The following is a 45,901-nucleotide window of genomic DNA, read 5'->3' as shown; positions in this document are numbered from 1 at the left end:
CGGCCGCGGACCCCGGCACGGCCGCGGACCCCGGCACGGCCGCGGACCCCGCGCCCTCCGCCGGGCCCGAGCCGTCGCCGCGGGCCGCCGACCCGCAGGAGCCGGCTCCCGAACAGGACTCCGGGCAGGAGCCCGCGCCCGCACACGACGAGCACCCCCTGACGTCGTACGTCCTGCGGGTGAACGGCGCCGACCGGCCCGTCACGGACGCGTGGATCGGCGAGTCGCTGCTGTACGTGCTGCGCGAGCGGCTCGGTCTCGCCGGTGCCAAGGACGGCTGCTCGCAGGGAGAGTGCGGCGCCTGCAACGTCCAGGTCGACGGACGGCTCGTCGCCTCCTGCCTGGTGCCCGCCGCCACCGCCGCGGGCAGCGAGGTGCGCACTGTCGAGGGCCTCGCCGTCGACGGACAGCCCTCGGACGTGCAGCGGGCGCTCGCCCGGTGCGGTGCCGTCCAGTGCGGCTTCTGCGTGCCCGGCATGGCGATGACCGTGCACGACCTCCTGGAGGGCAACCCGGCCCCCACGCAACTGGAGGCCCGGCAGGCGCTGTGCGGCAACCTGTGCCGCTGCTCCGGCTACCGCGGGGTCCTGGAGGCCGTCCAGGAGGTCGTCGCCGAGCGGGAGGCGCACGTCGAGGCCGAGGCGCCGGAGGGCGAAGAGGCCCGCATCCCGCACCAGGCGGGCCCGGGGGCGGGCGGTGTCCACGCCTCCGCGTTCGACAACACAGCCCCGAACGAGCACCCGTACGGCCAGGACGGAGGCCAGGCGTGAGCAACGAAGCCGCCACCGCGACCACCCCGGCGGCCGCACCGGGCCCCGAGCCGCTGCCGCACGGCCTCGGCGCCTCCCTGCCGTCCTCCGACACCCGGGCCAAGTCCGAGGGCACGTTCCCGTACGCGGCCGACCTGTGGGCCGAAGGCCTGCTGTGGGCGGCCGTGCTGCGGTCCCCGCACCCGCACGCGCGCATCCTCTCCATCGACACCGGCCACGCGCGCGAGATGCCCGGTGTCCGCGCCGTGGTCACCCACGAGGACCTGCCCCCCGGCGCGCTGCACGGCCGCGGCACGGCCGACCGCCCTGTGTTCGCCTCCGAGGTCGTGCGCCACCACGGGGAGCCCATCGCGGCCGTCGCCGCCGACCACCCCGACACCGCGCGTCTGGCCGCCGCCGCCGTCATCGTCGAGTACGAGGTGCTCGACCCGGTGACCGACCCCGAGCAGGCGTTCGAGGCGGAACCCCTGCACCCCGACGGGAACCTCATCCGGCACATCCCGCTGCGCCACGGCGATCCGGCCGCCGCCGGAGAGGTCGTCGTCGAGGGCCTGTACCGCATCGGCCGCCAGGACCCGGCTCCCATCGGCGCGGAGGCCGGGCTGGCCGTGCCCCGGCCCGACGGCGGGGTCGAGCTGTACGTCGCCTCCACCGATCCGCACACCGACCGCGACCGCACCGCCGCCGTCTACGGCCTGCCACCCGAGCAGGTGAAGGTCGTGGTCACCGGGGTGCCCGGCGCCACCGCCGACCGCGAGGACCAGGGCTTCCAGCTGCCGCTCGGGCTGCTCGCTCTGAAGACCGGCTGCCCGGTGAAACTGACCGCGACGCGCGAGGACTCCTTCCTGGGGCACGTGCACCGCCATCCCACCCTGCTGCGGTACCGCCACCACGCGGACGCCGACGGCAGGCTGGTGAAGGTCGAGGCGCAGATCCTGCTGGACGCGGGCCCCTACGCGGACACCTCCTCCGACGCCCTCGCCGCCGCCGTCTCCTTCGCCTGCGGCCCCTACGTCGTCCCCAACGCCTTCATCGAGGGCTGGGCCGTGCGCACCAACAACCCGCCGTCGGGCCATGTGCGCGGCGAGGGCGCGATGCAGGTGTGCGCGGCGTACGAGGCCCAGATGGACAAGCTCGCCAAGAAGCTGGGCCTGGACCCGGCCGAGCTGCGCCTGCGCAACGTCATGGCGACGGGCGACGTGCTGCCGACGGGCCAGACGGTGACCTGCCCGGCCCCGGTGGCCGAACTGCTCCAGGCGGTACGGGACCACCCGCTGCCCCCGCTGCCCAAGGACACCCCCGAGGAGGAGTGGCTGCTGCCCGGCGGCCCCGAGGGCGCGGGCGAACCCGGCGCGGTGCGGCGCGGCGTCGGCTACGGCCTCGGCATGGTGCACATGCTCGGCGCGGAGGGTGCGGACGAGGTCTCCACGGCGACGGTGAAGGTGCAGGACGGCGTGGCGACCGTGCTGTGCGCGGCCGTCGAGACCGGTCAGGGCTTCACCACGCTGGCCCGGCAGATCGTCCAGGAGACGCTGGGCATCGACGAGGTGCGCGTGGCACCGGTCGACACGGACCAGCCGCCCGCGGGCGCGGGCTGCCGGGGCCGCCACACCTGGGTGTCGGGCGGCGCGGTGGAACGGGCGGCGAAGATGGTCCGCACGCAGTTGCTGCAGCCCCTTGCGCACAAGTTCGGCATGTCCACGGAGCTGCTCCAGATCACCGACGGCAAGATCACCTCGTACGACGGCGTGCTGTCGACCACGGTGACCGAGGCCATGGACGGCAAGGAGCTGTGGGCCACGGCGCAGTGCCGCCCGCACCCCACGGAGCCGCTGGACGAGACGGGCCAGGGCGACGCCTTCGTGGGCCTCGCGTTCTGCGCGGTCCGCGCCGTGGTGGACGTGGACGTCGAGATCGGCGCGGTACGGGTCGTGGAGCTGGCGCTGGCCCAGGACGTGGGCCGGGTGCTGAACCCGGCGCAGCTCGCCGCTCGCCTGGAGGCCGGTCTCACCCAGGGCGTGGGCATCGCGCTCACCGAGAACCTGCGCACCGCGCGCGGTCTGATCCGCCACCCCGACCTGACGGGCTACTCCCTCCCGACCGCCCTGGACGCTCCCGGCATCCACATCGTCAAGCTGGTCGAGGAACGGGACGTGGTCGCGCCCTTCGGGGCGAAGGCGGTCAGCGCGGTGCCCGTGGTGACGTCCCCGGCGGCGATCGCGTCCGCGGTCCGCGCGGCGACGGGCCGCCCGGTCAACCGGCTGCCGATCCGGCCGCAGGCGGCGGTGGTGACCCGGTGAAGGGCGGAGACGGCACGACGGAGGACCGGAGCCCACAGTCCGATGCGGCGGAGGACGAGCCCCGCTACGAACCGGCTCCCAGCCTGGGCAGACTGATGCTGGGTCTGCTGGTCTTCGTGCTGGCCGCGTTGGTCGTCGTCCTGGGCGGCGTGTACTTCAGCTGACCCGGGGGGACTCCCGGGGCGTGGCCGCGCGAACCGCGTGCGCGTCCGGCGTTGTCAGTGGTGCCGCGTATCGTTCTCGGCGTTGGGAAGAGCCGTTCGACCGACGACGGGGTGTCTCCTGTCGGGAGACGCACGGAGGACGAGACACACGGGGGAGCAATGGGCACGATCGACGCCGCCGACGTGATCGCACTCACCGAGGCGGATCTGGACCTCCATGTGACACACGAGGAGACGCGACACCTGCTGGCGGGGCCCGGACTCCCGTCCGTCAGCTCCCTGGTGGGCTCCGGGGCGCTGGGCGGGCGGCCCCTGCTGCGCCGGGTGGCCGAGCTCGTCGACGATGCGGAGCAGCTCGCCGAGGAGCTGCGCGACCAGCTGGTCATAGGGGCCGTGCGCAGCCTCGACCAGGATCTGGCGTCCCTCCTGCTGGACGGCGCCACGGGCAGGATCTCCACGACCTGCGTCTTCCCGCGCGATCCCGGTCTGCTGGGCCGCTCACCGCTCGCCCCCTCCCTGGGCGCGCTGCTGCGGTTCGCGGCCGTGACGGAGGAACTGGCCGCGTCCCGCGGCCGGTTCGCGTCCGCCGGGTACGGAGCCGAGGCGGTGGCGGAGACGTCCGAGCGGCTCCCGTCGGCGTTCGCCGCGATCGCCGGGGAGGACGGCCTGGCGGCGTACTGGCGGATGGCCACGCTGATCCGCCCCCTGGCCCGGATAGCGCGCCCCGGCGCGGACCTCAGGCTCGACCTGCCGCCGGGGCTGCTGGACGACGACTTCGGCAGCGGTGCGGTCATGCACTTCGAGGACGTCGACTTCCCCTGCGCGCTCACGCACGAGCCGACCCGCCGCTTCCTGCGCGAGGTGGGCCTGCCGGAGGACGGCTTCTGGTACACGCTGGACACGGACGTCCCCCTGGCGCCCCTGGCCGAGTACCACGCGGACGACCCGGGCGCGAAGGCCGGCCTCCCCGAGAGCGCGGACCGGCTGATACGGCTCGGATGTCTGCTGGAGGACAGCAGCCTGGTCGTCGACGGCGCCACCGGGGCGGTCCTGCACTGGAGCGAGCCCGAGGAGGTCCTGCGCCCGCTCAACGCGGACATCTCCACCCTGGCGTTCACGGTCTGGCTGGTGCACCGGGAGCAGGCGCTGGCCGAGGACCACGGCCTCACGGAGGCGTACGAGGAACTGGCCGCCACGATGGTCGAGACCCTCGCCGCCGTCGATCCGATCGCCTGCGACCGGACCCCGACGGCCTCGTGGGACGACGGCTGGCGCTACTGGCGGGAGGTCTTCGAGGACGAGGCGAACGGCGGACCGCAGGCGTGAGGGGGCACGGCGAGGGCGCATGACCGGCCACGGCCGTCCGCTCGCCGGCGGCCGGCCGCGACACGGCGCGTCGAGACCGTGACGGGAATCGGGAATCGAACCGACGCACCGACCGCAGGACGGGCCGCGGGAGGCGGTCAGGGAGGCGCGGCACTGCAACGGGACTGCCGTACGGCGTTCGAAAAGGCGGGTCGTACGACAAAAGTCCCAGCCGGTTACCGTCCGCGGCCAGGAGTCAACACCGTCCTATCCCCTTACGCTGACCTGCATGGCAGCCCTGGAACCCCGCGACACCGGCGTCCCCCACGCCTCTCCCGCCGTCTCCGGTGACGTCACCGGAGACGGCACCGGCGTACTGAGCCGGCCGTACCGGGCGCTGAGCGTCGGTGTCGTCTCCGTCGTCCTGGTCATCGCCTTCGAGGCGACCGCGGTCGGCACGGCCATGCCGGTCGCGGCGCGGGAGCTGGACGGGGTGTCCCTGTACGCCTTCGCGTTCTCCGGGTACTTCACCACCAGCCTGCTCGGCATGGTGCTCGCGGGGCAGTGGTCGGATCGCAGTGGCCCGCTCGCCTCGCTCACCTGCGGCATCGCCGCCTTCGCAGCCGGGCTGCTGCTGTCCGGGACGGCCGGGGCGATGTGGCCGTTCATCCTGGGGCGGGCCGTGCAGGGCCTGGGCGGCGGGCTGGTGATCGTGGCGTTGTACGTGGTCGTGGGCCGGGCCTACCCGGAGCGGCTGCGGCCGGCCATCATGGCGGCGTTCGCCGCTGGCTGGGTGATCCCGTCCGTGGTCGGCCCGCTGGCATCGGGCGCGGTGACCGAACACCTGGGCTGGCGCTGGGTGTTCATCGGCGTCCCCGTGTTCGTGGTCTTCCCGCTGGCCCTCGCGGTGCCGCAGATCCGGCGCCGGGCGGGAGGCCCCGCCCCGCAGGCCGTCCCGGGCTCCTTCGACGTCCGCCGCATCCGGCTGGCGCTCGGCATCGCCGTGGGCGCGGGCCTGCTCCAGTACGCCGCCCAGGACCTGCGCTGGGTCTCGCTGGCTCCCGGCGTGGCGGGCGCCGTGCTCCTGGTCCCGGCGGTGCTCGGGCTGCTGCCCCGCGGCACCTACCGGGCGGCGCGCGGACTGCCGTCCGTGGTGCTGCTGCGCGGAGTGGCGGCCGGCGCCTTCCTCACCGCGGAGAGCTTCGTGCCGCTCATGCTCGTCACCGAGCGGGGACTGTCGCCGACGCTCGCCGGGTTCTCGCTCGCGGCGGGCGGCGGGACCTGGGCGCTGGGATCGTACGTGCAGTCGAGGCCGCGCCTGGCGCCGTACCGGGAACGGATGATGACGCTGGGCATGCTCACTGTCGCTGCCGCCGTCGCCACGGCGCCGAGCGTGCTGATTTACGCGGTGCCGGTGTGGACCGTCGCCGTCGCCTGGGGCTTCGGCTGCTTCGGCATGGGCCTGGTGATCTCCTCGACCGGCGTCCTGCTGCTGCGTCTGTCGGCCCCCGAGGAGGCGGGCGCCAACTCGGCCGCCCTGCAGATCTCCGACGCCCTCTCCAACGTCCTGCTGCTCGCGGCGGGCGGCGCCGCGTTCGCCGCGCTCGGCGGCGGCAGGGTCGCCCGTACGGCCACCGGGGCGGCCGCCGACGGCTCCCATCCGGCCGCCTTCGCCGCCGTGTTCCTGCCGATGGCGGCGGTGGCGCTGGTGGGCGCGTGGGTGACGACCCGGCTGCGGGAGCGGTGACACGCGGCCCGCTCCGGTGTCTGTGACGCCTGTCGCACCGTGGCCGGATGCGGCACCGTCGGCCCGAGCGGCGGGTGAGGACCCCGGTAGGGTGGCCCGGTTGTCATACCCAGCCGAGCGGCCCGACCACCACCCCACGGAGACCGTGACTACCACCCGCCCGTCATCCGCCGCCGCCCTCAACGGGGGGCCCTCCCGGCCCGCCCACGCTCCCAGCGGCTCCTCGCACTCGCACCACCTCTCTCCCGCCTTCCCCGGCCGCGCCCCCTGGGGCACCGCCGGCAAGCTGCGCGCCTGGCAGCACGGGGCCATGGAGAAGTACATCCAGGAGCAGCCCCGTGACTTCCTCGCCGTCGCCACGCCCGGCGCCGGCAAGACCACCTTCGCGCTGACGCTCGCGTCGTGGCTGCTGCACCACCATGTCGTGCAGCAGGTGACGGTCGTCGCGCCGACCGAGCATCTGAAGAAGCAGTGGGCGGAGGCCGCCGAGCGGATCGGGATCCGGCTCGACCCCGGGTACAGCGCGGGGCCGCTCGGCAGGGAGTACCACGGTGTGGCCGTCACCTACGCGGGCGTCGGCGTCCGGCCCATGCTGCACCGCAACCGCGTCGAGCAGCGCAAGACCCTCGTCATCCTCGACGAGATCCACCACGCGGGCGACTCCAAGTCCTGGGGCGAGGCGTGCCTGGAGGCGTTCGAGCCCGCCACCCGCCGACTCGCCCTCACCGGCACGCCGTTCAGGTCCGACACCAACCCCATCCCGTTCGTGGCGTACGAGGAGGGCACCGACGGGATCCGGCGGTCCGCCGCCGACTACACGTACGGATACGGGTCCGCCCTCGCCGACGGCGTCGTGCGGCCGGTCATCTTCCTCTCCTACAGCGGCAATATGCGCTGGCGCACCAAGGCGGGCGACGAGATCGCCGCCCGGCTCGGCGAGCCCATGACCAAGGACGCCGTCAGCCAGGCGTGGCGCACCGCCCTCGATCCGCGCGGCGACTGGATGCCCAGCGTGCTGCGCGCGGCCGACCAGCGGCTCACCGAGGTCCGCAAGGCCGTCCCCGACGCCGGCGCCCTCGTCATCGCCTCGGACCAGGAGTCGGCCCGCGCCTACGCGAAACTCATCCGTGACATCACCGGCCACCGGGCGACCCTCGTGCTGTCGGACGACGCCGGCGCCTCGGACCGCATCGACGAGTTCAGCGGCAACGAGGACCGCTGGATGGTGGCCGTGCGCATGGTGTCCGAGGGCGTCGACGTGCCCCGGCTGGCCGTCGGGGTGTACGCGACCACCATCTCCACCCCGCTTTTCTTCGCCCAGGCCGTCGGCCGCTTCGTACGCTCCCGGCGCCGCGGCGAGACCGCCTCCGTCTTCCTGCCCACCATCCCCGACCTGCTGACCTTCGCCAACGAGATGGAGGTCGAGCGCGACCACGTGCTCGACAAGCCGAAGAAGGACGGCGAGGAGGACCCGTACGCCGAGGAGGACAAGCTCCTCCAGGAGGCCGAGAGGCAGCAGGACGAGGACACCGGCGAGCAGGACATGCTGCCGTTCGAGGCGCTGGAGTCCGATGCCGTCTTCGACCGGGTCATGTACAACGGCGCCGAGTTCGGTATGCAGGCCCACCCCGGCAGCGAGGAGGAGCAGGACTACCTCGGCATCCCGGGCCTGCTCGAACCCGAGCAGGTGCAGCTGCTGCTGCAGAAGCGGCAGGCCCGGCAGATCGCGCACAGCCGCAGGAAGCCGGACACCGAGGCCGACCTGCTGGAACTGCCCGCCGACCGGCGGCCCGTGGTCACCCACAAGGAACTGCTGGAACTGCGCAAGCAGCTCAACACGATGGTCGGCGCGTACGTCCACCAGAGCGGTAAGCCGCACGGCGTGATCCACACCGAACTGCGCCGCGTCTGCGGCGGCCCACCGAGCGCCGAGTGCACCGCGGGCCAACTGCGCCAGCGGATCGCCAAGGTGCAGGAGTGGGCGACACGAATGCGGTGACACCGGATGTCCGCCCCGGCCGTCCGACCGCGGATGCCCGGGGCGGGCGTCCGGCGCGGGACTTCTGATCCCGCGCCCGGAGCCGGCCGGTCCCGTGGCCGGTCGACGGGCCCGCCGTGGAGGCGCGGGATGTCACGGTCCGGCCGCATTTCCGGGCCCCGTCACGCTTTCTCACGTACATATCACCGAAAAGGGGACGAGTGCGGTCCGTCCACTGACCGGATTCTGGACGGAGCCTTCCGCTGAGCGAACTGGCTCGCTACTGTCCCGCTACGCACACGCCCCGTGGCAGCGCCGCCGCGGAGCGCAGCCGTGAAGCGACCAAGTCCGGGGGCCGCCCGGGCCGCCAGCCGATCGGCGGCCTCTGAGACGCGTCGCCGACGGGACTCGGTGACGCATCCGCGCGAAGGGGCCGCCGACCTCACCACTAAGGAGTGGGCGTCGTGACCGCGGAGACATCTCAGACGCTCGACCGGGGCCTCAGAGTCCTCAAGCTGCTCGCCGACACGGACCACGGGCTGACCGTCACCGAACTGTCCGCCAAACTGGGCGTGAACCGGACCGTGGTGTACCGGTTGCTGGCCACCCTGGAGCAGCACTCGCTGGTACGCCGCGACCTGGGCGGCCGCGCCCGGGTCGGGCTCGGTGTGCTGCGTCTGGGCCGTCAGGTCCACCCGTTGGTGCGCGAGGCCGCGCTGCCGGCGTTGCGGGCGCTCGCCGAGGACATAGGGGCGACGGCGCACCTCACGCTCGTCGACGGGACGGAGGCGCTGGCCGTCGCGGTCGTGGAGCCGACGTGGACCGACTACCACGTGGCGTACCGCGCAGGGTTCCGGCATCCGCTCGACCGGGGAGCGGCCGGCCGCGCGATCCTGGCCGCCCGCGAGCAGCCGGTCTCCGAGCCCGGGTACACCCTCACCCACGGCGAGCTGGAGGCGGGCGCGAGCGGGGCGGCCGCGCCCCTGCTCGGGGTGACCGGGGTGGAGGGCAGCGTGGGGGTCGTCATGCTGTCGGATTCGGTGCCGGAGAGGGTGGGACCCCGGGTGGTGGACGCTGCCCGGGAGGTGGCGGAGGCGCTGCGCTAGGGGGTGTTTCGAAAGTCCTGTGCGGTGCCCGCGGTGCCCGCGGTGTCCGGTGCGTGCTCTCGGCGTGCCGGACGAAAGCCCTCGTACTGGACGTACTCGGGGTTTCGGCCGGTGCGGCGAGTGGGGGCGCCCCCTGCTCGAAGAGCCCGGGGGAGCGTGCCGGGCGCCGTGGGTGCCGTGCGGGACTTTCGAAACACCCCCTAGGCGGTGGCGGCGGACGGGACGGGCGCCGGGGGCGGCGACGGCACGCACCGTCCTCCACGGCACTCCCGGACCCGCAGGTACCCCGTCGTCCACCGGGCCCCTGCCGGACACCACCGTCACGTTAGATTGGCCCCGTGTTCTCTCGTCTCTCCCGCTCCCAGGCCGTCGCCGTCTGCGCCCTGCCCGTCGTGGCCCTGCTCGCCACGGCCGTGTTCGCGCCGCTGCCGTTCTCGGTGGCGCAGCCCGGCATGACGGCCGACGTCCTCGGCGAGAACAACGGCGCCCCGGTGATCACGATCAGCGGGACGCCGACCCGCACGACCACCGGCCAGCTGCGGATGACGACGATCGAGGCGACGGGCCCCGACGCGGACGTCTCCCTGGGCCAGGTGGTCGACGGCTGGTTCCGCACGGACCGGGCGGTGCTGCCGCGCGACTCGGTCTACCCGAGCGGCAACAGCGTCAAGGAGATCGAGCAGTACAACGCCGAGCAGATGAGGCAGTCCCAGGACGCGGCGACCCGGGCGGCACTGAAGTACCTGGACCTCAGCGACAAGCGCGTGAAGGTCACGCTGAAGCTCGCGGACGTCGGCGGCCCCAGCGCGGGTCTGCTGTTCACCCTCGGGATCATCGACAAACTGGACGGCGACGGCAGCGGCGGCGACCTCACGGGCGGCCGCACCATCGCCGGTACGGGCACCATCGACGCGGCCGGCCGGGTCGGCGCGGTCGGCGGGGTCGCCCTCAAGACCCAGGCCGCGCGCCGCGACGGTGCGACGGTCTTCCTGGTGCCGAAGGCGGAGTGCCCCGACGCGAAGGCGGAACTGCCGAAGGGGCTGCGGCTGGTTCCGGTGACCACGCTGAAGGGCGCGGTCGACGCGCTGGTGGCACTGGAGAAGGGGAAGGGCCCGGTGCCCGGCTGCTAGGGGGTGTTTCGAAAGTCCGGCACAGCACCCGCGGCGCCCGGCACGCTCCCCCAAGCTCTTCGAGCAGGGGGCACCCCCACTCGCCGCACCGGCCGGAACCTCAAGTACGTCCAGTACGAGGGCCTTCGTCCGGCACGCCGAGAGCACGCACCGGACACCGCGGGCACCGCACAGGACTTTCGAAACACCCCCTAGGCGGCGGCGAGCCGCAGGCCTGCCTCGACGGGGGTCCGCCCGAGGCGGGTGCGCGGCCTGCGGGTCCGCCCGGCCCGGCCCGGGCCGCGAACCGGTGGGCCGCGGCCCGCGCCCGCTGTTCGGGGGTGCGGGCGCGCTGCGGGGCGAGGCGGGTCCCGGGGTGCATCGGCAACCGGCGTGGCGCGTCCTAGACCTTCTCCGGGTCCTCCGCAGCCTGCTCCACCAGCGGGATGATCCGCAGCGGAACGGGGTTCTCCATGACGATCGCCGTGGAGGCCCGGACGATGCCGTCGAAGCCGACGACCCGGTCGATCACGCGCTGGAGGTCCGCGTTCGACCGGGCCACCAGACGGCACAGCATGTCCCCGCTGCCGGTGGTGGTGTGCAGTTCGAGCACCTCGGGCACGCCCGCCAGATGGGCCCGGACGTCGGGCCCCTGCCCCTGCCGGATCTCCAGCGTCGCGAACGCCGTGACGGGATAGCCGAGGGCCGCGGGGTCCACCTGCGGCCCGAACCCGCGGATCACCCCGTTCGACCGGAGCCGGTCCAGACGCGCCTGGGCGGTGCCGCGCGCGACCCCGAGCCGCCGGGACATCTCCAGGACTCCGATCCGGGGCTCCCGTGCCAGCAGCACGATGAGCCGGGCGTCCAGATGATCGATCGCCATGCCGCGCTCCTCGATGGTCATCATGTACAGAACGCCCGCCAATTCGGGCTATTCACTATGCAGATTGTCCAGCACATGCGCAAACTATTGCGCATCTTGCGGAGAGAGGTGAGGCTGCCGCTATGACGCAGACCACACACCACACCCCTGACACGGCGCGTGAGGCAGACCCCTTCCCGGTCAAGGGAATGGACGCGGTCGTCTTCGCGGTGGGCAACGCCAAACAGGCCGCGCACTACTACTCCACCGCCTTCGGCATGCGGCTCGTCGCCTACTCGGGACCGGAGAACGGCAACCGCGAGACCGCCTCGTACGTCCTGGAGAACGGTTCGGCGCGTTTCGTCGTCACCTCCGTCATCAAGCCCGCCACCACCTGGGGCCACTTCCTCGCCCAGCACGTGGCCGAGCACGGCGACGGCATCGTCGACCTCGCCCTGGAGGTCCCGGACGCGCGCGCCGCGTACGCCTACGCCATCGAGCACGGCGCCCGCTCGGTCGCCGAGCCGTACGAGCTGAAGGACGAGCACGGCACCGTCGTCCTGGCCGCCATCGCCACCTACGGCGAGACCCGCCACACCCTCGTCGAGCGCACCGGCTACGACGGCCCGTACCTGCCCGGCTTCGGCGCCGCCGACCCGATCGTCGAGCCCCCCGAGCACCGCACCTTCCAGGCGATCGACCACTGCGTCGGCAACGTCGAACTCGGCCGGATGAACGAGTGGGTCGGTTTCTACAACCGGGTCATGGGCTTCACGAACATGAAGGAGTTCGTGGGCGACGACATCGCGACCGAGTACAGCGCCCTGATGTCCAAGGTCGTCGCCGACGGGACGCTCAAGGTCAAGTTCCCGATCAACGAGCCCGCCATCGCCAAGAAGAAGTCCCAGATCGACGAGTACCTGGAGTTCTACGGCGGCCCGGGCGTCCAGCACGTCGCGCTCAACACGAACGACATCGTGCGGACGGTACGTACGATGCGCGCCGCCGGAGTCGAGTTCCTCGACACTCCGGACTCGTACTACGACACCCTCGGCGACTGGGTCGGCGACACCCGCGTCCCCGTCGAGACCCTTCGCGAGCTGAAGATCCTCGCCGACCGCGACGAGGACGGCTATCTGCTGCAGATCTTCACCAAGCCGGTCCAGGACCGCCCCACGGTCTTCTTCGAGATCATCGAGCGCCACGGCTCCATGGGCTTCGGCAAGGGCAACTTCAAGGCCCTCTTCGAGGCGATCGAGCGGGAGCAGGCCAAGCGGGGCAACCTGTAGCGCCGGCCGTCGCGCGCCGGCGCCCTCTCCCCGAGCGGCCCCACGGACCATGCCCCGTGGGGCCGTCTCGTGCGTGCTCCTCGCGCAGACGGGTTCACACCGCCGCCTCCGGGTGCGACTCTGTGATCATGAGCCGTATCGAAGCCCCGCGCGACGAGGCCACCGGCAGCCTCGTCGACCGCCTGCGGACCGGCCTGCCCGCCGGGGCCGTCCTGGCCGATCCCGACGTCATGGCCTCCTACGCCAACGACATGGCCAGCTTCTGCGCGGCCGGCACCCCGGCCGTGGTGGTGCTGCCGCGTACCGTCGAGCAGGTCCAGCACGTCATGCGGACCGCCACCGAGCTACGCGTCCCGGTCGTCCCGCAGGGCGCCCGCACCGGACTGTCGGGCGCGGCCAACGCCTCCGACGGCTGCATCGTGCTGTCGCTGACGAAGATGGACCGCATCCTGGAGATCAGTCCGGTCGACCGCATCGCGGTCGTCGAGCCGGGCGTCGTCAACGCCACGCTCTCCCGCGCGGTGGGCGAACACGGCCTCTACTACCCGCCGGACCCCTCCAGCTGGGAGATGTGCACGATCGGCGGCAACATCGGCACGGCCTCCGGCGGCCTGTGCTGTGTGAAGTACGGGGTGACGGCCGAGTACGTCCTCGGTCTCGACGTGGTGCTCGCCGACGGGCGTCTGATGTCCACCGGCCGCCGTACGGCCAAGGGCGTCGCCGGGTACGACCTCACCCGGCTCTTCGTCGGCTCCGAGGGCTCGCTCGGCATCGTCGTGGGCGCCACCCTCGCCCTGAAACCGCAGCCGCCCCAGCAGCTGGTGCTGGCCGCCGAGTTCTCCTCCGCGGCCGCCGCCTGCGACGCCGTGTGCCGGATCATGGCGGGAGGGCACATCCCGTCCCTGCTCGAACTGATGGACCGTACGACCGTCAAGGCCGTCAACGACCTGGCGCACATGGGCCTCCCGGAGAGCACGGAGGCCCTGCTGCTCGCCGCCTTCGACACCCCTGACCCGGCCGCCGACCTCGCCGCCGTCGGCGCCCTGTGCGAGGCCGCCGGCGCCACTCAGGTGGTCCCGGCGGACGACGCGGCGGAGTCCGAACTGCTCCTGCAGGCACGGCGGCTGGCGCTCACCGCGCTGGAGGCCGTCAAGGGCACGACGATGATCGACGACGTGTGCGTGCCCCGCTCCCGGCTCGGCGACCTGCTCGAAGGGATCGAGCGGATCGCCGAGAAGTACCGGCTCACCATCGGGGTCTGCGCGCATGCGGGCGACGGCAACACGCACCCGACCGTCTGCTTCGACGCCCAGGACCCCGACGAGTCCCGCCGCGCCCGTGAGTCCTTCGACGAGATCATGGGCCTCGGCCTGGAACTCGGCGGCACGATCACCGGCGAGCACGGCGTGGGCGTCCTGAAGAAGGAGTGGCTGGCGCGCGAGATCGGCCCGGTCGGCATGGAGATGCAGCGGGCGGTCAAGCAGGTCTTCGACCCGCTGGGCATCCTCAACCCGGGCAAGCTCTTCTGACCCCGGTCCCGCGCCACCGCTGCGGTGGCGCGGCCCGCGGACGTCCTTTCGGTGGATTTCTTTCGCGGCGGGGTCCAGGAATGTGAAGGGCGTGCGCGGTGTCGCCCGGAAAGGGGCGGGTCCGGGCGGAGCGGACGTGGCGCATGCCCCCGTCTGATAGATGTGGAGGCCCCAATGACCCCGCGAGAAGATACGGGACGACGGACATGAGCGCCCCAACCCCGGCACCCGGTGACGACAGGCCCCGCGAGGGGTATTACCCGGATCCGTCCATTCCTGGATATGTCCGGTACTGGAACGGCGCAGCCTGGGTGCCGGGCACCAGCCGTCCGGCGCCCACCGACGGCGAGTCGTTGTCCCCGCCGCCCGGCGCGGGCCCGGCGCGGCCCTCGGTGGAGGAGACCGGACCGCACTTCTTCGACGAGGACCCGGTCGAAGGGCCCCGTGTGACGAGCCCCGTCGACGCCCAGCGCGGCAGCCGCCCGGAGCCCGCCTCGGCCTGGGGCGCCGACAGCTCCCGGCAGTCGGGCTTCGGCAGTGACCAGGACCGCCGGATGTCGTGGGGCGGCCCCACGGGCGCCGACCCGCGGCTTCCGCTCGCGGCCCGGCCCGACGGCGTCGCCGGCCGTGCGGACGGCACCGCGGCGGTCCCGCCGGCCGGATCCGGCTCCGCCCCCGGGAACGACTCCGGCTCCTCCCCGGCCCCCGACGGCACGGTGGTGTTCCGCCGGCCCAAGCGTGGCGACGGCGACGCAGCCGCGGGCCCGGGCACCTTCGGCACCGGGGGTCCCACGCCCTCCGAGGGCACCGCGACGTTCCGTGCGCTCTCCCCGCGCACGGGGGAGCAGGGCGGAAGCACGGAGGCGGCCGATTCCGGTTCGGGCCGGCCCGCCGCGCCGCGCCCCACGAGCCCTCAGGCCGCGGCCCGCCAGGCCCTGGGCCTGGGTCCCGAGGCCCCCGCTCCCGCCCCGCGGCCGGCCGCCCCACCGCAGCCGCAGCCGTCGGCACCGCCGGCGCAGCCCCCCGGGGTGGGCCTGCCGCCGCAGCAGCCGGCCGGTTCCCACGCGCAGCAGCCCCCGGCCGCGGGCCCCTGGCAGCCCGCAGCGGGCGCCGGTACGCCCATGACGGCGGGTCCGGGCGGAGGCCAGCCCTCCTGGGCGCAGCAGGTGCACCGGCTCGCGAGTTCGGGCACCGACGGTGAGGGGCCCGTCGCACCGTGGAAGCCGCCGGTCGAGGACGTCTTCCAGGCGGCCGCACGGGCGCAGGCGGCGGCCCGCCCCGCAGGTCTCGGCAGGCGGCTGGCGGCCCGGCTGCTGGACACCCTGGTCCTGGCGGCGGTCACGGGCGTGGCCGCGGTACCACTGGCCACCAAGGCTATCGACCATGTCCACGCCAAGATCGACGCGGCCGAGCTGTCCGGGCAGACCGTCACGGTGTGGCTCCTCGACGGCACGACCTCGGTCTACCTCGCCGCCGTGGTCGCGGTGCTCCTCGGCTTCGGCGTCCTGTACGAGGCGCTGCCCACGGCCCGGTGGGGACGCACCCTGGGCAAGAAGGTGTGCGGCCTGGAGGTGCGGGACATCGAGGGCCACGAGCCGCCGGCCTTCGGCGCGGCCGTGCGCCGCTGGCTGGCCTACAGTGTCCCGGGCCTGCTGGTGGTGGGCGTCGTCGGCGTTCTGTGGTGCCTGTTCGACCGCCCCTGGCACCAGTGCTGGCACGACAAGGCGGCGCACACCTTCGTGGCGGGCTGACCCGGACGGACCTGTAGGGATGCGGAGCCGGAGGGTTCGCGGTCGACTCGGGCCATGAGCACCGAACCGCCGCCGCCAGGCTCCGCCGACTCCCCGGACGACGATCGCTTCAGGAAGCAGCAGCCCCCGCCCTCCGGGGGCGGCCCCCAGGGCACGCCCCCGCCGCCCCAGGGCGGCCCCTACGGCACGCCCCCGCCCTACGGGAGCAACGGGAGCACCGGTCCGCACGGAGGAGGTCCGTACGGCGGTGCAGGCCCCTACGGCGGCGGAGGCCCGTACAACGGCACGGACCCGCTCGCGGGTATGCCCCCGCTCGCCGACAGCGGCAAGCGCGTGCTCGCGCGGATCATCGACATGGTCATCGTCGGGGTGGTCGTCTGGCTGCTGTCCTGGGCGTTCCGCACCACCCAGTACAACGTCGACACCAACCGGATCGAGTACAGCAAGTCCGTGGGCCAGTCCGTGATCGCCGCCGTGCTCTACATCGCCTACGACACCGTCATGATCGCCAGGTCTGGTCAGACGTTCGGCAAGAGACTGTTGAACATGCGGGTGGCCAACCTCGTAGACGGCTCCACCCCGTCCGTGCAGACCGCGCTGATCCGCGCGGCGGTGCTGTGGCTCCCGTTCGCGTTCTGCTGCGCCTGCGTCTGGACCGCGATCTGCGGCGGCTGGAGTTTCTTCGACAAGCCCTACAAGCAGGGTCTGCACGACAAGGCGGCCAAGACGGTGGAGGTCAGCACGGTCTGAGAGCGGCGGGGGAGTGCAGCGGTGCGCACGGACGAACCGGCGGGCCCGTGGATCACGGGCCCGCCGGTTCTGTGCTCGGTCTGGAGTTGTGCGGGGGCCGCGAAGTGCTGCGTGTGCACGCCCGGTTCAGGGGTTCGCCGGCTCGTGTACGGACTCGGCGGGTGCGGCGGACCGCATCGAGGCCGTCGGCCGTCCGGCCGGGGTCCGCTGCTGTGCGGCGAGCCGCCCGGCGGCGGCCGACGCGGACCTCGGCAGGGGGACCGTAACGGCGACGAGCAGTCCGAGCGCGAGCGCCGCAAGGGCGATCACGGCGATCCCCAGCCCCGAACTCGTCTGTGACAGCAGCAGCATGGCGAGGGTGGAGAAGATCACGGTGCAGGAACCGTAGGCGAGCTGTGCGGCAGTCGGACGAGGCATGGCGATTCCTCGGGGTGGGGGTCTCCCCCCGGTGCCTCTCGCGATGGGGGAGGATGCGGACAACTACGGTGTTCTGTTGGGGCATATGCGGCCGAGCTGCGAATCGTGGGGCGACAACGGTGTCGACAGGGCAATCCGTCGCCATCCCGACGCTTCACCTACCGACTCTATTCGCCTGCATGCCCGAGCGGAACGCCCGGTAAGCGTGACCTAACCCACGGTACAGGTGCACAGGGGGCGCACGGAGTCATGCGGTCCACCAACTGGACACGTGCACGCGCCGGTTGACAGGCGATTATGCCGTTCGTATAGCGAACGTCCAGTTCCATTAATGCATTTGACCTGTTCAAGTCAAGGTCTGTCTTTTCTCTTAAAACTCCGGTCAAATGTCGTCACTTGACACACGCGTACACCGGCGCGCGGGCCTTCCAAGACCAGGACTCCCTCTTCCGCGCGAGACCGGACGCGTCGGGGAGGACATCAAGTGACCAGTAGACCCTGGACGTTCAGAGCGGCCGCGACCTTCGTCGCGTTCGCGGCGGCCACCGCCGGCCTGTCGGCGACCGCCGCGGCCCGACCCGGGCCGAGCACCTCGGCGGCTGCCGTGAACCGGCACGATCCGCAGCCGGTGAAGAGCCGGGAGCACGACTTCGACGGACCGCTGAGCAAGACTCAGGAGGCCCAGCGGGAGGAGGCCCTCAACCGCGTCATATCCGGCAAGGCCGCGGTGGCGGACCGCGGCGCCTCCAAGGTGGTGCGGCTCGGCAGCGGCAAGTACGTCGAACTCGCCCGCGAGCGGACCGACAAGATCTTCACCATCCTCGCGGAGTTCGGCACCAAGACGTCGGAGTACGGCGGCACCGCCGGCCCCGAGCACAACCAGATAGCCCAGCCGGACCGCACCACCGACAACAGCACAGCCTGGCAGGCGGACTACGACCGGCAGCACTACCAGGACCTCTACTTCTCCGCGGACAAGAAGAAGACGTCCCTCAAGCAGTACTACGAGAAGGCGTCCTCGGGCCGCTACTCGGTCGACGGCGAGGTCCAGGACTGGGTCAAGGTCGACTACAACGAGGCCCGGTACGGCACCAACCAGTGCGACACATGTGTGTGGAACCTGGTCAGTGAAGCCCTGGCCAAGTGGGTCACCCAGCGCAAGGCCGCCGGGGACACCGACGCGCAGATCAAGGCCAAGGTCGCCCAGTACGACCAGTGGGACCGCTACGACTACGACGGCGACGGCGACTTCAACGAGCCCGACGGCTACATCGACCACTTCCAGATCGTGCACGCCGGCGAGGACGAGTCCGCGGGCGGCGGCGCGCAGGGCGAGGACGCGATCTGGGCCCACCGCTGGTACGCCTACGGCACCGACGCCGGCCGGACCGGCCCCGACGGCAACCAGCTCGGCGGCACCCAGATCGGTGACACCGGCGTCTGGGTCGGCGACTACACCATCCAGCCGGAGAACGGCGGACTCGGCGTCTTCGCCCACGAGTACGGCCACGACCTCGGCCTGCCGGACAACTACGACACGACCGGCCAGGCCGAGAACTCCACCGGTTTCTGGGACCTGATGTCCTCCGGCTCCTGGCTCGGCACCGGCAAGGACAGCATCGGCGACACCCCCGGCGACCTGACCGCCTGGGACAAGCTGCAGCTGGGCTGGCTGAACTACCGGACCGTCGCGTCGGGCACCAGGTCGCTGACCAGGGTCGGGTACTCGGAGTACAACACCAAGAACCCGCAGGCGCTGATCGTCACACTGCCGGAGAAGACCGTCACCACCGACCTGGTCACCCCGGCCAGCGGCTCGTACCAGTGGTGGAGCGGCAGCGGCAACGGGCTCAACAACACGCTGACCCGTGATGTCGATCTGACCGGCACGTCGTCGGCCACGCTGTCCCTCAAGGGCTACTACGACATCGAGGCCGACTACGACTTCCTCTACACCGAGGTCTCGACCGACGGCGGCACCAGCTGGACCCCGATCGACGGCACGGTGAACGGCGCCGCCATCCCGCGTGACGCCAGCGACCAGCCCGTGCTGACCGGCACCGTCGACGCGTACGCCGACCTCGTCTACCCCCTCGACGCCTATGCCGGCAAGGCGATCAAGCTGCGCTTCCGCTACGCCACCGACACCGGTGTCGCGCAGAAGGGCTTCGCCGCGGACGACATCACCGTCACGGCGGACGGCTCCACCCTGTTCAGCGACGGCGCCGAGAACGGCGCGGGCGAGTGGACGGCGGACGGCTTCACCGTCAAGGGCGCTTCCTTCAGCGACGACTACCCGCAGTACTACATCGCGGAGAACCGCCAGTACGTGTCGTACGACAAGACCCTGAAGACCGGCCCGTACAACTTCGGCTTCCTGAACACCGAGCCGAACCGGGTCGAGCACTTCCCGTACCAGAACGGCCTGCTGATCTGGCTGTGGGACACCTCCCAGGTCGACAACAACGTCAGCGAGCACCCGGGCGTGGGCCTGATCCTGCCGGTCGACGCCCATGCGAAGCCGCTGAAATGGGCGGACGGGACGTACATGCGCAGCCGCATCCAGACGTTCGACTCCACCTTCACCCTGGAGCCGACGGACGCGATCACGCTGCACACCAGCGGTGCGGCCGTGAAGATCAAGAGCCGGAAGGGCGTCCCGGTCTTCGACGACCACAAGGGCACCTACTACTCGACCGCGACCCCGTACTCGGGGGTGAAGGTGCCGGACACCCACACCAGGATCAGGCTCCTGCGGCAGTCGAAGGGCGGCAGTGTGCTGACGGTGGCGGTGCTGCCGTCGCCGTGAGGCACGAGGGCGGCCGCCACTGACACCATGGCGCACAACAAGATCGACAAAGGTCCGCCCAAGGGCCCGGCGATCATGGCGGGAGTGGAACCGCTCACAAAGTGAACAGCATCTGCGCAGGTCAGAGCATGATCGGCCGCACCCCTCTGGCGGGTCGCGGCCGATCGTGTTTAGGTGCGTCCTGTGGCTCTCTTATTGACATCGGGTCTCACGGGGGTGTGACACACATGGCCGCAGGAGGTTTCTGCAAGCTACCGAACGGCAGCGTGGTGGTGGCGCTGAACCTGCCCAGCCCGGGCTCGGGCAGCGGTTCGGTCCGCGTGCTGGTCCTGGCCCAGAACCGCGCCAGGGCGCTGACCCGTCTGCGCAACCTGGGACTGCGCGCGGTCTACCTGCGCGGGAACGCGGCTCCGCCGACCCCCGACGAGATCACGGCGGTCCTGCACCACCCCGACGGCCTGGTATGGCGCACGGCCCCCGAGGCGGCGGCCCAGGAGCTGTCCCAGGAACTGTGGCACCCGATCAGGTCACTGCTGAGGGAGCGGACGGCGCAGGTCTGAGCCCGCTCTACACCACGGGCTTGCCGGACAGCTCGACACCCGCCCCGCGCATCTCCTCCAGCGCCCGCTCCGTGGTCTCCTCGGCCACGCCGGCAGTGAGGTCCAGCAGCACATGGGTGCGGAAGCCGTGCCGCACGGCGTCCAGCGCGGTGGCGCGCACGCAGTGGTCCGTGGCGATCCCCACCACGTCCACCTCGTCGATCTCCCGCGCCCGCAGCCAGTCCCCGAGCGGCACCCCGTTCTCGTCGACCCCCTCGAAGCCGCTGTAGGCCGCCGCGTACGCCCCCTTGTCGAACACGGCGTCGATGGCGCCCGAGGCGACCGCGGGGGCGAAGTTCGGGTGGAAGCCCACCCCCTCCGTGCCCGCCACGCAGTGTGCCGGCCACGAGCGGACGTAGTCCGGGTTGTCGGCGAAGTGCCCGCCGGGCGCGATGTGGTGGTCACGGGTGGCGACGACATGGCGGTATCCGGCGGGGGCCTGCCCGATCAGCTCGGTGATCGCGGCGGCCACGTCGGAGCCCCCCGCCACCGCGAGGCTGCCGCCTTCACAGAAGTCGTTCTGCACGTCTACGACGATCAGGGCGCGGCGCATGGTCGATGTCCTTCGGTTCGGCGGCGGTCGGAGTGGAGGGACCCGGGCCCGGCCGTCTGTACGAACTACCGAGCCTAGGGACTTCGCGGGCGGGACGGGAGGGGGTGAGCGGCGGTCGGTCGGGTGCGCGGGTGCGCTGCCGTTGCATTCCCGCCGGCCGCCCGTTCATGCGCCCGGCCGAATGGCCGGGCGGGGTGTGCGCCCAGCGAGAACCAAGCGGGTACTGCGTGTCGAGCGGGAACCGAGTCGGCACAAGCACTGCTCGGCTTTGCTGCACATACGGGGCAGGTTCCGTTCCGGCCGGTACTGAGGGAGTAAGCCCTTCAGGTCAGCTGACCTGCGGGGCTTACTGAGCCGGGAATCCCCTTGCTTCGGCTGGGGGAGGGTTCAAACGTACTCGGTCGGGATCACCGGCTCCCCGCGCGACAACTGCGTCGCCGACAGCGGCAGACCGGCGCGCGCGGCCGCGTGCCGGTCACGGACCACGTCCAGCGGTTCGCGGGCGACGACCTGGCCGCCCTTGATCAGCTGGACCGGCAGCTGCCGGTCCACCAGCTCCTGCGGAACCGGTCCGCTGCCGATCACCTCGGCCTCCGCCACCCCGTGCTCGTCGAGCCGCCGTGCCGCCCACTTGCGCCCGCCCATCGACGTCTTGCCGCCGGAGGACCTCTTCGCCACCGGCACCAGCGGGGCCTTCGGGTCCGCCGATTCGGCGCGGGCGACCAGCTTGTAGACCATCGAGGCGGTCGGATGGCCGGAGCCCGTCACCAGCTGGGTGCCGACGCCGTAGGCGTCCACGGGTGCCGCCCGCAGTGAGGCGATCGCGTACTCGTCCAGGTCCGACGTCACGATGATCTTCGTGTCGGTGGCGCCCAGCCTGTCGAGCTGCTGCCGCACCCGGTGCGCGATCAGCAGCAGATCCCCGGAGTCGATCCGCACGGCGCCCAGCTCGGGCCCGGCGACCTCGACGGCCAGGCGCACGGCCTCGGTGACGTCGTACGTGTCCACCAGCAGCGTGGTGCCCCGGCCGAGCGAGTCGACCTGGGCGCGGAAGGCGTCCCGCTCGCCGTCGTGCAGCAGCGTGAAGGCATGGGCGGACGTCCCGACCGTCGGGATCCCGTACCGGAAGCCGGAGGCCAGATCGGAGGTGGTCGCGAAGCCGCCTATGTACGCGGCGCGCGCGGCGGCCACGGCGGCCAGCTCGTGGGTGCGCCGGGCACCCATCTCGATCAGCGGCCGGTCACCGGCGGCGGAGGCCATGCGGGAGGCGGCGGCCGCCACCGCGGAGTCGTGGTTGAGGATGGACAGGATCACGGTCTCCAGGAGCACGCACTCCGCGAAGGAGCCCTCCACCCGCATGACCGGTGAGCCCGGGAAGTACACCTCGCCTTCCGGGTAGCCCCAGACGTCGCCGCCGAAGCGGTACGCGGCCAGCCACTGCAGGGTCTCCTCGTCGACGACCCCGCGCTCCCGCAGGAAGCCCAGCACGCCGGCGTCGAAGCGGAAGTTCTCGACCGTGTCCAGGACGCGCCCGGTGCCCGCCACGACCCCGTAGCGGCGGCCTTCGGGCAGCCGCCGGGTGAAGACCTCGAAGACGGAGCGCCGTTCGGCGGTGCCCGCCTTGAGGGCGGCCTGGAGCATCGTCAGCTCGTAGTGGTCGGTGAAGAGGGCCGTGGAGGGAACGTCCACCGGCAGCCCAAGGTCCGCTACGCCCACGAAACCTCTCCTCGCAGAGGGGACTGGAGTACGGCCGCTGATCGTACCCTCATCTCGTCAGTTTGACGATTTGTGGGTGGGTGCGCGGTGGGCGGGAGCGGCACGGGGCTCGTTTGTGCGTGCACCGCCCTGTGGTGGCAGCATGGGCCGTGTGACGGCTCCCGCACCCCTAGAGATCGAACAGACCGAGTCGGTGGAGGAACATTTCGCCGTACCCGAACCCGATGTCCCGTGGGTCACGGTCGTCCACAACGACCCGGTCAACCTGATGAGCTATGTGACGTATGTCTTCCAGACGTACTTCGGCTACTCCAAGGACAAGGCCACCAAGCTCATGCTCGACGTCCACCACAAGGGCAGGGCGGTGGTGTCGGCCGGCACGCGCGAGGAGATGGAGCGCGACGTCCAGGCCATGCACGGCTACGGTCTGTGGGCCACCCTCCAGCAGGACCGCAAGTAGCCCAGGACCCCCCGTGGCCGGCAGGCCCGTCAAGCAGCGAAAGACCCCATGCCAGGACACTTCGAACCGCTCACCGGCGGCGGCGCGGCCGTCGCACTCGACGACGTCGAGATCTCGATCATCCGGTCGCTGGCCGTGCAGCTGCTGGAGCTCATCGGGCCCGGCCCGGCCGAGAACGGCTCCGGCGACCCGCTCGCCGAACTGTTCGCCGAGGGTCCCAGTGAGCCGCCCTCCGACCCCGTGCTGCGCCGTCTGTTCCCGGACGCGTACAGCGGTCCCGGCGGTGAGTCCGCCTCGCCCGGGGAGGCCGAGGAACAGCGCGCGTACTCCGCCGAGTTCCGCCGCTTCACCGAGAACGACCTGCGTGCGCGCAAGCGTGAGAACGCCCTCGCGGTGATCCGCTCCCTGGACGCCCTGACCTCGGAGAACAAGGAGGGGGGCGTGCTCGAGCTCTCGCGCGGGGAGTCCGAGCAGTGGCTCGGCGCCCTGAACGACCTGCGGCTGGCGATCGGCTCGCGTCTGGAGGTCGTCGACGAGGACGACACCGACCACCTCTACGGTCTGCCGGACGAGGATCCGCGTAAGCCGATGGTGATGGCGTATCTGTGGCTCGGTGGCCTCCAGGAGACGCTCATCACCACCCTGATGCCCTGACATCTGCGGACAACGGGCCCCGTTCGGTGCCTGTCCCGGGTCTCGTTCGGTGGCCGTTCCCGGGTCCTGTTCGGTGCCTGTCCCCGGGGTCCCGTTCGGCGGCCGTCCCGCGCCCGCCCGACGGCCGTCGGCGGTCATGCGGTGCCTCGTGCCGTACCGTCCGGCGGTCATGCGGCGATCATCCGGCGTCCGCTCAGGGGACACTCAAATCCGGATAACGATCATGTCACCGTTGTGGCCGCATATGTCCGCTCAGGTGCCCATCTGCCCGCTTCTTACCGTGCCGTGCGTCACATGTCGCACGGCCGGTCCACGACGCGGCCGTGATACATCTTCACGACCGCCCGGCGGGACGCCACCCATGTTCCGCCGGGTGCGCCACCGAGTCGGCGGACCGCCGGCCAGGCACAGCTCCATCACATCCGGGGGGGACCGGAAAGCGGTCCGAAGCCACGGGACTGGCTCGGACCGGAGTGGAGAAAGGCGCACCAACATGACCTCGTCGCAGGTCGGCAAGCAGCACGACGAGCAGCACGACCGCAGGGGAGTCGTGGGCGGCGACGCCCCCGAGGAGGGGTACGAGCGCGGGCTCGGCAGCCGCCAGGTCCAGATGATCGCGATCGGCGGCGCGATCGGCGTCGGCCTCTTCCTGGGCGCCGGGGCGAACATCGCCAAGGCCGGGCCCAGCCTGATCGTCATGTACGCCCTCGCGGGCGCGATCGTGTTCTTCATCATGCGGGCGCTCGGCGAGCTGCTCCTGTACCGCCCGGTCTCGGGCTCCTTCGCGGAGTACTCCCGCGAGTTCCTCGGCCCGTTCTTCGGCTACTTCACCGGCTGGACGTACTGGCTGATGTGGGTGGTGACCGGCATGGCCGAGCTGACGGCCGCCGCGATCTACGTGCACTACTGGTTCCCGTCGATCCCGCAGTGGGTGACGGCACTGGTCTTCCTGGTGGTCCTGTTCGTGGCCAACCTGATCTCGGTGAAGCTGTTCGGAGAGATCGAGTTCTGGTTCTCGATGGTCAAGGTCACCGCACTTGTCGGCATGATCGTGATCGGCCTGGGCGTGCTCACGCTGGGCTTCAGCGCCGCCGGTGACACCGCGTCGGTGGCCAATCTCTGGCAGTTCGACGGCTTCTTCCCGAAGGGCGTCGGCTCCTCGCTGATGACGCTGCAGGGCGTCATGTTCGCCTACCTCGCGGTGGAACTGGTCGGTGTCACGGCCGGTGAGTCCGACAACCCGGAGAAGACCCTTCCGAAGGCGATCAACACCCTGCCCTGGCGTATCGCGCTCTTCTACGTCGGCGCTCTCACCGTCATCCTGTGCGTGGTGAAGTGGACGGAGTTCGCGCCCGGAGTGAGCCCGTTCGTCGAGGCGTTCGCGAAGATCGGCATCCCGGCCGGCGCGGCCATCGTCAACTTCGTGGTGCTGACCGCGGCCCTGTCCTCGTGCAACTCGGGCATGTACTCCACGGGCCGCATGCTGCGCACCCTCGCGGACAACGGCGAGGCCCCGAAGGGGTTCGGTCGGCTGTCGTCGTCGAAGACACCGGCCCTCGGCATCACGGTCTCCGTCGCCTTCATGGGCATCGGCGTGATCCTCAACTACGTCGTCCCGGAGAAGGCGTTCGGCTATGTCACCTCGGTGGCCACCGCGGCCGGCATCTGGACCTGGCTGATGATCCTGATCAGCCACGTCCGCTACCGCCGCGCGGTCGGTGCGGGCCGGCTGCCCGCCTCCTCCTTCCCGGCGCCGGGCGGTGTGGTGTTCAGTTGGACCGCGATCGTGTTCCTGTTCGTCGTCACCTGCCTGATCGCCTACGACGCGGACTCCCGGGTCTGCCTGTACGTCATGGCGGTGTGGGCGGCGGTGCTGGGCGGCGGCTGGGCGGCGCTGAGGGTGCGCAACCCGCAGGTCACCGAGCAGGGCGAGCGGGCGTTCGAGCGGGTCGGCTGAGCCACCGCGCACCGCGCCGCGGAGGCCGGGCCCGCGTGGCCCGTCGCCCAGGGTGTCCGCCATGTGGACCGTCCTGTATCACTCATTGGTACGGGACGGCCCCGCTCGATTGTCTGCTTATCCTGGCCAGCATGCTGACCATCACCCAGGCCCTCGTCGACCGGATCGTCGCCCACGCGCGCCAGGACCACCCCGACGAGGCGTGCGGCGTCGTCGCGGGCCCGGCCGGCTCGGACCGTCCCGAGCGCTTCATCCCGATGCTGAACGCAGCCCGCTCCGCCACGTTCTACGAGTTCGACTCGGGAGACCTGCTCAAGCTCTACCGCGACATGGACGACCGCGACGAGGAGCCGGTGATCATCTATCACTCGCACACCGCCACCGAGGCGTACCCGTCCAGGACGGACATCTCGTACGCCAACGAGCCCGGCGCCCACTACGTGCTGGTGTCGACCGCCGACGCGGACGACGCGGGCCCGTTCCAGTTCCGCTCCTTCAGGATCGTGGACGGCGAAGTGACGGAGGAGGAGGTCAAGGTGGTGGAGAGCTACTGATCCCGCAGTTCGGTCAGAGTTCATCCACCATGCGAGATCACACTCGGGGCACCGGGGTGGGAATCGATACGATGACCCCATGGTTCTCCACGACGTGAGCAAGAAGACGCCGGGCATGCTGCTCGTGGCGCGGCTGCACGTCGACCTGTGCAGGCTGAACAGCGCCATCTGTTGACGCCGACCTGCCGCCGTTCGGCCGTGAGCCGCGGCACCCCCCCCGCGTACGACTAGGACTACGCTCCCGCGCCGCCGCGCGCCCACCGACCTGACTTCTTCCGACAGGAGCCCTCAACCATGGCCATCGAGGTCCGCATCCCCACCATCCTGCGTCAGTACACCGACGGGCAGAAGGCCGTCGACGGCAGTGGGGACACCCTCGCCGAGCTGTTCGCCGATCTCGAAACCCGCCATGCGGGCATCCAGGCCCGCATCGTGGACGGCGGCGAGCTGCGCCGCTTCGTCAACGTCTACCTCAACGACGAGGACGTCCGCTTCCTCGACGGCATCAACACCAAGGTCGCCGACGGCGACAACGTGACGATCCTGCCGGCCGTGGCCGGCGGTATGGCCTGATTCCCATGAGATACGACTCCCCGCTCGCCGCGGTCGGCAACACCCCCCTGGTGCGCCTGCCTCGGCTCTCGCCGTCCGACGACGTGCGCATCTGGGCCAAGCTGGAGGACCGCAATCCGACCGGCTCGGTCAAGGACCGCCCCGCGCTGTTCATGATCGAGCAGGCGGAGAAGGACGGCCGGCTGACCCCCGGCTGCACGATCCTGGAGCCCACCTCGGGCAACACCGGCATCTCCCTGGCGATGGCGGCGAAGCTCAAGGGCTACCGCATGGTGTGCGTGATGCCGGAGAACACCTCGCAGGAGCGCCGGGACCTGCTGGGCATGTGGGGCGCCGAGATCATCTCCAGCCCGGCCGCGGGCGGCTCGAACACAGCGGTGCGCGTCGCCAAGGAGCTGGCGGCCGAGCACCCGGACTGGGTGATGCTGTACCAGTACGGCAACCCGGACAACGCGGGCGCCCACTACGCCACCACCGGGCCCGAGATCCTCGCCGACCTCCCCTCCATCACGCACTTCGTGGCCGGACTCGGCACCACCGGCACGCTGATGGGCGTGGGCCGCTATCTGCGCGAGCACAAGCCCGATGTGAAGATCGTCGCGGCGGAACCGCGCTACGACGACCTTGTGTACGGCCTCAGGAACCTGGACGAGGGCTTCGTACCGGAGCTGTACGACGCGTCCGTGCTGACGACCCGCTTCTCGGTCGGCTCGGTGGACGCGGTGACCCGCACCCGCGAACTCCTCCAGCAGGAGGGCATCTTCGCGGGCGTCTCCACGGGTGCCGCCCTGCACGCGGCCATCGGCGTCGGCAGGAAGGCCGTCAAGGCGGGCGAGAGCGCCGACATCGTGTTCATCGTGGCCGACGGGGGCTGGAAGTACCTGTCGACCGGCGTCTACACGGCCGCCACGACGGAGGAGGCCATCGAGGCGGTGCAGGGGCAGCTCTGGGCGTAGCGCGGTGACGCGCCGGGGCCCGGGGCAGCAGCCCCCGGGCCCCGCTTCCGTCCCAGTGAGTGTCATGCTCATGGCCTTACATGCCCTCCGTCGCCCCGGCCCCCTCGCGGTCCGGGGGAGCGGAGGGGATCCTGATGCACGGGGGAAACGTCACATCGGCATCAGGGTCCGGGCACGGCAGAAAGGCGGCCACCCATGCGCCGTACGACGCTCCACCTTACGACCGGCCTCGCTCTCTCGGCGGTGATGCTCCTCCTCGCGGGCTGCGGCGCGCAGAACGGCGGCACCAGCCCCGGGAGCGGCACCAGCCCCGGGAGCGGCACCGCGGCGCCGTCCTCCACGCGCACGGCCGGGGACTGCACGGCCGGAGCCTCGCTCACCGCGGCGGACACCGGCCGCACCGTGTGCCTGACGGTGGGTGGCCAGCTCCGCCTCATGCTGGACGGCACCAAGGAGCGTCCCTGGACCCCCGTCACCGCCCCGGGCGGCGCGCTGAAAGCCATCAACGCCGGCTTCGTCATCCAGCCCGGTGACGCCGTCGCCGCCTTCGAGGCGGTAGCGCCCGGGACGGCACGGCTGACCGCGACCCGCCCCCTGTGCGCCAAGCGGCCCGGGCAGACGTCGTGCCCGGGCATCCAGCAGTGGACCGTCACGGTCGAGGTGATCCGGCCATGAGACGCCCCGGTCCCCTCAGCCCGCCAGATACCGCACCTGATCCCACAGCACGGGGTCCACCACGCCGACCCGCCGCCGGAAGTCCCACAGCGGTACGTCGCGCAGCTCGTCCGTCTCCAGGAAGCCGGGCCGGCCCTCGGCATCGCCCACCGCTCCCGGAGGCAGCGCGATCACACCCGGCCGTTCGTCGTGGTACCTGGTGGTGATCTCCGCCACCGTCGCGCTGTCCCCGCGCACCGTGAGCACCAGGCACGGCCGGTCCCTGCCGCCCGGCCGGTTCCCGTACGGCATGCTCGCCCACCAGATCTCGGCCGGCCGGGGATGCACCCGGGGGCGCCCCGGCGGCCGCCCGGACGCCCGGCGGCGATGACCGCGCCCCCAGCCGTCCACCAGCGTCGCGACCAGCGCGAGCAGTACCACCGCGGCCAGCGCCAGCCACCAGGACGTGTCCATACCGATGACGGTACCGGCGGCCACGCCCCGACGCCCGCCCTGCCGTCCGTCACCCCTGACCGGTGCGCCGCGGGGCACGCGCCCCGACGTGCGCCCCGCACGCCTCTGGTCCAGCCGAACCGGTGACAGGTCAGGTGAGTTCCCCCACAACAGCCCCTGGCGGAGGAGCGACCGGCCCTTTTGCGCCTTACGCTCGACGGACCGCACGACCCCCGTCAGCGTTTCCGTCCATGCCTTCTGCTATTCCTGCCAGCGCGGAGGTTCCAGCTTTATGAAGCTCACCGTCGTCGGCTGCTCGGGGTCGTTCCCGTCCGCGGAATCGGCCTGTTCGAGCTACCTCGTCGAGGCCGACGGCTTCCGGCTGCTTCTCGACATGGGTAATGGCGCCCTGGGCGAGCTGCAGCGCCACTGCGGTCTCTACGACCTCGACGCGATCTTCCTCAGCCATCTGCACGCCGACCACTGCATCGACATGCTCGGGTACTTCGTCGCGCGCTACTACCGCCACGACGGCGGCCGGGCCGACCCGATCCCGGTCCACGGCCCCGAGGGCACCGAGCAGCGCCTGACCACCGCCTACGCCGACACGCCCTCGGCCTCCTCGATGAGCGAGGTCTTCGACTTCCACACGGTCAAGCCGGGCACGTTCGAGATCGGCCCCTTCACCGTGCACACGGAACGTGTGGTCCACCCGGTGGAGGCGTACGGCATCCGGGTCGAGCACGGCGGCAGGGCGCTCACGTACTCCGGCGACACGGGTGTGTGCGAGGGCCTGGTCGAACTCGCCCGTGACACGGACCTGTTCCTGTGCGAGGCCGCGTTCACCTACGGCAAGGAGAACATTCCGGACCTGCACCTCAACGGCCGCGAGGCCGGGGAGACGGCCGCCCGCGCCGGAGCCCGCCGCCTGGTCCTCACCCATATCCCCCCGTGGACGGACCCCCAGGTCAACCTGGCGGACGCCCGTGTGGCCTACGCCGGCCCGGTGGAGCTGGCGGTGCCGCGGGCCTCGTACGAGATCTGAGCGCACACACGGTGTCGCCCGGACCGCCGAGCGGTCCGGGCGACACCGTTGTTTCGGGCGTGCCGCCGCCGGCGGTGCTACTTGGCCTCCGCCTTCTGCAGCTCCGCGAGTTCCTCGTCGGACTCTCGGCCCGGCGTGGGCAGGTTGAACTTGATGATCGCGAAGCGGAAGACCGCGTAGTAGATCCCCGCGAAGCACAGGCCCACCAGGACCAGGCCCCACGGGTTGGTCGCGATGCCGAGGTTCAGTCCGAAGTCGACCACGCCGGCCGAGAAACCGAAGCCGTCCTTCATTCCGAGCGCCCAGGTCAGCGCCATGGAGACGCCGGTGAGGACCGCGTGGATCGCGTACAGGACCGGCGCGATGAACATGAAGGTGAACTCGATCGGCTCGGTCACGCCGGTGACGAAGCTCGTCAGGGCGATGGAGAACATCATGCCGCCGACCACCTTGCGGCGCTCTGGCCGGGCGCAGTGCGCGATGGCCAGGCAGGCCGCCGGGAGACCGAACATCATGATCGGGAAGAAGCCCGTCATGAACTGGCCGGCGCCCGGGTCGCCGGCGAGGAAGCGGGCGATGTCGCCGCTCTTGCCGTGGTAGTCGCCTGCCTGGAACCACGGGAACGAGTTCAGCAGGTGGTGCATGCCGATCGGGATGAGCGCGCGGTTGGCGATGCCGAAGATGCCGGCCCCGACCGCGCCCGAACCCACCAGCCACTCACCGAAGTTGTGCAGCCCCGTGCCGAGGACGGGCCAGATGTAGCCGAAGACGATGCCGATGACCAGCCCCGCGAAGGCCGACAGGATCGGCACGAGCCGGCGGCCGCCGAAGAAGCCGGCCCAGTCCGGCAGCTTGGTGCGGTGGAAGCGCTGGTAGAGCAGGGCGACGACGATGCCCATCACCACACCGCCGAGGACCTTGGCATCCACGGGCTCGTTCCCCATGACGACCTTGCCGTCGGCGACCTGCGCCACCTTCGGCAGGTTCTTGTCGGTGAACGTGGCCAGCACGTTCTTGAAGACCAGGTAGCCGACGACCGCCGCGAGCGCCGTCGAACCGTCCGACTTCTTGGCGAAGCCGATCGCGATGCCGACGGCGAACAGCAGCGCCATGTTGTCGAGGATCGCGTTGCCGCCGGCCGCCATGAAGCCCGCGATCTCGGTGAGGAAGGAGGGGAAGGACGGGCGACCCAGCATGTCGGTGTTGCCGAGGCGGACCAGGAGGGCGGCGGCGGGCAGGACCGCCACCGGCAGCATCAGGCTGCGGCCGATGCGCTGCAGAACAGCCATCGCCCCGGCGCCCCTCTTCTTCTCGGCCGCGGGGGCGGCGCTGAGCGTGGACACAACTTCCTCCAGTGGGCAAGGCGCCGCCCGGGGACAGGGGAAGGGGGGACGGCGGCGTCTCCTGTGTGCGACACGGCGGCGCACCCGGGACCGGGGCGGCCGCGCATGGTCTACACCACATGTGGTGTAGACCTGTTGTAGCACGGTGGAGGCGGGATGAGGAACCCGTCATTTCTGTGGCCTCGGGCATGGGGGAATAATGCCGCACTCCTGGCGAAAACCCCCGGGTCGGGTTCCGGGCCCCCCGAGGCCGGGGTGCCACCGGTACGGCCGCAGGAGTTTGGCGACCCTCCCCGAGGTGGTGTAGACCAGTTGGCGACACAGCGGTTCGGACCAGGGAGACAGGACATGGCCAGCAAGGCAGAGAAGATCGTCGCCGGGCTCGGCGGCATCGACAACATCGAGGAGATCGAGGGCTGCATCACCCGGCTCCGCACCGAGGTCGCCGACCCCTCGCTGGTCGACGAGGCCGCCCTGAAGGCCGCCGGCGCCCACGGCGTCGTCAAGATGGGCAGCGCGATCCAGGTCGTCATCGGCACGGACGCCGACCCGATCGCGGCGGAGATCGAAGACATGATGTGAGCCGCACCGGCCCCGCGCCCCCACTGCGCCGGGTCGTGCGCGCATGTGAGGGAGGGGGTCCCTCCCCCCCCCGTGGAAGGGGCCCCTCCGGTGTATACGGCTAGGCTCGGGCCATGTCTCGAATCGACGGCCGCACCCCCGAACAGCTCCGCCCCATCACGATCGAGCGGGGCTGGAGCAAGCACGCCGAGGGCTCCGTCCTCGTCTCCTTCGGCGACACCAAGGTCTTCTGCACCGCCTCCGTCACCGAGGGCGTGCCGCGCTGGCGCAAGGGCGGCGGGGAGGGGTGGGTCACCGCCGAGTACGCCATGCTGCCCCGCTCCACCAACACCCGGGGCGACCGCGAGGCGGTCAGGGGCAAGATCGGCGGGCGTACGCACGAGATCAGCCGGCTCATCGGCCGCTCCCTGCGCGCCGTCGTCGACTACAAGGCCCTCGGCGAGAACACGATCGTCCTGGACTGCGACGTGCTCCAGGCGGACGGCGGCACCCGCACCGCCGCGATCACGGGCGCGTACGTCGCCCTCGCCGACGCGGTGGCCTGGGCGCAGCGCAAGAAGCTCGTGAAAGCGGGCCGGCAGCCGCTGACCGGCACGGTCTCGGCCGTCTCCGTCGGCATCGTGGGCGGCGTGCCGCTCCTGGACCTCTGCTACGAGGAGGACGTCCGTGCCGAGACCGACATGAACGTCGTCTGCACCGGCGACGGCCGTTTCGTGGAGGTGCAGGGCACGGCGGAGGCGGCGCCCTTCGACCGCGAGGAGCTGAGCGCCCTGCTCGACCTGGCGGTCGCGGGCTGCGACCGGCTGGCGGCGGTCCAGAACGCGGCGCTGGAGGCAACCGCGTAGCGCCTCCCGGCGTTTTCAGGGATAGTCGCGTGGCCGACGCGGCGGGCGCGCGGACACCACCGTGCGCCCGCCCGCGGCCTCGTACGACCATCGACACCGCGGGCGAGCCGGACCGGTCGGCGCGTCCACGGAACCGTGCAGCACCGTCAACGGGAGGAACCGTTCCATGGCCGCGCGCCACCGCCGACGCACCGTCACCGCCGTGCTCGCCGCCGTCGCCGTACTCGCCGCCGTGGGCGCGAGTTCGGGCTGCGATGCCGTCAACAAGGCGATCGACTGCGTGCAGACCGCCGATGCGATAGCCGACAGCGTCACCGACCTCCAGCAGGCCGTCGAGAACGCGGCCAACGATCCGACACAGGCCGGCGCGTCCCTCGACTCCATCGAACGGAACCTGGACAAGATCGGCGACAAGACGGACAACGTCGACGTCAACAAGGCGGTCGACGACCTCCGCAAGGCCGTCGGGAACGTCCGCGACGCCGTCGAGAACGGCGACAAGACCCCCGACGTCGGCCCGGTGACGGACGCGGCGGGGGAGCTGACGAAGGTGTGCACGTCGTGAGGGGGAGGGCGCGGCGGACGGTGGCGCGGCACGGATACTGGTGGGCATGACCCGCCTGATCCTCGCCACGCGCAACGCCGGAAAGATCGCCGAACTGAAGGCGATCCTCGCCGACGCGGGCCTCCCGCACGACCTGGTCGGCGCGGACGCCTACCCCGACATCCCCGACGTCAGGGAGACGGGCGTCACCTTCGCCGAGAACGCCCTCCTCAAGGCACGCGCCCTGGCCGAGGCGACGGGCCTGCCCGCCGTGGCCGACGACTCGGGCCTGTGCGTCGACGTCCTGAACGGCGCGCCGGGCATCTTCTCGGCACGCTGGGCGGGCAGGCACGGCGACGACAAGGCGAACCTGGAGCTGCTCCTGGCCCAGCTCGCGGACATCGACGACGCCCACCGGGGCGCCCACTTCGCCTGCGCGGCCGCACTGGCGCTGCCCGACGGCACGGAACGGGTGGTCGAGGGGCGGCTGCCCGGCAGGCTGCGCCACGCCCCGGCCGGGACCAACGGCTTCGGCTACGACCCGATCCTCCAGCCGGAGGGCGAGCTACGGACCTGCGCGGAGTTGACGCCCGAGGAGAAGAACGCGATCAGCCACCGGGGCCAGGCGTTCCGGGCGTTGGTGCCGGTGGTGCGGGAACTGCTCGGCTGAGACAGCGCACGGGGAACGGCCCGCGCGTCGATGCTTCGACTCGCAGGCCGTTTGTGTGCGGCGGAAGGGATTCGAACCCTCAAGCCCGATCAAGGGCCACAGATCCTAAGTCTGCTGCGTCGCCATTGCGCCACCGCCGCTAGCTGCCCACAATCGTACCGGGAGTCGTCTGCCGTCTTCCGCCTCCCCTGCACCACGTGCTTGTGAACGCGTGGCAGTTGGGGCACGGGAGCCGGAGATTCTCACGGCGGTTGTCGCCCGCTCACCGTTGACGTGATCCGCTTCCAGCGTCATGGGCTTTCAGAGCCACTCAGGACCGCTCCCGCACCCGGCGCACATACGTCCCTTGCCGCGCTCCCGGTAACTGGCCGGTGTGGAACGGCAGTCGGGGCACAGCTGGCACAGGTCGCCGATGCGGTTGTGGTGCCCGTCGCCATCGACACCCCCCTCGCGCTCGAAGTGCGAGACCTCCACGCCCAGCCTCTCCGACGCCTCCGACAACGTCCGCGACGCCCCGGCTGCTTCCTCCAGGCGCTGCCTGGTGTACGCGCCGGCTCCCATCGGTTCCCCTCTGTTCTCGGCCACGCGTTCGTGGCCTCGTACGGAGTGACGAGCCGTTTGCCGGGCAGTCACGAAGAGGCATGCGAAAGGGGCTGGCGACGAGGGTCACCAGCCCCATTTTCCGGTTTGGCCTACAAGTACAGCCCGGTGGAATCCTCCGACCCCTCGAAGCGGTCCGCCGCCACGGCGTGCAGATCGCGTTCACGCATCAGGACGTACGCGATCCCGCGCACCTCGACCTCCGCCCGGTCCTCCGGGTCGTACAGGACCCGGTCGCCCGGCTCCACGGTCCGTACGTTCTGCCCGACCGCGACGACCTCGGCCCAGGCGAGGCGCCGGCCGACGGCCGCGGTCGCGGGGATCAGGATGCCGCCGCCCGACCTGCGCTCGCCCTCGGCGGCGTCCTGCCGCACCAGCACGCGGTCGTGCAGCATCCGGATCGGCAACTTGTCGTGGTGGGTCTTCTCGCTCACACCCCGAACCTACCTGCCTTCGACGGTTTCGTGCGCGGCCGGGTCAGCCCCTGCGCCGCCGGGAGCCCAGGGCGAGCAGCCCGACGACCCCGACCGCGACCAGTGCCACGGGCACGATGCGCTCCAGGCGCGGCGTGCCCTCCTGCGTGACCAGCTGCCCCTTCACCTGGCTGACGACATGGTTGGCCCGGACGTATGCGCGTCCGAACGTGTGGTCGACCTGAGAGACGATCTTGGCTTTGACGTCCCCGGCGATCGTCTTCGGGTGCACCCGGACGCCGATCTCGTCGAGCGTCTCGGCCAGCGTTTCGCGGCGGCGCTTGATGTCCGCCTCGATCTGCGCCGGAGTCCTGGTGTCCGGTGTGCTCGACGTGTCCGCCACCGTGCTTCCTCCGTGGTCGTGTGCGACGTGTTCCGCGTAATTCCCGCATCTGTGGTCGACAGTCTGTCAGCTCGGCGCCAAGCGCACCCCCGCGGCACCCCTATGGGGGTCCGGAAGGGCATTAGGCTCGTCGGGCAACCTGCCCCTTGCCCTGTGAGGTACCGATGAGCGAGCGACTCCAGCCCGGCGACCCCGCCCCCGACTTCACCCTGCCGGACGCGGACGGCAACGAGGTCTCCCTGGCCGACCACAGGGGACGCAAGGTCATCGTGTACTTCTACCCGGCCGCGCTGACCCCGGGCTGCACCAAGCAGGCGTGCGACTTCACGGACAACCTGGAGCTGCTGGCGGGCGCGGGCTACGACGTCATCGGGATCTCCCCAGACAAGCCGGAGAAGCTGGCGAAGTTCCGCGAGAAGGAGCAGCTGAGGGTCACGCTCCTCGCCGACCCCGACAAGAAGGTCCTGGACGCGTACGGCGCCTTCGGCGAGAAGAAGCTGTACGGCAAGACGACCGTCGGCGTCATCCGCTCCACGGTGATCGTGGACGAGGAGGGCAAGGTCGAGCGCGCGCTGTACAACGTGAAGGCCACGGGGCACGTGGCGAAGATCATCAAGGATCTGGGGATCTGAGTCGCCGCCTCCCACGGGAAACGGCCCGCGCCGGATCGATCCGACGCGGGCCGTTCGAGGTCGCGGCTGTGCCGCCCCTGCGGCCGGTGCCTATGACCGGCGGCTCGGCACGGCCAGGAGTCCCGCCGTCGTCGTGCCGCCCGTCGAGGTGCCGGACCCCGTGGTCCCCCCGGACCCGGTGGTCCCCCCGGACCCGGTCGTGCCGCCGGTGTCGGTCGTGCCGCCCGTGGTCGTCCCGCCCGTGTTCGTGGTGCCGCCGGTGTCGGTCGTCCCCCCGGACCCGGTGGTGCCCCCGGTGTCGGTGGTGCCGCCCGTTCCGGGCGTGCCGCCGGTGGTCTGCCCCAGGCTCTGACCCTGGTCCTGGCCGGGCGTGGGCGGGGTGCTCGTCGTGCCGCCGTTGTCCTGGGCGCCGGGGCCGCCCGGCGACTCGGTCGCGGGGCTCGTGGGCGGCTCCACGACCCGGTCGGCACCGTCCTGGAGGCGGAGGTCGAAGCCCTTGACCGGCTTGCCCTTCAGAGCCGCCTTCGTGAACTGGGCCCAGATCCGGGCAGGTGCGCCGCCGCCGTTGACGCGGGCCTGGCCCATGGCGCCGTACAGCGACTCGTGCTCGCCCGTGTCCGGGTCCTGGCCCATCACCGAGACCACCGTCGCCAGCTGCGGGGTGTAGCCCGCGAACCAGGCCGCCTGGTCCTCCTCCGCCGTGCCCGTCTTGCCGGCGGCGGGCCGCCCGGCGGCCTGCGCCGCGGTCGCGGTGCCGTTGTCCACCACGCTCTGCAGGACGGCCGTGGTGGTGTCGGCCGCTTCGCGGCTCACCACCTGCTCCGCCCGCCGCTGTGGCAGCGGCACGTCGTCCGTGCCGTCCTTGGAGATCTTCTTGACGAGCGTGTACGTGCCGTGCCTGCCGTGGTTGGCGAGCGTCGCGTACGCCTCCGCCATGTCGAGGACGCTCGCGGTGGCCGTGCCGAGCGCGATCGACGGGTACGGCTCGAGGTCGGGGGTGTTTCCGGGCACCCCGAGGGCGACCGCGGTCTCCTTGACCCGGGACGGGCCGACGTCCACCGCCATCTGCGCGTACACCGCGTTCACCGACTTGTCCGTGGCCCTGCGGACGGTGATCGGGCCGTAGGAGACGTTGTCCTCGTTCTCGGGCGCGTACGCCCCGCCGCTCCAGCCCTGCACCGGGCGCTTGTCGGTGCCGTCGTACACCGTGTTCGGGGTGATCGTGACGCCGTCCTGGGTCCGGGAGGCGTTCTGCACGGCCGAGGTGAACACGAACGGCTTGAACGTGGAACCGACCTGGTAGTCGCGGCGGGTCGCGTTGTTGACGTACTGCTTGGTGTAGTCGATGCCGCCGTACATCGCGACGACCTCGCCGGTCGTGGGGTCGACGGCGACGCCGCCCGCGCGGACATAGCGGTCGACCTTGCGGTTCTTCTTGTCGAGGCGGGACATCACCTGGTCGTCGACGGCCTTGACGAAGGCGTCCTGCCTGGGCTTCTGCAGGGTGGTGGTGATGCGGTAGCCGCCGGCGGCCAGGGTGTCCTCGTCGATGATCTTGTTGGTGGCGAGGTAGTCCTTGATCGCCTGGACCAGGTAGCCGCGCTGGCCGGACATGCCGGTCGCGAACACCTGCTGGCGGGGCGCGGGGAACGTCACCTTCGCCCGCTGGGCCGGGCTCAGCCAGTGCTTCGTCACCATGCCGTCGAGGACGTAGTTCCAGCGGGCCAGGGCGGCCGTCCTGTTCTCGGGGTGCGCGATCACGTCGTACTCGCTCGGCGCGTTCACCAGCGCCGCGAGGTAGGCGCCCTGACCGACCGTGAGGTCCTTCGCGTCGACGCCGTAGTACGCCTGCGCCGCGGCCTGGATGCCGTAGGCGTTGCGGCCGAAGTAGCTGGTGTTGAGGTAGCCCTCCAGGATGTCGTCCTTGCTCTTCTCGCGGTCCAGCTTGATCGCGATGAAGAACTCCTTCACCTTCCGCGTGACGGTCTGCTCCTGCCCCAGGTAGTAGTTCTTCACATACTGCTGGGTGATCGTCGAGCCGGACTGCCTGCCCTTGCCCGTGGCCGTGTTCCAGCCGGCCCGGATCATCGCCTTCGGGTCGATCGCGGACTCGGAGTAGAAATCGCGGTCCTCGGCGGCGAGCACCGCGTGCTGGGCGTCCTTGGAGATCCGGGCGAGCGCCACGCTCTCCCGGTTGACCGAGCCGTCCCGGGCCAACTCGCTGCCGTCCGCGTACAGATACACATTGCTCTGCTTGGTCGCCGCCGCGTTCGCCGGCGGGATCTTGACCATGTAGTAGCCGAGCGCGAAGAGGCCGATCAGGAGCAGGACCACGACGACGAGGGTGCCGAGCACCATCCGCCAGGTCGGGATCAGCCGGCGCCACCCGGTGCGCCCGGGCCGCTTCGGCTTCCCACCGGGCAGCGGCCCGGGAACCGCGGGCTGCGGATCTCCGGACGCCCCTGCCGGGCTGCTCTGCTGCGGCTGCGGTTCCTCGCTCATCGTGGTGCCGGACTCCCGTTTCGCCTCGTACGTTCCCGTACGCCCTCGTACGCCATCTGCGTCCCCCGATGAAGACTGTCGCACCAAGCGTTCCGTTCCCGGCACGGCGGCGTGTCGTGCGGAAAAAACGTGTGGTACGCCACTTCGTCCGCGCGTTAGGCTTCTGCGCTTCGGCCCGGCACACCTCGAAGGAGGGTTCTCCGTGGGGACAGGGCGGTTGTACGCCGCCGTCGCCGCCGGTGGTTTCCGGCGGTACGCGACCTACCGGACCGCGACCGCGGCGGGGGTCTTCACCAACACAGTCTTCGGGTTGATCCTGGCATACACCTACATCGCCCTGTGGCACGAGCGACCCCACCTCGGGGGGTACGGCGAGGCAGAGGCGTTGACGTATGTGTGGATCGGGCAGGCGCTGCTCGTGGTGGTCTCCGTGATGGGCGGCGGCTTCGAGGACGAGCTGATGGAGCGCATCCGGACCGGCGACATCGCGGTCGACCTGTACCGGCCCGCCGACCTCCAACTGTGGTGGCTGGCCGCCGACCTGGGCAGGGGGCTGTTCCAGCTGCTGGCCCGGGGCGTGATCCCGATGGGGGTCGGCGCGCTCCTCTTCCCGCTCGCGCTGCCCACCCGCCCGTCGGCCTGGGCGGCCTTCCTGGTCGCCGTCGCCCTCGGCACGGTGGTGAGCTTCGCGATCCGCTTCCTGGTCGCGCTCAGCGCGTTCTGGCTGCTGGACGGCTCCGGTGTGGCCCAGATCTCCTGGATCACGGCGACGTTCTGCTCGGGGATACTGCTGCCGCTCAACGTCTTTCCGGGCGCGCTCGGCGAGATCGTGCGCGCCCTGCCCTGGGCGTCGCTGATCCAGGCACCCGCGGACGTCCTGCTGGGCACGGCGGACCCGGTGGCCGTCTACGCGCGCCAACTCGCCTGGGCCGCCGCGCTGCTGGCGGCCGGGCGGATGCTCCAGTCGGCGGCGACCCGGCGGGTGGTGGTCCAGGGTGGCTGAGACGGCGCACGGGGGCGTGCGGGCGTACGGGCGCGTGCGGGAGGGCCTGCGCGCCTACCGGCTGATCACCGCCATGTGGATCCGCTCCACGATGGCCTACCGCGCCTCCTTCGTGATGACGACCCTCGGCAACTTCGCGGCGACCGCGCTGGACTTCGTCGCCATCCTGCTGATGTTCTCGCGGGTCGACGTGCTCGGCGGCTACCGGCTGCCCGAAGTCGCCTTCCTGTACGGCCTCTCCGCGACCGCCTTCGGGATCGCGGACCTCGCGATCGGCTCCATGCACCGGCTGGGGCGGCGGGTGCGCGACGGCACCCTGGACACCCTCCTGGTGCGTCCCGCGCCCGTCCTCGCGCAGGTCGCCGCGGACCGTTTCGGGCTGCGCAGGCTCGGCCGGGTGACCCAGGGGGCCTGCGTCCTCGGGTACGCCGTCGCCGCGCTCGACGTCGCCTGGACCCCCCTGAAGGCGGTGATGGTTCCGATGATGCTGCTCAGCGGCAGCGTGATCTTCTGCGCTGTGTTCGTGGCGGGCGGGGCCTTCCAGTTCGTCGCGCTGGACGCCTCCGAGGTGCAGAACGCGTTCACCTACGGCGGCACCACGCTGCTGCAGTACCCGCCGACGGTCTTCGCGAAGGAACTGGTGCGCGGGGTGACCTTCGTGCTGCCGCTCGCGTTCGTCAACTGGCTGCCCGCGCTGTACGTGCTGGGGCGGCCCTATCCGCTCGATCTGCCGGTCTGGTTCGCCTTCGCCCCGCCGCTCGTCGCGGCGGGCTGCTGCGCACTGGCGGGGCTGGCCTGGCGTGCGGGACTGCGTTCGTACCGGAGCACGGGGAGCTGAGGGCCCATGACGAGTGGCTTCATCGAAGTGGACCGGGTGGAGAAGGTCTTCGACGTGCGCAAGAGAACCGGATTCCTCAAGAGCGAGCGGCGGCGGGTGCGGGCCGTCGACTCGATCTCCTTCACCGTGGCGCGCGGTGAGATGGTCGGCTACATCGGCCCGAACGGCGCCGGGAAGTCCACCACGATCAAGATGCTGACCGGGATCCTCACCCCGAGCGGCGGCCGGCTGCGCGTCGCCGGGATCGACCCCGCGCGCGAGCGGACGCGGCTCGCGCAGCGCATCGGCGTGGTGTTCGGGCAGCGCACGACCCTGTGGTGGGATCTTCCGCTGATCGACTCCTACCGGCTGGTGCACCGTATGTACCGCATCCCGGACGGGCGTTACCGCGAGAACCTCGACCGCTGCGTCGAACTCCTCGAACTGGGCGGGCTGCTGGACGTGCCGGTCCGTCAGCTCTCGCTGGGGCAGCGGATGCGGGGCGACATCGCGGCGGCGCTGCTGCACGACCCCGAGGTGCTGTACCTGGACGAGCCGACCATCGGCCTCGACGTGTTCTCCAAGGCCAGGGTGCGCGGCTTCCTGCGGGACCTGAACAACGAGCGCGGCACCACCGTCCTGCTGACCACGCACGATCTGCAGGACATCGAGCAGTTGTGCTCGCGGGTGATGGTCATCGACCACGGGCGCCTGATGTACGACGGTCCGCTCGCCGGGCTGCACGAGGTGGGCGAGAGCGAGCGCACCCTGGTCGTCGACCTGGAGCGGGAGCTGCCGCCGGTCGAGGTGGCGCACGCGCGCGTGGTACGGGTCGAGGGGCCGCGGCAGTGGCTCGCCTTCCCGGCGTCGCAGTCGGCGGCCCCGCTGGTGGCGCACATCGCCGCGCGGTACCCGCTGGTGGACCTGTCGGTGCGGGAGCCGGACATCGAGGCCGTGATCGCGAAGATGCTCCGGACACGCGAGGACGCCCCGCAGTCCCCGCCGGGGCAGGCGGAGCGGGCGGTCTCGTAGCCGTCGGCGCGGCGAACTCGTAGGCTGACGCCCATGACCGACGCTGTGCCTTCCGGGGAAGGCGACGGCCGGCGGCCGTCGCCGTGGGACCCCGGCACCCCCGTTCCGGAGTTGCGCGCCTCCGACGCCGATCGTGAACGAGTCGCGGAGGTCCTGCGGGACGCCCTCGCGGAGGGCCGTCTCGACATGGAGGAGTTCGAGGAGAGGCTGGAGGCCGCCTACAAGGCGCGCACGTACGGGGAACTGGCCCCGATCACCCGGGACCTTCCGTCGGCGGGTGTCACGGCGCCGTCCGTGTCCCTGAGCAAGGAGCCCGAGCCGGGCGGGCCCTGGGCGGAGCGCATCCTCGGCGGCGAGGGCTCGTCCACGGGGGCCGTCGCCGTCATGTCCGGCTTCCAGCGCAAGGGCCGCTGGACGGTGCCCAAGCGGTTCACCTGCTTCGCCTTCTGGGGCGGCGGCGAGCTCGACCTCAGGGAGGCGAACTTCGCGGACCGCGAGGTGGAGATCAACTGCGTCGCGATCATGGGCGGGGTGAACATCATCGTGCCGCCCGGGGTCGAGGTCGTCGTGCGTGGCGTGGGGATCATGGGCGGCTTCGACCAGCGTGAGGACGGTGTGCCGGGCGCGCCGGGCGCGCCGCGCGTGGTCGTCACCGGGTTCGCGTTCTGGGGCGGGGTGGCCGTCGAGCGCAAGCTGACCCGCGCCGAGCGGCAGCGGCTGAAGGAGGAGCGCCGCCGGGAGAGGCTGGACCGCAAGGCCCCCCGCAAGGAACTGCACGGCTCCCCCGCGGAGGACCTGCTCGACATGCACGACACCCACCTGGAGGCCCTGGAAGCCCTGGAGGCGCACCGCGAGCTGATGGGTGAACGCGTCAAGGAACGCAGGGAGCGGCACCAGGAGCGCCGCGAGGCGCAGCGGGAGCGCCGGGAGGCCCGACGCGAGGAGCGCGACCGGCGACGGCACCGGGGCTACTGACGCAGTGACCGGTGGGGCGGGGTGGCTGGTGTCGTGACCGGTGGGGCGGGGTGGCTGGTGTCGTGACCGGTGGGGCGGGGTGGCTGGTGTCGTGACCGGTGGGGCCGGGTGGCTGGTGTCGTGACCCGCGGGGCGGGGTGGCTGGTGTCGTACGACGGCCCTGACGTGCGTACGGCCGAGAACGTCACGGCCGAAGCGGCCCCGGAAACCCGGTGGGGCTCCCGGCCCTGGTTCCGGCCGGAACCCCGCAGTACCCCCGATTGCGACCCTGAAATGTCCCCGATTCCTCCCGCTCCGGACAGATGCCGGGAACTCCCGGTCCGTTCCGGGAGTCCGTCGGGAAGGGACAATGTGTACGGGGGACGCGAACGGTGGAGCGGATGGAACGCAGGAAGACGGACGACGCGACGGCCCCGGGGCGGCGAGCCCGCCCCGCGATCGCCACCAGCCGGGCGACGACGTCCACCACGAGCCGGGGGGCGACGACGTCGGTCGCGAGCCGCGCGATGACGTCCTTCAGCCCCGCCGACGAGGAGAAGCGCCGCGGCGTACGCCGGATGAAGAGCACGGCGACCGGCCTGCTGCTCCTGGTGGCGCTCGTGTACGCCCTCGCCAAGTGGGCGCAGGACTCGGGCGCGGGTCCGTGGGCCGGGTATGTGGCGGCGGCCGCCGAGGCCGGCATGGTCGGTGCGCTCGCCGACTGGTTCGCGGTCACCGCGCTCTTCAGGCACCCGCTCGGCCTGCCCATCCCGCACACGGCGATCATTCCCACCAAGAAGGACCAGCTCGGCGTCTCCCTGGGCGAGTTCGTCGGCGAGAACTTCCTCTCCGAGGGCGTCGTGCGGCAGCGCCTGCGAGCCGTCGGCACGGGCAGCCGCCTGGGCGCCTGGCTTGCCGAGCCGGCGCACGCGGACCGGGTGACGGCGGAACTGGCGACGGCCCTGAGAGGCGCGCTGACCGTGCTGCGCGACTCGGACGTCCAGGCGGTCGTCGGCGAGGCCGTCACCCGCCGCGCCGACGCCCAGGAGATCGCGCCCGGCCTCGGCAAGATGCTGGAGAAGGTCGTCGCGGACGGCGGCCACAAGCGGGTCGTCGACCTGGTCTGCGTCCGCGCTCACGACTGGCTCGTCCTGCACGACCAGCAGGTCATGGACGCCGTCCAGGGCGGCGCCCCCGGCTGGACCCCCCGCTTCGTCGACAGGAAGATCGGCGAGCGGGTCTACAAGGAGCTGCTCCGCTTCGTCACCGAGATGCGCGACGCGCCGTCCCACCCGGCGCGCGGCGCCCTCGACCGGTTCCTCACCGACTTCGCCTCCGACCTGCAGTCCGACACCGACACCCGCGCCCGTGTGGAGCGGCTGAAGACCGAGGTGCTCGCCCGCGGCGAGGTCCAGGACCTGATCGCCTCAGCCTGGACGGCGGTCCGCTCCATGATCGTCTCGGCGGCCGAGGACGAGCGCAGCGAACTGCGGCTGCGCGTGCGCGCATCCCTGCTGTCCCTGGGCGTCCGCATGGCGACCGAGCCGAAGACGCAGGCCAAGGTGGACGGCTGGGTGGAGGGCGTGGCGGTGCACGTGGTGACGACGTACCGCAAGGAGATCACGTCCCTCATCACGGACACGGTCGCCGGCTGGGACGCCGAGCACACCACGCGGAAGATCGAAGCGCACATCGGCCGCGACCTGCAGTTCATCCGGATCAACGGCACGGTGGTCGGTTCCCTCGCCGGCCTGCTGATCTACACCGTGTCGCGGGTGCTCGGAGCGTAGCCGGCGGCGGGACGGGCACTCGGGTCGAGCGTGGTGCCACCGGGCGCCGCCGAGGAGGACTGTGTCCGTCCAAGCGACCAGATCGGCACGTCCCCGATGTGCACGGCGGGGCTTGCGGCGGTGCTGCTCGCCATCCCGGCGGAACGGCGCTCACCGGAGGACATCGTCCGGCCGCTGACGGCGGCACCGGCACCCGCGGAGACGGCGCTCTAGGGGCCACGGGCCACGGGCCACGGGCCGCGACCCCTGGGGCGCCTACGGGCCCTACACGGCGTAGAAGTACCGGGTGCTCTTCTCGACGAAGTGGGAGGCGTAGACGCGGCCGATGGCGGGTTTGCCGCGGTACATGCCCACATAGCGCTGCCTGCTGTCGACGACGACCGGCCGGGCCATGCAGGCGAACCGGTTACGCTGCTGGGCCTCGGCCCAGTGCACGGCGGCCGGCTCGACGAACTCGCTCACCAGGACGGGGAAGGCGCCCACTCCGGTCTGCAGGCCCACGGGCAGCCCGCCCTTGGTGTCCCGGGCGTACTTCAGCACGCTGCCGGTGAAGCTCTCGATGGCCTGCACGGTGATCTGGGGCACCGCCGCGGCCACCGTGAACAGGTGCAGGTTCGTGGCCATCCAGCGCATCCGGAAGTCGGACCGCCGCCCCACGAGCACGGCGGTCCCGGCCCAGTCCTCCCACCGCGTCGTGCACCCGTCGGCCGTCAGCCGGCCCTCCAGCGCGGCGAGATAGCCCATCGACGCCGACTGCTCCCCATACCCCTGCCCGTACATGGGTGTGATCCTAAGGGCGCCGTTCCGCGCACGCTCCCCCCGGGCGCCGTCGGGATCCCACGTCAGGTGACGTGCCGGCCGGGGCGGGTGCAAGCCCCGGCCCTCGTCACTGGCCCACCCTTCCGTCGATGCACTCGCGCAACAGGTCGGCGTGCCCGCAGTGACGGGCATACTCCTCGACCCTGTGCACCATCAGCTCCCGAACGGCGATCCCGTCCTTCCCCACACGCTCGCCCAGGTCCGGGTGCCCGGCCAGCGCGGCGTCGGTGGCGGCCTGCTCGCGCTCCAGATCGACGTACGCGGCGTCGACCACGGCTTGCTCGGGGACGGCTCCGTCGAAGTCCGCGTCGCGCTTGCCGTACAGCTTGGGCAGCGGCTCCTGGTCGCTGATCCAGTTGCGCCAGTCCCGTTCCACCTCGGCGAGGTGCCGGACCAGGCCGAGCAGCGACATCGTCGACGGTGGAACCGACCGGCGTGCCAGCTGCTCGGGGCTCAGGCCCTCGCACTTCATCCGCAGGGTCATGCGGTAGTTCGTCAGGAAGTCCTGAAGCGTCGCGAGTTCGCCGTCCGGACTGGGACCGTCGCTGTTGCGGGGGTCGGCGTCCGGATCGGCCCACATGTCGGGGTAGACCGTTGCCTGGCTCCATCGTGCGGGTTGGTCATCCATGCGTTCCATGCTCGTCTGCGACGGTCCGGATTCGCCACCGAGTTCTCTCGGGACCCCAGCGGGCCGGGCCGGTACCGCGTCCGCGTCGGTCGGGTGCAAGCCGGCGGAGTCCGGTGCGGTTCGGCAGCGCCCCACAGGGGCGCGGGGAACCGCGCGACCAGCCTGCCCCAAGCTCTCAAGTACGTTCGAGCAGGGGGCACCCCCATCGAACCCGCAGGTGGTGCACCGGGCTTCCCGCGGAGCGCTCAGGCGCGCCGGTCGGCC

46 protein-coding genes, 1 tRNA gene and 1 pseudogene (1 of these 48 only partly in view) are annotated in these 45,901 nt (G+C 71.6%); 34 read left to right on the top strand and 14 right to left on the bottom strand.

The features are described 5' to 3' along the window. The 8 genes from ACFSL4_RS28325 to ACFSL4_RS28290 form a co-directional block, all read left to right on the top strand. Window positions 1-770, top strand: a 770-nt coding sequence (locus ACFSL4_RS28325) for a (2Fe-2S)-binding protein (protein ID WP_381088824.1), incomplete at its 5' end; no start/stop codon positions are given. Further along, window positions 767-3,070, top strand: coding sequence for a xanthine dehydrogenase family protein molybdopterin-binding subunit (locus ACFSL4_RS28320; protein WP_381088821.1), 2,304 nt, complete (start codon window positions 767-769; stop codon window positions 3,068-3,070). The genes ACFSL4_RS28325 and ACFSL4_RS28320, both read left to right, overlap by 4 nt. Then, a complete protein-coding gene (locus ACFSL4_RS28315; RefSeq protein WP_381088818.1) occupies window positions 3,067-3,234 on the top strand; it encodes a hypothetical protein in 168 nt (55 codons plus the stop codon). Before ACFSL4_RS28320 ends, ACFSL4_RS28315 begins: the two co-directional genes overlap by 4 nt. 159 nt (window positions 3,235-3,393) lie before the next feature. Then, on the top strand, window positions 3,394-4,560 hold the full coding sequence (locus ACFSL4_RS28310; RefSeq protein WP_381088815.1) for an SUKH-4 family immunity protein: 1,167 nt from the start codon (window positions 3,394-3,396) through the stop codon (window positions 4,558-4,560). Window positions 4,561-4,828: 268 nt separating this feature from the next. After that, the gene (locus tag ACFSL4_RS28305; protein WP_381088812.1) at window positions 4,829-6,286 is read left to right on the top strand and encodes an MFS transporter; all 1,458 of its coding nucleotides are present in this window, start codon (window positions 4,829-4,831) and stop codon (window positions 6,284-6,286) included. Window positions 6,287-6,431: 145 nt separating this feature from the next. Beyond that, window positions 6,432-8,285 carry a DEAD/DEAH box helicase gene (locus tag ACFSL4_RS28300; RefSeq protein ID WP_381088809.1) on the top strand — a complete coding sequence of 618 codons (1,854 nt, stop codon included), beginning with the start codon at window positions 6,432-6,434 and terminating at the stop codon, window positions 8,283-8,285. A gap of 443 nt (window positions 8,286-8,728) precedes the next feature. Continuing rightward, window positions 8,729-9,370 carry an IclR family transcriptional regulator gene (locus ACFSL4_RS28295; RefSeq protein ID WP_381088807.1) on the top strand — a complete coding sequence of 214 codons (642 nt, stop codon included), beginning with the start codon at window positions 8,729-8,731 and terminating at the stop codon, window positions 9,368-9,370. Between the two features lie 338 nt (window positions 9,371-9,708). Further along, window positions 9,709-10,500 carry a S16 family serine protease gene (locus ACFSL4_RS28290; protein ID WP_381088804.1) on the top strand — a complete coding sequence of 264 codons (792 nt, stop codon included), beginning with the start codon at window positions 9,709-9,711 and terminating at the stop codon, window positions 10,498-10,500. Between the two features lie 382 nt (window positions 10,501-10,882). Here the strand turns inward: ACFSL4_RS28290 and ACFSL4_RS28285 are convergent, their stop codons facing one another. Next, window positions 10,883-11,362, bottom strand: a complete 480-nt coding sequence (locus tag ACFSL4_RS28285) for an Lrp/AsnC family transcriptional regulator (RefSeq protein WP_381088801.1) — start codon at window positions 11,360-11,362, stop codon at window positions 10,883-10,885. 122 nt (window positions 11,363-11,484) lie between these two features. Here ACFSL4_RS28285 and hppD point away from each other — a divergent pair, with 122 nt between their 5' ends. The 4 genes from hppD to ACFSL4_RS28265 all read left to right on the top strand — a co-directional run bounded on the left by hppD (window position 11,485) and on the right by ACFSL4_RS28265 (window position 16,660). Next, window positions 11,485-12,630, top strand: coding sequence for a 4-hydroxyphenylpyruvate dioxygenase (hppD, locus tag ACFSL4_RS28280; protein ID WP_381088799.1), 1,146 nt, complete (start codon window positions 11,485-11,487; stop codon window positions 12,628-12,630). Between the two features lie 122 nt (window positions 12,631-12,752). Continuing rightward, window positions 12,753-14,159: an FAD-binding oxidoreductase gene (locus ACFSL4_RS28275; protein WP_381088796.1), complete on the top strand. Its 1,407-nt coding sequence runs from the start codon at window positions 12,753-12,755 to the stop codon at window positions 14,157-14,159. A gap of 206 nt (window positions 14,160-14,365) precedes the next feature. Further along, window positions 14,366-15,910, top strand: coding sequence for an RDD family protein (locus tag ACFSL4_RS28270; protein ID WP_381088793.1), 1,545 nt, complete (start codon window positions 14,366-14,368; stop codon window positions 15,908-15,910). Between the two features lie 54 nt (window positions 15,911-15,964). Further along, on the top strand, window positions 15,965-16,660 hold the full coding sequence (locus tag ACFSL4_RS28265) for an RDD family protein (protein ID WP_381088790.1): 696 nt from the start codon (window positions 15,965-15,967) through the stop codon (window positions 16,658-16,660). Between the two features lie 126 nt (window positions 16,661-16,786). Here the strand turns inward: ACFSL4_RS28265 and ACFSL4_RS28260 are convergent, their stop codons facing one another. After that, window positions 16,787-17,077, bottom strand: coding sequence for a hypothetical protein (locus tag ACFSL4_RS28260; protein WP_381088787.1), 291 nt, complete (start codon window positions 17,075-17,077; stop codon window positions 16,787-16,789). A 484-nt stretch (window positions 17,078-17,561) separates the two neighbouring features. On the opposite strand from ACFSL4_RS28260, the gene ACFSL4_RS28255 reads away from it, so the two are divergent. Then, the gene (locus ACFSL4_RS28255; protein WP_381088784.1) at window positions 17,562-19,886 is read left to right on the top strand and encodes an immune inhibitor A domain-containing protein; all 2,325 of its coding nucleotides are present in this window, start codon (window positions 17,562-17,564) and stop codon (window positions 19,884-19,886) included. A gap of 227 nt (window positions 19,887-20,113) precedes the next feature. Beyond that, on the top strand, window positions 20,114-20,446 hold the full coding sequence (locus ACFSL4_RS28250) for a hypothetical protein (RefSeq protein ID WP_381088782.1): 333 nt from the start codon (window positions 20,114-20,116) through the stop codon (window positions 20,444-20,446). 7 nt (window positions 20,447-20,453) lie between these two features. Here the strand turns inward: ACFSL4_RS28250 and ACFSL4_RS28245 are convergent, their stop codons facing one another. Continuing rightward, window positions 20,454-21,038: a nicotinamidase gene (locus ACFSL4_RS28245; protein ID WP_381088779.1), complete on the bottom strand. Its 585-nt coding sequence runs from the start codon at window positions 21,036-21,038 to the stop codon at window positions 20,454-20,456. Between the two features lie 387 nt (window positions 21,039-21,425). Next, complete coding sequence (locus ACFSL4_RS28240) at window positions 21,426-22,754, bottom strand: nicotinate phosphoribosyltransferase (protein ID WP_381088776.1); 1,329 nt, start codon at window positions 22,752-22,754, stop codon at window positions 21,426-21,428. 142 nt (window positions 22,755-22,896) lie between these two features. Here ACFSL4_RS28240 and clpS point away from each other — a divergent pair, with 142 nt between their 5' ends. The 8 genes from clpS to ACFSL4_RS28200 all read left to right on the top strand — a co-directional run bounded on the left by clpS (window position 22,897) and on the right by ACFSL4_RS28200 (window position 28,583). Then, the gene (gene clpS, locus ACFSL4_RS28235; protein WP_381088773.1) at window positions 22,897-23,214 is read left to right on the top strand and encodes an ATP-dependent Clp protease adapter ClpS; all 318 of its coding nucleotides are present in this window, start codon (window positions 22,897-22,899) and stop codon (window positions 23,212-23,214) included. Window positions 23,215-23,262: 48 nt separating this feature from the next. Beyond that, a complete protein-coding gene (locus ACFSL4_RS28230; RefSeq protein ID WP_381088770.1) occupies window positions 23,263-23,868 on the top strand; it encodes a DUF2017 domain-containing protein in 606 nt (201 codons plus the stop codon). A 493-nt stretch (window positions 23,869-24,361) separates the two neighbouring features. Beyond that, entirely contained in the window at window positions 24,362-25,825 is a 1,464-nt protein-coding gene (locus ACFSL4_RS28225; RefSeq protein ID WP_381088767.1) for an amino acid permease, read from the top strand. A 131-nt stretch (window positions 25,826-25,956) separates the two neighbouring features. After that, entirely contained in the window at window positions 25,957-26,379 is a 423-nt protein-coding gene (locus ACFSL4_RS28220) for a M67 family metallopeptidase (protein ID WP_381088764.1), read from the top strand. Window positions 26,380-26,458: 79 nt separating this feature from the next. Further along, window positions 26,459-26,554 carry a putative leader peptide gene (locus ACFSL4_RS28215; protein ID WP_381088761.1) on the top strand — a complete coding sequence of 32 codons (96 nt, stop codon included), beginning with the start codon at window positions 26,459-26,461 and terminating at the stop codon, window positions 26,552-26,554. 119 nt (window positions 26,555-26,673) lie between these two features. After that, the gene (locus ACFSL4_RS28210) at window positions 26,674-26,952 is read left to right on the top strand and encodes a MoaD/ThiS family protein (protein ID WP_381088758.1); all 279 of its coding nucleotides are present in this window, start codon (window positions 26,674-26,676) and stop codon (window positions 26,950-26,952) included. A gap of 5 nt (window positions 26,953-26,957) precedes the next feature. After that, window positions 26,958-27,908: a PLP-dependent cysteine synthase family protein gene (locus ACFSL4_RS28205; RefSeq protein ID WP_381088755.1), complete on the top strand. Its 951-nt coding sequence runs from the start codon at window positions 26,958-26,960 to the stop codon at window positions 27,906-27,908. Between the two features lie 195 nt (window positions 27,909-28,103). Then, a complete protein-coding gene (locus tag ACFSL4_RS28200) occupies window positions 28,104-28,583 on the top strand; it encodes a hypothetical protein (RefSeq protein ID WP_381088752.1) in 480 nt (159 codons plus the stop codon). Window positions 28,584-28,598: 15 nt separating this feature from the next. Here the strand turns inward: ACFSL4_RS28200 and ACFSL4_RS28195 are convergent, their stop codons facing one another. After that, window positions 28,599-29,036 (bottom strand): type II toxin-antitoxin system PemK/MazF family toxin, encoded by a 438-nt coding sequence (locus ACFSL4_RS28195; RefSeq protein WP_381088749.1) that lies wholly within the window; start codon window positions 29,034-29,036, stop codon window positions 28,599-28,601. Window positions 29,037-29,307: 271 nt separating this feature from the next. Here ACFSL4_RS28195 and ACFSL4_RS28190 point away from each other — a divergent pair, with 271 nt between their 5' ends. Next, window positions 29,308-30,060: an MBL fold metallo-hydrolase gene (locus ACFSL4_RS28190; RefSeq protein ID WP_381088746.1), complete on the top strand. Its 753-nt coding sequence runs from the start codon at window positions 29,308-29,310 to the stop codon at window positions 30,058-30,060. A 77-nt stretch (window positions 30,061-30,137) separates the two neighbouring features. On the opposite strand, the gene ACFSL4_RS28185 is transcribed toward ACFSL4_RS28190, so the two are convergent. Then, the gene (locus ACFSL4_RS28185; RefSeq protein WP_381088836.1) at window positions 30,138-31,349 is read right to left on the bottom strand and encodes a PTS transporter subunit EIIC; all 1,212 of its coding nucleotides are present in this window, start codon (window positions 31,347-31,349) and stop codon (window positions 30,138-30,140) included. Window positions 31,350-31,751: 402 nt separating this feature from the next. Between ACFSL4_RS28185 and ACFSL4_RS28180 the strand changes: the two genes are divergently transcribed. The 4 genes from ACFSL4_RS28180 to rdgB all read left to right on the top strand — a co-directional run bounded on the left by ACFSL4_RS28180 (window position 31,752) and on the right by rdgB (window position 34,044). Then, the gene (locus ACFSL4_RS28180) at window positions 31,752-31,985 is read left to right on the top strand and encodes a PTS sugar transporter subunit IIB (RefSeq protein ID WP_381088743.1); all 234 of its coding nucleotides are present in this window, start codon (window positions 31,752-31,754) and stop codon (window positions 31,983-31,985) included. A gap of 113 nt (window positions 31,986-32,098) precedes the next feature. Beyond that, window positions 32,099-32,830 carry a ribonuclease PH gene (gene rph, locus ACFSL4_RS28175; RefSeq protein WP_381088741.1) on the top strand — a complete coding sequence of 244 codons (732 nt, stop codon included), beginning with the start codon at window positions 32,099-32,101 and terminating at the stop codon, window positions 32,828-32,830. Between the two features lie 166 nt (window positions 32,831-32,996). Then, complete coding sequence (locus tag ACFSL4_RS28170) at window positions 32,997-33,395, top strand: hypothetical protein (protein WP_381088738.1); 399 nt, start codon at window positions 32,997-32,999, stop codon at window positions 33,393-33,395. 46 nt (window positions 33,396-33,441) lie between these two features. Then, window positions 33,442-34,044 (top strand): RdgB/HAM1 family non-canonical purine NTP pyrophosphatase, encoded by a 603-nt coding sequence (gene rdgB, locus ACFSL4_RS28165; RefSeq protein WP_381088735.1) that lies wholly within the window; start codon window positions 33,442-33,444, stop codon window positions 34,042-34,044. A 56-nt stretch (window positions 34,045-34,100) separates the two neighbouring features. Here the strand turns inward: rdgB and ACFSL4_RS28160 are convergent. From ACFSL4_RS28160 to ACFSL4_RS28145, 4 genes and pseudogenes are all read right to left on the bottom strand, one after another. Further along, window positions 34,101-34,184 (bottom strand) — tRNA-Leu (locus ACFSL4_RS28160). Then, a pseudogene (locus ACFSL4_RS28155) lies at window positions 34,184-34,380 on the bottom strand (HNH endonuclease); the annotation flags it as partial. The gene ACFSL4_RS28160 and the pseudogene ACFSL4_RS28155, both read right to left, overlap by 1 nt. 356 nt (window positions 34,381-34,736) lie before the next feature. After that, entirely contained in the window at window positions 34,737-35,078 is a 342-nt protein-coding gene (locus ACFSL4_RS28150; protein WP_360982313.1) for a GroES family chaperonin, read from the bottom strand. A 43-nt stretch (window positions 35,079-35,121) separates the two neighbouring features. Further along, window positions 35,122-35,460, bottom strand: coding sequence for a DUF3618 domain-containing protein (locus tag ACFSL4_RS28145; RefSeq protein WP_381088731.1), 339 nt, complete (start codon window positions 35,458-35,460; stop codon window positions 35,122-35,124). Window positions 35,461-35,624: 164 nt separating this feature from the next. Between ACFSL4_RS28145 and bcp the strand changes: the two genes are divergently transcribed. Beyond that, on the top strand, window positions 35,625-36,092 hold the full coding sequence (gene bcp, locus ACFSL4_RS28140) for a thioredoxin-dependent thiol peroxidase (RefSeq protein ID WP_381088729.1): 468 nt from the start codon (window positions 35,625-35,627) through the stop codon (window positions 36,090-36,092). Between the two features lie 90 nt (window positions 36,093-36,182). On the opposite strand, the gene ACFSL4_RS28135 is transcribed toward bcp, so the two are convergent. Then, window positions 36,183-38,594, bottom strand: coding sequence for a transglycosylase domain-containing protein (locus ACFSL4_RS28135; RefSeq protein ID WP_381088726.1), 2,412 nt, complete (start codon window positions 38,592-38,594; stop codon window positions 36,183-36,185). Between the two features lie 202 nt (window positions 38,595-38,796). Here ACFSL4_RS28135 and ACFSL4_RS28130 point away from each other — a divergent pair, with 202 nt between their 5' ends. The 6 genes from ACFSL4_RS28130 (at window position 38,797) to ACFSL4_RS28105 (ending at window position 44,403) form a co-directional block, all read left to right on the top strand. Next, window positions 38,797-39,597 (top strand): ABC transporter permease, encoded by an 801-nt coding sequence (locus tag ACFSL4_RS28130; RefSeq protein ID WP_381088723.1) that lies wholly within the window; start codon window positions 38,797-38,799, stop codon window positions 39,595-39,597. Further along, window positions 39,590-40,435, top strand: coding sequence for an ABC transporter permease (locus ACFSL4_RS28125; RefSeq protein ID WP_381088720.1), 846 nt, complete (start codon window positions 39,590-39,592; stop codon window positions 40,433-40,435). Before ACFSL4_RS28130 ends, ACFSL4_RS28125 begins: the two co-directional genes overlap by 8 nt. Before the next feature lie 6 nt (window positions 40,436-40,441). Further along, entirely contained in the window at window positions 40,442-41,446 is a 1,005-nt protein-coding gene (locus ACFSL4_RS28120) for an ABC transporter ATP-binding protein (protein ID WP_381088717.1), read from the top strand. A 33-nt stretch (window positions 41,447-41,479) separates the two neighbouring features. Next, complete coding sequence (locus ACFSL4_RS28115; protein WP_381088715.1) at window positions 41,480-42,421, top strand: DUF1707 SHOCT-like domain-containing protein; 942 nt, start codon at window positions 41,480-41,482, stop codon at window positions 42,419-42,421. Window positions 42,422-42,801: 380 nt separating this feature from the next. After that, complete coding sequence (locus ACFSL4_RS28110; protein WP_381088712.1) at window positions 42,802-44,190, top strand: DUF445 domain-containing protein; 1,389 nt, start codon at window positions 42,802-42,804, stop codon at window positions 44,188-44,190. Between the two features lie 30 nt (window positions 44,191-44,220). After that, the gene (locus ACFSL4_RS28105) at window positions 44,221-44,403 is read left to right on the top strand and encodes a hypothetical protein (protein WP_381088709.1); all 183 of its coding nucleotides are present in this window, start codon (window positions 44,221-44,223) and stop codon (window positions 44,401-44,403) included. Window positions 44,404-44,454: 51 nt separating this feature from the next. On the opposite strand, the gene ACFSL4_RS28100 is transcribed toward ACFSL4_RS28105, so the two are convergent. From ACFSL4_RS28100 to ACFSL4_RS28090, 3 genes are all read right to left on the bottom strand, one after another. Beyond that, a complete protein-coding gene (locus ACFSL4_RS28100; RefSeq protein ID WP_381088706.1) occupies window positions 44,455-44,970 on the bottom strand; it encodes a levansucrase in 516 nt (171 codons plus the stop codon). 106 nt (window positions 44,971-45,076) lie between these two features. Continuing rightward, window positions 45,077-45,646, bottom strand: coding sequence for a DinB family protein (locus ACFSL4_RS28095; protein WP_381088703.1), 570 nt, complete (start codon window positions 45,644-45,646; stop codon window positions 45,077-45,079). Window positions 45,647-45,882: 236 nt separating this feature from the next. Further along, window positions 45,883-45,901: the final stretch of a hypothetical protein gene (locus tag ACFSL4_RS28090; protein ID WP_381088700.1), read on the bottom strand. The gene runs 284 nt beyond the window's last position; 19 of the gene's 303 nt are visible here — the last part of the coding sequence; its start codon lies off the right edge, out of view; its stop codon occupies window positions 45,883-45,885.

The organism is Streptomyces caeni (genome assembly GCF_042678285.1).
Taxonomy (GTDB): domain Bacteria; phylum Actinomycetota; class Actinomycetes; order Streptomycetales; family Streptomycetaceae; genus Streptomyces; species Streptomyces caeni.
The sequence above is the reverse complement of the archived record's forward strand: the minus strand, read 5'-3'. Positions and strand labels throughout refer to the sequence as shown.

What these genes read in the sequence shown, in the direction of transcription:
- ACFSL4_RS28305 (WP_381088812.1), top strand. Translation starts at nt 4,829, where the DNA reads ATGGCAGCCCTGGAACCCCGCGACACCGGCGTCCCCCACGCCTCTCCC.
- ACFSL4_RS28135 (WP_381088726.1), bottom strand. Translation starts at nt 38,594, where the DNA reads ATGAGCGAGGAACCGCAGCCGCAGCAGAGCAGCCCGGCAGGGGCGTCC.
- clpS (WP_381088773.1), top strand. Translation starts at nt 22,897, where the DNA reads ATGGGCCGTGTGACGGCTCCCGCACCCCTAGAGATCGAACAGACCGAG.
- ACFSL4_RS28190 (WP_381088746.1), top strand. Translation starts at nt 29,308, where the DNA reads ATGAAGCTCACCGTCGTCGGCTGCTCGGGGTCGTTCCCGTCCGCGGAA.
- ACFSL4_RS28260 (WP_381088787.1), bottom strand. Translation starts at nt 17,077, where the DNA reads ATGCCTCGTCCGACTGCCGCACAGCTCGCCTACGGTTCCTGCACCGTG.
- ACFSL4_RS28120 (WP_381088717.1), top strand. Translation starts at nt 40,442, where the DNA reads ATGACGAGTGGCTTCATCGAAGTGGACCGGGTGGAGAAGGTCTTCGAC.
- ACFSL4_RS28225 (WP_381088767.1), top strand. Translation starts at nt 24,362, where the DNA reads ATGACCTCGTCGCAGGTCGGCAAGCAGCACGACGAGCAGCACGACCGC.
- ACFSL4_RS28220 (WP_381088764.1), top strand. Translation starts at nt 25,957, where the DNA reads ATGCTGACCATCACCCAGGCCCTCGTCGACCGGATCGTCGCCCACGCG.
- ACFSL4_RS28265 (WP_381088790.1), top strand. Translation starts at nt 15,965, where the DNA reads ATGAGCACCGAACCGCCGCCGCCAGGCTCCGCCGACTCCCCGGACGAC.
- ACFSL4_RS28310 (WP_381088815.1), top strand. Translation starts at nt 3,394, where the DNA reads ATGGGCACGATCGACGCCGCCGACGTGATCGCACTCACCGAGGCGGAT.
- ACFSL4_RS28245 (WP_381088779.1), bottom strand. Translation starts at nt 21,038, where the DNA reads ATGCGCCGCGCCCTGATCGTCGTAGACGTGCAGAACGACTTCTGTGAA.
- rdgB (WP_381088735.1), top strand. Translation starts at nt 33,442, where the DNA reads ATGACCCGCCTGATCCTCGCCACGCGCAACGCCGGAAAGATCGCCGAA.
- ACFSL4_RS28095 (WP_381088703.1), bottom strand. Translation starts at nt 45,646, where the DNA reads ATGGAACGCATGGATGACCAACCCGCACGATGGAGCCAGGCAACGGTC.
- bcp (WP_381088729.1), top strand. Translation starts at nt 35,625, where the DNA reads ATGAGCGAGCGACTCCAGCCCGGCGACCCCGCCCCCGACTTCACCCTG.
- ACFSL4_RS28110 (WP_381088712.1), top strand. Translation starts at nt 42,802, where the DNA reads ATGGAACGCAGGAAGACGGACGACGCGACGGCCCCGGGGCGGCGAGCC.
- ACFSL4_RS28170 (WP_381088738.1), top strand. Translation starts at nt 32,997, where the DNA reads ATGGCCGCGCGCCACCGCCGACGCACCGTCACCGCCGTGCTCGCCGCC.
- ACFSL4_RS28250 (WP_381088782.1), top strand. Translation starts at nt 20,114, where the DNA reads ATGGCCGCAGGAGGTTTCTGCAAGCTACCGAACGGCAGCGTGGTGGTG.
- ACFSL4_RS28185 (WP_381088836.1), bottom strand. Translation starts at nt 31,349, where the DNA reads ATGGCTGTTCTGCAGCGCATCGGCCGCAGCCTGATGCTGCCGGTGGCG.
- ACFSL4_RS28115 (WP_381088715.1), top strand. Translation starts at nt 41,480, where the DNA reads ATGACCGACGCTGTGCCTTCCGGGGAAGGCGACGGCCGGCGGCCGTCG.
- rph (WP_381088741.1), top strand. Translation starts at nt 32,099, where the DNA reads ATGTCTCGAATCGACGGCCGCACCCCCGAACAGCTCCGCCCCATCACG.
- ACFSL4_RS28210 (WP_381088758.1), top strand. Translation starts at nt 26,674, where the DNA reads ATGGCCATCGAGGTCCGCATCCCCACCATCCTGCGTCAGTACACCGAC.
- ACFSL4_RS28195 (WP_381088749.1), bottom strand. Translation starts at nt 29,036, where the DNA reads ATGGACACGTCCTGGTGGCTGGCGCTGGCCGCGGTGGTACTGCTCGCG.
- ACFSL4_RS28270 (WP_381088793.1), top strand. Translation starts at nt 14,366, where the DNA reads ATGAGCGCCCCAACCCCGGCACCCGGTGACGACAGGCCCCGCGAGGGG.
- ACFSL4_RS28180 (WP_381088743.1), top strand. Translation starts at nt 31,752, where the DNA reads ATGGCCAGCAAGGCAGAGAAGATCGTCGCCGGGCTCGGCGGCATCGAC.
- ACFSL4_RS28200 (WP_381088752.1), top strand. Translation starts at nt 28,104, where the DNA reads ATGCGCCGTACGACGCTCCACCTTACGACCGGCCTCGCTCTCTCGGCG.
- ACFSL4_RS28205 (WP_381088755.1), top strand. Translation starts at nt 26,958, where the DNA reads ATGAGATACGACTCCCCGCTCGCCGCGGTCGGCAACACCCCCCTGGTG.
- hppD (WP_381088799.1), top strand. Translation starts at nt 11,485, where the DNA reads ATGACGCAGACCACACACCACACCCCTGACACGGCGCGTGAGGCAGAC.
- ACFSL4_RS28100 (WP_381088706.1), bottom strand. Translation starts at nt 44,970, where the DNA reads ATGTACGGGCAGGGGTATGGGGAGCAGTCGGCGTCGATGGGCTATCTC.
- ACFSL4_RS28285 (WP_381088801.1), bottom strand. Translation starts at nt 11,362, where the DNA reads ATGGCGATCGATCATCTGGACGCCCGGCTCATCGTGCTGCTGGCACGG.
- ACFSL4_RS28230 (WP_381088770.1), top strand. Translation starts at nt 23,263, where the DNA reads ATGCCAGGACACTTCGAACCGCTCACCGGCGGCGGCGCGGCCGTCGCA.
- ACFSL4_RS28215 (WP_381088761.1), top strand. Translation starts at nt 26,459, where the DNA reads ATGGTTCTCCACGACGTGAGCAAGAAGACGCCGGGCATGCTGCTCGTG.